Genomic DNA, 57,671 nt, shown 5'->3' with positions numbered 1-57,671 from the left:
GGATTCCTCGTATGTTGAGGTATTGTCTAAAATGTCATCAATCGATACATTAGACATCAAAGGTGCAATAAACAATCTTGGTGGGAAAACAAGTCTATACCTCGATTTAGTAACGGCTTTTTATAATAAATACAAAGTGTTTACTATAGACAGATGTTTAGAAAGTAATATTGTCGATATTATTCATTCATTAAAATCGAACTCAGCTTATATTGGAGCCTTTGATTTATCACTACATTGTTCTGAATTAGAGCGAAATATTCAGAACAATATGATCAGTTCAAAATTACTTGAACGTCTCGTTCAGACAGTAAATAAATTAGCTTATGAGCTAGAAAAAGTCTTAATACCTTATAATTCTTTGATTAACAGTGATGAAGGAGATCGGACGTTTTGTGCCGATGAACTGGCCAGTAAACTGGAAGTGATCGTCCCCTTGCTAAAAAAATCAGACTTCTTTGTAGAAAATCATTTTAGCCTATTGCGTAAGATGGTGAGAGGCACAAAGTATGCTTTAGATATTGAACACTTAATTTTTGATATAAAAGATGTCGAGTTTGAGGTTGCCGCTGTTAAAGCATCTCAGCTTATTTTCGAGCTTCAAGGTAATTAAATACGATGTCAGTAAAGCAAAGTGTTTTAGTCATTGATGATGAAAAAATCAACCTGAAAATAATCGGTGACATGCTTAATGATGATGTCTGTATCATGATGGCAAAAAGTGGTGAGCAGGGTATTAGAAAAGCCATAGAATATCAGCCAGATTTGATTTTACTAGATGTCTTAATGCCTGAAATGGATGGCTTTGAGACCATGAGTCGACTTCGTCACGATGCACGTACAAGTACTATTCCCGTTATTTTTATTACCGCCTTAAATGATTCAAGTCATGAAGAAAAAGCGCTATTAATGGGCGCCAGTGATTACATTCAAAAACCACTGCATACGAACATTGTACAGGCTCGTGTACGTCTTCATTTGCAGCTTATAAAACAGCGTAAAATGCTTGAAAAATTAGCTAACATAGACCCACTTACATCGCTTGCAAATCGTCGTAAATATCACGATGTGATTACACACGAGTGGCAAGCAGCCATCCAAAATCAAGATTGTATTTCGTTAATTGTTATTGATATCGATAACTTTAAGCAATACAACGACTGTTACGGCCACGCCACTGGCGATAAAGTGCTCCAACAAGTGGCTGAGGTATTAGCAAATCAAGTATCAGATAAAGGTTTGGTCGCACGATACGGAGGAGAGGAGTTTGTCATTTTGCTGCCGCGGCACTCTCGGGAGCACTCTATTGATGTTGCTCGTCGTTGTATGCAAGACGTAGAAGCTTTGAATTTGGCTTATAGCCATGAAGATTTTAGCGGCAAGGTGACGGTAAGTGTGGGAGGTTCCACACAATCACCGAGTCTTGGTTGTAAAAGTGACGATTTTTTTGATGCGGCTGATGACATGCTTGGGCTTGCTAAAAAAAGCGGTAAAAATAGAATTTTATGGAAGTTAGCGAATGATCGACAGGTTGTCGTTGAGTAATTTTTATTTTTTCTAAATGTTTTTGTTTAACGCTCATTTTTAAATATTGGTAGTAAAGTCAGTGGCTAAAGCTAATAACTCGTATGGATTGGAAATGCATCCATTGCGTGATGTAATTTATGCGGAGTTACATTCGCGCCCTTTTCAGGTGATCCCTAGTCCTACCAGAATAAGTTATCTCGCCATCATGGTTGGCTCAGAGCAAAAAAATGCTGAGTACGAGCATTTTCGTTCACTTTATAGCTATTTTGATGGCATCCCGCCCGAAGGCGATGGTGCGTGTTTTGAGGTGGATTTTGGCAATTTCAAAATACGTCGTGATAAACATCTTGAGTTTACTTCTTATATGATCACTCATACTCCGGTGGATGGCTCTATCGGTTTTTTTGATCAAAATGCATTAGATTGCTTACCTATAAATTGGTTGTCAAAAATTCCTGGTATTGTAATTGCCGCCTTTCATGTGGCAGTTGAGGATGCGCGCACCATACCTGAACTTGATTTAGCGTTGGTAAAAAGCCATTTTGAAGGCATGCGTCTGGTTGGGAGTCGACCACAAAACGGTGACGTTCAAGTCTGGACCAGTTTTCAGTTGCACAGCGATGGCTGTGGCCGTTTTTTGATCTACAATAAAAATATGAGCGACAGTCAGCTGGGCCGTATGGTTCAGCGGGTAGTAGAAATCGAAACGTATCGTCTAATGGCCTTATTGGCGCTGCCTATGGCCCGAAGATACAGTGCTGAACTGGTGAATATGGATGAACAATTGGCTCAAATAACAGCCAATTTATCGGATTCAACAGAACCACTTGATGAGCAAGCTATATTAGGTGAGTTAATTGACATGGCGGCTTGGGTAGAAGCCACCAGAGCGAAAACCTCTTTTCGATTTAGCGCGACAAAAGCGTATCATGAATTGGTTTTAAAGCGTTTAAATGAGTTAAAAGAAGATGAGGTTTCAGGACATCTAACGATTACTGAATTTATGACGCGTCGTTTAACGCCCGCTGTTCGTACTTGCAGTACGGTAGGTAATCACTTGGAAAGCCTCTCTAGGCGTATTGATAGAGTCTCGGATATGATGCGGACTCAGGTAGAAATGTCGATTCAATCACAGAATCAGCAACTTCTCACGTCAATGGATCGTCGTTCAAAAATTCAACTTGCAATGCAGCATACTGTAGAGGGCTTATCTGTAGCCGCTATTAGTTATTATAGTGTTGGATTGTTAAAATTTCTTATCGAAGCTGTCTACGATAAAGGCGTGAATTTTGATAAAAGTTTAGTTATTGGGTTGTCTGTTCCTCTTGTTGTCGGAGGCGTTTGGCTCGCGACAAGACGAATTCACAAGCGTTTCTTGTTGCTAGCAAAGGCTAGGGAAGAAAAGGGTGAGTAAATGGTAATCAAGGAAAATATTTTTAGCATTTAATGAAAATAAAACTATCTATCTTATTAATACGCCTATATTATAACGGCTCAAGCTAGAAAGAAGTCTCTAACTATAAACTCTGTAATACGCTGTCTTATTCATAATTCCTCGTCCTGAAGTTTCTAAGTAACAGTCTAATTTTTTTGCAATTTATGCCTCATTTTGAGGTGTTTAATTTTTATTCAGGTGAATATTTATGTCTAATACAGTTAAAGGAACCGTTAAGTGGTTCAACGAAATTAAAGGTTTTGGTTTTATCGAGCAAGAGTCTGGCCCTGATGTGTTCGCACATTTCAGTGCTATCGCTAGCTCAGGATTCAAAACTTTGGCTGAAGGCCAACAAGTAGAATTCGTTGTTACTGCTGGCCAAAAAGGTCCTCAAGCAGAAAATATTACAGTACTTTAATTAGCTGCTAAGAATATTTAAAAAAGGGTAAGTTCTTCGGAACTTACCTTTTTTTTGTTTTTGAAAAAAAACTTTCATCCTGTTACATCACAGAGCGTATTTTTTAATTCTGTCCTCTAATGCACTCCACTGAAACTTTTCCTGCTTTTTCACGTATCTCTTGGTATGCGTTAGGTTTGCCGAAACGGCATTCAGGCGTTCTTTTATTTGGAGGTATTGTTATGAATCGTCGACATTTTCTTGTGCAAACCGCTTGCGTTGTTGGGGTTGCTAAATTTTCGACTATGCCCGCGACAGCGGCCGTGTTGTCTTCTGGCTCAAAATTTGAGGTACTTCGTTCCAAGCAGCAATGGCAAGCGAGATTAACCGACTTTGAATATCAGGTGATGCGAGAGGAAAAAACAGAGCGAGCTGGGAGTAGTGCATTGCTTAATGAAAAACGTGTAGGAACTTATCACTGTAAAGGCTGCGACCTACCTCTGTACGCTAGTAGCACCAAATATGAGAGCGGAACAGGCTGGCCAAGTTTTTATCAAAGCCTGCCAGATTCCGTTAGGACAAAAGAAGACAATGGCTTTTTTATAGAACGTACAGAAGTTCATTGTCGTCGTTGTGGTAGTCACTTGGGGCATATTTTTGATGATGGTCCACAGCCAACGGGATTGCGTCATTGTTTGAATGGTATTTCTCTAGTGTTTCAGCCCGCCTAATTATTGAAATTAATTATTTTTAACTAATGTTTTAAAGAACGGTGAAACTTTTTTTAATTCGCACCGTATCTCTTTATAACCATGGCGAATTGTTATGGACAAACAAACTGGAGAAAAACAATGAAATTACTAAGCCTTGTTTCTGCTGCTACCATCGTAACTCTTGCTGGCTGTTCTACTGGAGGCATGAAGAGTGCCGATGAAAATAGCAACCCAATGGTGGGCGGCGCTCCTATGTATGCGAGCAAGAATATTATTGAAAATGCCGTAAACTCCAAAGATCATACGACGCTCGTGGCGGCGGTGAAAGCAGCGGGTTTGGTTGACACTTTGCAAGGCGAAGGGCCGTTTACCGTTTTTGCACCGACCAATGCCGCGTTCGATAAATTACCTGAAGGTGCTGTCGCTAACCTGTTAAAACCAGAAAATAAAGTAGCATTGACGAAAGTGTTAGCTTGTCATGTAGTGAAGGCCGATGCGCTCTCTGGCGCGATCAAAACCATGATCGACGATGATATGGGCAAACACCCGGTTCCAACGATTGGCGGATGCACTCTGATGGCCACCTACATGGGTGATAAGATTATGCTTGAAGATGAAAATGGCCGTGTGGCGCATGTCACCATTGCCGATGTAAAGCAATCTAATGGTGTGATTCATGTGATTGACGCAGTGCTTTTACCTAAACAGTAATACGCCAGCGGGATTAATCTCCGCGAATTTTAACGATGCCATACGAATGCCTCGCCTCTAGTTAATATTTTAGGGGCGGGGCATTTCTGCCTATGAGACGGATGTGTTCTTTTGTTTGGTAGCCATTAAGGTTGCTAATAAAATACAGCCACCGCCAAGCATTTGAATCAGAGTAAGTGACTCGTTTAACCAAACGAAGGCGAAAAGCGCGCCGAAGGCGGGCTCTGACCCTGTTAGCAAAGCAACACGAGATGGGGTTGTGTGTTTAACGCCATAGTTTTGTGCGAAGAGTGTGAAGACAGTACAAAAAAGAGCAAGATAAAACGTCGCCAGCCAGAAAGACCATTCCGTTGGAAACAGTTCTGTTACCTTAATGTCACTCGCGAAGAAAATAACCAATGCCCCCAGCGTGACCACATTGGCTTGGAGGCTGGTCGTACACAATGCTGAAAGCCGCTTGCCATGCAATAACACCTTCGTTGTGACGACCATGCAAGCGCGTAAAAATGCGGCCAATAAAATGAAATAATCGCCAATATTAAAGACCATCCAGCCAATGTTTTTCTGTGTTAGTAACAACACACCCACCACCGACAATAATGCGCACCCTAATATATTTTTGCTCGGCCATCGTTTTGCTGTGATCGCTTCTACAAAAGGCGTCATTAATACGCAAAGGCTGATCAGGAACGCCGCTTTAGACGCGGTTGTGTGGTAAACGCCATAGGTCTCAGTGAGAAAAATGCAGAGCAAAATGGCGCCAGTTGGCAGAGCGTACTTCCAGTCTTTGGTCTGCCCTTTGCGTGTTTGTCGCCAATAAAAAGGCATTAATAAAAGCGATGTTAAGCCGAATCGAATCACGATAAAGGCGAGGACACTGGTATAAACCAATGCTTCTTTTGTGATGCCATAACTGGTTCCCCAAAAAAAGGCGGTTAAAAGTAACGACATTTCGGCGATAGGAAGTCGGTTGAAAAGAGTTGGGTTGTTAGATGTTTGTACTTTCATACGTTCTCAAAGGTGTCTGGGTGGAATAAAAAGCTAGGTTAACTGATGCGTTGATGTATGATAATTGCTTCATAAATCAAAATACTTATGACTCATGAACACAAATGAATTAATCGCGTTATTGCCCGACATGGCCGCCTTTGTCGCTGTGGTAGAAACGGGAAGTTTCACAAAAGCCGCCAAAAGGCTCGGCGTAACGCCATCCGGTGTCAGTCGACAGGTGTCGAGAATTGAGCGCGCGTTATCGGCGGTGTTAATCGAGCGCACGACACGACGCCAAACCACAACCTTAGTCGGTGTCGCGGTTTACGAGCAATGTCGCCAAATGCTAGACAGCGCGAAAGAAGCCGTCGTAGCGTCTGAAAGTGAGGCGACAGAAGCAAAAGGGCGCTTGCGGATTGCGGCGCCAGACGCTTTTGCCAAGCAGGTTTTAGAGCCTTTGTTACTGGAATTTATGGCCTTGTACCCTGCAATTTCGTTGCAAGTTCAAGTGACTGACTTGCGAGTCGATCCGGCTTATCAGAATGTCGATGTGGTGTTTTATGTGGCGGATAAACCGCATGAACATTTAGTCTGTAAAACCTTAGGGAAGGTTCGCTCCATACTTTGCGCCAGCCCCGAGTATTTGGTGGAGCACGGCACACCGAATTCACCAGAAGACTTGCTGGATCATCTTTGTTTGCCGCTCGGTTTTTTTGATGGCGATAACATTTGGTCCTTTACGCAAGGTGAGCGAAAGTCGGTGATCACCGTTGATGGTCGTTATATTAATAACGATGCAGAAATGCGCTTAAGAGGTGTAAGGCAAGGGTTTGGCATCGCCCCTTTTCCCGACTTCGTGGTACGAGAATCGTTGGAAAAAGGGGATGTGGTTCAAGTATTAAGTGATTGGCAACTTAACAGTGATTTTCAGGGCGGTATTCACATGCAGTTTTTAGCGATGCGCTTTATGCCCAATAAAATGCGGGTATTCATCGACTTTATAGAAAACCGCTGGACTACGACAGTTTAAATATTAGGCTGTCGTTTCTTCATTTCTTAGCGTTAATACCTCATAGCCTGTTTTTGTGACCAGAATAGTGTGTTCCCATTGTGCCGAGAGTTTTTTGTCGGCGGTGACAACGGTCCAGCCGTCTTTCTTGGTTTTGGTCTTGGCTTTGCCTTGGTTTATCATTGGCTCAATGGTAAACGTCATGCCTTCTTCCAAAACAAGACCTGTTCCTGCTTTGCCGTAATGCAGCACTTGAGGCTCTTCGTGCATTTCTCGGCCTATGCCGTGACCACAATATTCTTTTACTACAGAGTAGCCTTTACTTTCGGCTAATGTCTGAATGGCAGCGCCAATATCGCCTAATGTTGCGCCTGGTTTTACCTTTTTAATGCCTGCCCACATTGCGGCGTACGTGTTTTTAACGAGGCGTTTTGCGATCGGGTTGGCGTCGCCCATGACGTACATTTTGCTAGAGTCGGCAATAAAGCCATTCTTTTCTAAGGTAATGTCTAGATTCACAATGTCTTTTGCTTTGAGGATCTGAGTTGCTGAAGGAACGCCATGACAAACGACGTCATTTATTGAGGAGTTGAGTACGAACTCATAGCCGTATTGCCCTAGGCTTGCAGGTCTTGCGTTTAACTCATTGCGAATGAAGTCTTCAACTTTGTCGTTGATTTCTAAAGTCGATACGCCTTCTTTTACGACGTCATCTAACATGTGAAAGACGTCCGCTAGCAGCTTTCCCGATGCGCGCATTAATTCAATTTCATCTGCGGTTTTAATCTGTACTTGCATACTACTTCACCATTTTTAATGGTGTTTCGAGATTGGCGTTTGCCAGTTCATTGGCAATGAGTTCTGAAAAAGTCAGGCTCGGATTGAGTTCGGCTAAGCGTCCCATCTTCATCCAGAATTCGGCTTGAGCGTTGATAGAGCGAGACATGACGTGGCAGCTTTTACGAATGTCGTCGTGAAGGTCGTCGGAAATTTTGATGATACCCATGATATATGATCCGTATATGAATTATATACGGATCATATATTCGGTGTTGCAGAGTTTCAAGCAATATTTACTGTGGATTTTGAGAATGAACTTAGTGAAATAAGTCTTTGATCAGTTTAATGCCTTCTTCTTGCCCGCCTTTGTTGTACGCATCCAATAGCGCAGAACCAAGAATAGCGATGTCGGCTTTGCCAATTAACTGTTCGATTTGGGCTCGTTCTCGTAAGCCGAACCCGACACCCATTGGGGCGCTGGCGTGTTGCTTGATGTTAGCCAAATAGTCGTCGAGCGAGGTGTTTTTTACTTTGCCTTCATGGCTTTTGTTTTCATGGACAGAATGGCCCGTTACACCAGAGCGAGCCACACAATATAGGAAACCACTGGCTTGGCTTGCTAACATAGCCAACCGTTCTGGCGGTGTTACTGGTGTAACGAGCCAGATTGGATCGATGCCGTTGTCTTTACAAGCGGCTTTATACGTGGCGGCTTGCTCAATCGGCAGATCAGGCAAGATTAAGCCTAGAATATTTTCTTCGGCCGCACGTTTGGCCAGTTTGTCTAAACCGAAACGAAACATAGGATTGAGATAACTCATCAATACGATGCGGCTTTCAGGAAAACCTTTCGCCAGTTCGCCAAGTTGCGCTAAACAGGTATCTACGTCTAGTGTTTGCTCTAACGCTTTATGGCACGCAGCGACAATACTTGGGCCATCGGCCACAGGGTCCGAAAAAGGAAATTGCACTTCGATGAAGTCCACGCCTTCTTGCATCAGGCGTTTCATCCAATCCAGACTTTCTTGAACCGTTGGATACCCATAAACCACGTGAGTCATAGACAAAATAGGTTTTTGCTGACGTTTTTCTTTAATACTCTTTTTTTCTTCAATAAAAGCGGCTAACTGGCTCATGCGTTTTGCTCCTTATGATCAGCGTGGCTAGTTGGGTAAGCCGCAAGATAATCGGTTAAGAATTGAGGGAAAGTTTCATCTTGCACGGCTTTCGCGACGTTGAAGATGTCTTTGTCGCCACGACCAGAAAGGTTGATTACAATTTTTGACTCTTTTGGTAAATTCGGAGCGTCTTTAAACGCGCCCGCCAAAGCATGAGACGATTCTAGCGCGGGAATAATCCCTTCTTTTTTCAACAATAGCGTACAAGCGGCAATCACTTCATCGTCCATCGCGTAGGTCATTTTAATACGACCTGTTTCGGCCAAATGCGCAATGATGGGCGAAACGCCAACGTAGTCCAAACCGGCAGCGATAGAATGGGTTTCTTGTAATTGGCCAGCTTGGTCTTGCAAGAACATGGTCGCAAAACCTTGGGCGATACCGGGCTGACCAAGGTTATGAGATAGGCGAATAGAGTGCTCGCCCAATTCCAGTCCTTTACCGCCAGCTTCGACGCCCACCATTTCGACGTCTTTGTCATCTAAGAAAGGCAGGAATAAGCCACAAGCGTTTGATCCACCGCCAACACACGCGTACAGACGATCTGGAAATTGACCAAATTGCGCCACGCTTTGCTCGCGGACTTCGTCACCAATAACGGATTGAAAAAACGCCACCATTTCAGGGAAGGGCGCGCAACCACAAGACGTGCCAATTAAATAATGGCTGTTTTCGTGGCTAGAAGACCAGTCACGTAAGGCTTCGTCTAGCGCATCGCGTAGGGTTTGTGCGCCTGTGGTAACCGGTACTACCGTTGCGCCGAGTTGCTTCATCCAAAATACATTGGGGTATTGGCGTTCTATGTCTTTTGCGCCCATGTAAATCGTACATTCAAGGCCTAAACGCGCCGCAACCAATGCGGTTGCAATACCGTGCTGACCCGCACCCGTTTCGGCGATAACACGTTTTTTGCCCATGCGTTTGACCAACAAACCTTGGCCAATCACGTTGTTCATCTTGTGCGCGCCACTGTGGTTTAAGTCTTCGCGTTTAAGGTAAATCTGCGCACCACCAAAGTGTTCAGTCAGGTTCGCGCAATAGGTTAATGGCGTTGGACGGCCAGAAAACTGCTGCCATTGTTTGTGTAGCTCAGCGAGAAAGGCTGGGTCGTTTTTAGCGTCTTCGAACGCGTGCAAGATTTGCTGCTGGCTCGAATAAAGGATCTCAGGGATGTAGCTACCGCCGTATTGCCCGTAGAAACCGTTCTCACTTTTCATCTTAAACCTCTTTAATTTATTAACTATACCGTTTAGTTAATATAATGAGGTTGTCGGTATACGTCAAGCGCATTATTGAGAAACATTGATGAATACTATTAAGTGAGAAAGGCGTTTGATGTTTTTATTGAAAATACAGGAAGCATTCGTTTGCTATACACAGAGCTATTACTTTATTTCGCCGTTTTGCTAATTGGTCTTCTTGTATGGGTTCGATGATAAAAGAACCAACAAGTCCACAACAATCCTGACAGCCCAATCGCTATGAATATCGCAGGCTTCGGATTATCAATAGAACTAATGGAACCCGCATAGGTTGCAATAAACGCATAAGGTACGGTACTCACTAACCAAGCACTTAAAAAGGTTCTAAATCGAAGCTTCATCATGCCGGCCAGGCATGCAGACACTTCTGGTAAAATAGGCATAGCTCTCGATAGAAGGATGGTAACTAAGCCATGTTTTTGAAACATGGTGATCGCTTCATCACGTTTCTGCTCGTCTTTTATTAATACAGTCAGAAGTTTGCCACCGTACCATCGGCTCAAACAATATCCTCCTATTCCTGCCATGCTAAAACCAATCAATACTGCAATGAAACCGTATGAATGACCAAGAAAATACCCCGCAAGAATCGCAACGGTTAGCGTAGGTACAGCGACAAACAAATCTAGGAAAAGTAGGGATATCACAAATAATCCCATGTATGTAGGAGACAACTCTTTAGCTTGTGTTAACCATTGCTCAATCAGCTCTACCGTTAGTATGCCGGTTAGGTTAAGCAGTAAAAAAGTAGATGCAAAGAGGGTAAAAAGGATCAAGGCAACCCTTATTAATGCTGTCATGGGAAATACTCCGTCTTAATATATGATTGAAATAGTGGCTTCGCTTTTTGGCGCAACGAACCTGATTTTTGATTTCAGGTAATTTGGAGGTCCAGTTAATCCAATCTTTTGGTCATTAGAAAAACCAAGGCCATCTTTTGGATAAATCCCCGTCCAATTTTTAGTGACTTCCCCGTCTCCATTTTCATCGTGCAGCACCTTAATAGCGACTTCTGGCTGGTTTATTAAAAATGTAAAAACCATAGTGTTGCTTAACACCTTCTTTGTTGCCGTTAACAAAGCCAGCGCATGATTTTTAGGAAAACCCTCCTCGCCGAAGATCATCACGACAATATTTCCACCTCGTGATGTATCGATATTAGTCACGGTGATATTCAGCTCGGTTGTGAATCGCTCGGTTGCGAATGTTGGTGATGTAAATAGCATAAAAACACCTAACAAAATCCCATAAAATTTATGCATCTTTCACCTCTTCAATACTTTTTCATGATGCGTTTTGCGATAGAAGGTACAAGCCTTAACAACACCCTGAGCAATTTGACTTTGCCGATATTATTAATAGAAATATCATTTTCAATGCCATAGATGATCTTTTGCGCTGCTAACTTGGGAGACATCTTGTTTGTTCCTCTGCCCGCTGTCATTGGAGTGTCCACCAACTCTAGAAACGCTTGTTGGACTCGAACATTTGTTTGTTCCAATTGATAGCTCAGTGATTGAGAAAAGATGTCCAGCGCGGCTTTGGTGGCACAATACACAGCGGATGACGTTTTCGGTACGAACCCAAGACCAGAGTTAATATTCAAAATAATGGTTCTTTCATGGCTCTTTTCATTCTTCATTAACGCGGGCAACAACCAATAGGTCATATGGCAAATATTAGTAAAATTTAACGCGACCTCATCAGCAATATTTGAATATTGAAAGTCATCATCTAAAAAGGTTGGCGTGTATTGCACTGCCACGTTATTAATAAGAATATCGAGGGATTTAAAGCGCTCTAGGATCTTATTAGCCGCTGCTTCTACCTCTGTTGCTTGCGATAAGTCTGCCTGATAAGTAACAACGCCAGGCAACTCAAGTTCGAGTTTATTCAACTTCATCGCATTTCTAGCAATAACTATTACCTCATTTTCTGAGTGTAATAATTTCACCATTTCATAACCAATACCCGATGTACCTCCAGTAATGACAATACGTTTTTTCGTGATTTTCATAAGGCTCGCTTCCCCTGAATTTAGGTCTCAATGGCTGTTTCTAATCTTCATGCTGTATATTTAGGGAAATGAACCAAGCACGCATTAACCGAGGTTAAAACGGATGAACTTTTATGAACTTTTACAACGTGAAGGGATAGCCATAGAAAAAGAGAGTGGTGAACACCTATTTAGGCAAGGAGAGACAGACACGTCTCTTTATCTTATTAATTCGGGGTTATTGAAGGCTTATTACTTATCTGACGATGGCAAAGAATCAATCAAATCTTTTTTATCAAACAAGGATATTATTGGAAGCCTAACGTCTGCTCATGCTAGCGGCTTATGCTCTTTTAGCTTGCTGTGTTTAGAACTGACAACAGTAACCAAAATCCCTTTCGACGTGATTCGTGAACACAGCCGTAGAGATGTGAACATCGCCAATGAAATGCTGGATGTCTTACTTCAATTTTCGATGAAAAAAGAAAAACGAGAATATGAGTTTTTGTGTTTAAGCGCAGAAGAACGCTTTTCTTTACTGATCAAAAGCAGACCTAACATACTGAACAACATAACCCAAAATGATTTAGCTCGTTATCTAGGCGTAACGCCAGTGGGTTTGTCGCGTATTAAGAAAAGAGTGGAAGACAAAACTAAACCCCATAAATAGCCTTTAAAGATGATTTCTTGATGAACGAGTTAAGCCGCTTGTTTTAAACGACTTGAATGCACTCGGCTTTACAGAATATTTTCGCAATATTAGGTGCTTAAATGCGTTGTAATGGATTGACGGCATGACATCGGGCATTAACAAAGCAAAACTCACGGAAACAGAGATCATTACTAAATTCATTTTACCAGCAGTGCAAAACGTTGGTTGGGATGATATGACGCAGATTCGTCAGCAAGTAAAACTCCGTGATGGCAAGGTGAATGTCCGAGGACAAATAGCAGAGCGTCAAACAGTAAAATCTGCCGACATTGTTTTGTACTACAAGCCAAGTATGCCGCTGACGGTTTTTCTGAAAGTTTATTAAGGTATTTCTAATACCGGTCGATGGGGTAATGGTGATGTTGAACTAAAAATCACACAGGTTGCCGATTTGCCATACGCTATTGATCTGATTCAGCAGGTGCTGGATAGACAGCAATAAAGTTAAAACTGGGCTTCCTAAGCACGCATTAACTTTAGAACCTAATTCTATAAAATAGTTTATGAAGTCCAAAATTTACTCTAAATAGTCCGAAATAGAAGCTTTTAAGTAAGTGAATATACGCATTTACTTGTCCTCTAAATATGCTGATTTTCATGCATTTAATTCAAGTTAATGGTACTTTTACTGCCAACTAGCGCGGAATGAATTAGGCATCCTATGGTTAAGTATCTTGTATCAAAGTCGTTGTCTTTAGTTTGTGTTGTGGCCGCGTCATCGGTGGCTTCTGCGCAAAATTGGGTGATGCCAACGCCCTTTGGTGATCGAAACCAGCCAACCCAAATCGCTTATGAGTTTGCAGAAGACGTGCAAGCCTTGACGAATGGCGAGGTCAATATTTTGGTGAAATCAAATGGTCATGCGCTACCTCATCTTGCAATTCCTGGGGCAGTGATGACGGGTAAGGTTGTGATTGGTGAGTTTTTATTGGGGTTGTTAGACAAACAAAATTCCATTTTTCAGCACGATATGATTCCGTTCCTTGCTAATAATTATGACGACTCTCAGTTGTTGTGGCAGGTGTCGAAGGCGGATACGCAAAAGCAATTGCATAAGCTGGGTCTGCACTATTTATACGTGGTGCCATGGACGCCTTATAGTGCTTTTTCGACTCGTAAGATTGAAAATATTGACGATTTTAGTGGTTTGTCCATTCGCGCGTTTAACCAGACGGTAACATCGTTGATACAGAAACTCGGCGCCAATCCAGTTAAAGTGCCGCTTAAAGATGTAACGTCGGCGTTTGAACAAGGCAAGTTAGACGGCCGCTTTGCGTCTCTTTCAGTTGGAGAGGATTCTCAGATATGGACGTATGCGCCGTATTTAAATGACCTACGAATATGGATACCAAAAGAAATAGTGGTGATGAATAAGAGTGCCTTTGACAAGCTGGATGAAAAAACCAAAGCAGCGATCGAAAAGGCGTCGCTTAAGGCAGAGCGTAATGGTTGGCTGCAAACTAAAGAACGTGTTGAAACGGATCTAGCGTCACTAAAAAATGGCGGTATCATTTATAGCAAACCATCCAATAAACTATTGCGAGAACTTGAGGTGATTAATCAACGAATGACTCAAGAATGGATTGAGCAAGACCCGAAACAGAATGGTGATATTTATCGTGCGTATCGAGAGGCCCAACGCCAATCCAAAGGCATAAAGTAAATAGTTTGAAATATGTGTTTTGAAATAAGTATGACGAAACAAGTAAAACGACATAATTTATAGAGGCGTTTATGGCAAGAGGAAGACCCAGCAAGAAGGCGCATATTGTCGAAGTGGCTTGTGAACTTTTTACGAAACAAGGTTATCAAAGTACCAGTATTGATCAGGTGGTTTTAGCGGCGGCGGTGTCTAAGCCGACGGTATATAGTAATTTTCCTACTAAATTGGTGTTGTGGGAGACAGCGTTGTTTTCTTTAACCGAAAGGGCACAAGAGGAAATGGACATTGCCTTGTTGAAGCTGAATTCGGCCAAAGAACTAAGTTTTATTACCGGATGGATCGCGCTTTGGTCTGTTTGGGTTGGAAAGGCGGAACGGCTGGCAAGTTATCGTATATTGTTAGGTGAGCAGCATAAAATGGCGCCGTCTACGTTTGCTTTGTTTGTCGAGTTTGAAGCCGTTCTTGAGTCGGCATTGAGCGAGTGGATGACTGAATTTCCTGTATCGACAATGAATTTTTTTGCGTTAAAAGCCGTAAGCAAAGAAGCGTTATTAATGCCTGCTTTATTGAATCAGGCAATGATGGAAGAAGACGAATTAGCGCAACAGCTTGAAGTACTTATTCATTAGTAAATAAAAGCCAAATAGCGCAGGCTATTTGGCTTCTCTTTCATTAGTCAAAATCACGCACAGTTTGTAGTTAAGCCGCAGAGCCTTCTACTGGTACACTTTCTTCAACACGACCTTTTTCTGCCCAATATATAATACACAAAGCCAATGTTCCGGTTATGGCGAAGCCACCAGAAATGGGCATTAAGGTATTGTTGTACATTTGGCCTATGAGGGTGCCAATGGACAAGGACATAATGGATGACACAGAACCAATCACCGCGGAAGCGATGCCAGCAACGTGCCCCATTGGTTCCATTGCCAGCGCATTGACGTTACCAAATAACAAGCCAAAGCAGAAGAAAAAGATTGCCGCGTAAACCATGAACATCCATAAACTGATTGCCACAAAAGCGTGTAAGGAAAAGAACGCAAGCGATGCAATCACGACGACGAAAATAGCACGGAAGGCGATGAATTTAGCGCCGTGTTTTTCAACAATACGTGAGTTAATTAAAGAGGCTACGCCTAGTACCAAGGCTAATAAGCCAAAGTAAAAAGCAAATAAATTCCCCGTATTAAATTGCACCTGAAATATTTGTTGTGATGAGTTTAAGTAACCAATAAAACTACCGAAAAATAATCCCATGCAAATGGTGTAGCTCGCCGTAATGCGATTCGTCAGAACTTCTTTAAAGCCTTCGTAAAAGCCTTTTTTGGTAAAAGGAATACGATTAGATTTTGGGAGTGTCTCTTTTAAACGAAACGCAATCCAGACAATAAGACAGGCCGCGTAGACAAGGTACAGTTCAAAGATACTGCGCCAGTCAGCAACAAGCATGATGGCTTGACCCAGTGTCGGAGCAATGGCTGGAACAAGAACAAAAATCATCATCACTAATGACATAATGCGTGCCATTTGAGCACCGTGATACAAGTCTCTTACCAGTGATATTGCTGAAATATAAGGCCCTGCAACGCCTAACCCTTGGATGAAGCGCCCGAACATTAAAACGTCTAAGCTGTCAGCTTGATAACAAATTACGGTGCCCACTAGGTATAAAGCAAAACCGGCAAACAGAATAGGGCGACGACCTAACGCATCAGACAAGGGTCCGCATATTAGTTGACCAAGCGCCAACCCTAAGAACAACATGCTAATGAGTAATTGAGGCTGATTTGCCGTAACGGCTCCCAGCTCTTTGCCGATAATTCCTAGCGCAGGCAGTAAAGCATCAATGGAAATCGCGGTAATGGACATTAGTAGAGCGACTAGGACAGTGAACTCTTTTGACTCCATGCCGGACGCAGAGGTGTTGTTGTGAGCATTTTCCATAATATTTTCCAAAGAAAACAAGTTGTTTTATAGGATGACGAATCATTCGGATCCCAATAATGACTGAATATTATACTGGGGCTTTATTAAAGTAAGTTTGTGTTTATGTGCACATAATAAGGAATTGAATATCGTTGTTATATTCTTGAGTTTTGAGACCTTTTGAATGTATAGAGTAAGATAAGTAATAGACTATATTTGCTTAAGGTGTGTAGGAGTGGTTATGCATAATAGTAATAAAGAAAAAATTGAGCTTGAGCATCTCGCTGCCAAATTGTTTATGCGATGCTATGAGCGGAACACGGGCAAACATATTCGTCATATTTGGCACAATGATCCGATTCGTCCTGATGTGTCTTGCATGCTTGAAGGTGAGCGTTTGGATATCGAAATTGCGCATCTTTATGGTTCGGAGGAAGAAGCGATGGCGATTCTTGGTCGAAATCTTACGGAAAAAACACGGGCAACTTTACATACGTTAAAAGATGAACCCGCGGAAGAGCGGTTACTGCGATCGCTGAATCGAATTTTAGAGAATAAAGCCGGCAAACATTATGAGACGAAACGTGTTTGGCTGGTGATTCGAAATACACATCCGGCGTGGCGCCAAGAAGATATTAAAGCGCTTGAACATCTGATTACCATGCCTGTTCCACACGCGTTTGAAAAAGTGTGGATTCTTGGTGATATAGAGGGAGTAAGCGGAATCGTGCGTCTTTATCCTTGAGTAATGGCTCGGTTTATAATGTCGTTTCGTCTGTCTGATTTTCGTTTTTAGGTTTGTTTTTTACGCGTTGCTTGAGTCGCTCTTTTTCAGTTTGGTATTTCTTTAAAACAATAAGTCCAACAACGAGCGCGGCACAAAAGAAAATAATAGCGAAAGCGCCAAGCGCAACAGTGGCAAGTGAATGCATAATATGTGTGCTCAATGGAAATGATTTTGATGATTATATAAAAAAACGGCCACGTTTAAAAAGCCCTGAATTAAGGAGTAAAGTGGCCGTTTTTTATTTTTAGTAGACGAGCATTAGATTCTAGCGTCGGTGTACACACTCTCCTGCAGAGTAGGTAGCTTGAATCGCGCGATCATCCCCAATGGTCATCAGTACAAACAAACTCTCTTCAATGTTTTTAGACAAGGCTAAGCGTGACTCAAGCAGCGGCGTGCCTTTTTTGTCTAGAATAATGAAATCCGCTTCGCTGCCAACCGCGAGGTTACCAATTTTGTCTTCTAATCGAAGTGCTTTTGCGCCACCAAGCGTCGATAAATACAAGGATTTAATCGGACTTAAATTCTCGTTTTGTAACTGGATCACTTTGTAGGCTTCGTTCATGGTTTGCAGCATGGAAAAGCTAGTGCCACCGCCCACATCAGTTCCAAGCCCTACATTGACCTTGTGATCTTCTGCTTTGCTCAATTTAAATAAACCGCTACCGATGAAAAGGTTAGAGGTTGGGCAAAATGAAATGGCAGAGCCTGTTTCGTGCAGTCTGTGGTATTCGCTGTCGCAAAGGTGGATGCCATGCGCAAAAACAGAGCGCTCGCTCAGGAGCTTGTGTTGGTCGTAAACGTTTAAGTAGTTGGTGCTACTTGGGAATAGGTCTTGCACCCATGCACATTCGTCTTTGTTTTCGGATAAATGTGTATGTAAGTATACGTCGTCGTATTCACTTAGTAATTTACCCGCGAGCTGTAGCTGTTCATCTGAACTGGTTGGCGCGAAACGAGGTGTAATCGCGTAATGCAATCGACCTTTGTTGTGCCATGTTTCAATGAGTTCTTTGCTTTCTTGGTAGCTACTTTCTGGCGTGTCAGTCAGATAATCTGGCGCATTACGATCCATCATCACTTTGCCACAAATCATGCGTAGGTTATGAACTTGGCTGGCTTCAAAAAAAGCATCAACGGATACTTTATGAACCGTGCCAAACACCAAGGCGGTGGTTGTGCCGTTGCGCAGAAGCTCTTTTAAAAATCGATCGGCAACGTCACGGGCATGTGCTTTGTCGCTGAATTTGCTTTCTTCGGGAAAGGTGTATGTGTTCAGCCATGTCAGCAGTTGTTCACCATAAGAGCCGATCATGTCGGTTTGCGGATAATGAATGTGGGTATCGATAAAACCTGGTGTGATGATGGCGTTAGGGTGATGTTCGATGACGAGATCATGCGGTAGGTTGGCAAGCAGTGTTTGAGCGTCGCCAAGCGCGTGGATCTTATCGCCATCAATGACTAATAAACCATCGTCAAAATACTCATAAGCTGCATCAACGCCCACGTCTTTCGGGTCTGCGATACAGTGAACAATGGCAGCACGCCAAGCTTTTAAATGGCTCATTACGTCTCTCTTAGGTGTTTTTCTTAAAGGATAAAATGACTCGATATTTGACCGAATGGTTATACTTTATCAGGTCTTTTTCGTGCTTTCATCAAACCTTGTCTTTTGACTTGAAAAAAATAATCAATTAGTACTCTGCCAAGCATGACTAATATAACGCCGAAGGTGTCCGCATAGAAATCGAGCCATTCGCCATAGCGATTCACGCTGGGTTGAATGAGTTCAATCATGCCACCCCAAAAGATGATGAATAAAGCCATGTAAACAAAGCGTTTCATCGGGCCAAATACACACATAAGAGCCCATCCACCGAAACCAATGACATGATGCAGTTTGTCTGATCCGGGTGTTGGAGGGAGAAAATCGGCAGGCGTGAGTGTGGCTATGCTTATCATGATAGCACCCAATACAAAACCGACAGCTTGTGCTGTCGGTGTTTTATACAGAGGTAAAAGTGAGCGAGGGGTCATTATCTTAGAATGCGAGCGCGGATGTTTCTGCCTTTGATTTTTTTGTTTTCGAATTCTTTAACGACGTTTTTTGCCACCGCATTATCGATTGATACATAGGCGTGGAAATCGAAAATATCAATCTTGCCGACTTGAGACTTATCCAAACCTAAACCCGCTGTTAGCGCGCCAAGTATGTCTCCTGGGCGAAGTTTGTTTTTACGGCCAGCATCAAAAGAAATAGTGGTTTTTTGAGGGACTAAACGATAAAGCGGATCAATGGCTTCAAGCTCAATAAAGTTTGCCGTTGTGTTAAAGCGAGTTTCAATGTCGCGCACTTTGTAATCGTCTTTTGAGGTAACAAGATTGACAGCGATGCCTGCAGCACCCGCTCTGCCAGTACGACCTATACGGTGAGTATGCACATCGGTATCGCGCGTAGTGTCGTAGTTCACTACAAGGTCAATTTCTTTTACATCAATACCACGAGCGGCTACATCGGTCGCAACCAAGACACAGCTGCTTTGGTTACTAAAACGCACTAATACTTGATCACGTTGTCTTTGCTCAAGGTCGCCATTGATTGCTTGAGCCGCGACTTTGTGCTCGACTAACCAGTCTGCAACGATTTGTGATTCCACTTTGGTATTACAGAAAACAATGGCTTGGCGAGGCTCAAAATGTTGCAACGCTGCTAATAAGGTTTCGCATTTGTCTTTGTTTTCACTGCGAACGAAAAATTGTTCGATATTTGGTTTAAGGTCTTCTTGAGCTTCGACCTTAATGGTAGTTGGGGTATTTTGGAATTCAGTACTGATCGCTTCAATACCATCGCCATAAGTTGCAGAGAAAAGAAGCGTCTGACGGTTGCTTGGTGTTAATTCAACGACTTCGCGGATGCTATCAACGAAGCCCATGTCCAGCATACGATCTGCTTCATCCAATACTAGCGTATTGAGTGCATTGAGTTTGAGTGTGCCTTTACGCAGGTGCTCCATTAAGCGCCCCGGTGTGCCAACAACAATATGGGCGCCGTGTTCTAACGAACCGATTTGTGGGCCAAATGGCATGCCGCCGCACAGGCTTAGCACCTTTATATTATCTTGGTAGCGCGCCACCTTGCGTATTTCTTTCGATACTTGGTCTGCAAGCTCACGTGTCGGACACATAACCAGAGCTTGAACACCAAAGAAACGAGGATTGATTTTGAGTAAGAGAGCGATGGCAAATGCGAGTGTTTTACCACTGCCTGTTTGTGCCTGAGCAAGGATGTCTTTACCTTCAATCATTGGTGGCAAACTTTGCTCTTGAATTGGGGTAAATGTTGTAAACCCCATGTCAGAAAGCAATGCTGTCAGTTTGGTTGGAAGAAGGTTGGTTAAAGCGTGATTGAATTGGGTCACAAAAGGCCTGTTTTAAATAGAGTAAATAATAGGCGCAGGATAACAGAAAAACACGATAAATACTTTTCTTCACTATTTATTCCGTGTCGGTATCGTGATTTTTAGGTAGAGTAGTTAAGAGTACGAATAAAGCTGTATGTGGCGACGCTTTATTATTTGGAAAACATCGATGGGTAGACAATGATTTCTTCAAAAAATCGTGTGAAAGGTAGCAAAGCGCACTACATTGTTTTTTTTATTATTTTTTTGTGCGGTATCGCAGCAAGTTTTGCAATTTATTTAGAAGAATGTAGGCACGCTTATAACAACCAAAAAGCATCAGGTGCCTATTTCACAGAAAAACTGAATGATGGTTTGACGCAATATATCACTCAACTATCTTCTGTTGTGGCGCTCATTGAATCTAGTGAGGGAGGGGTGTCTTCTAGTCATTTTTCGCGCTTTGCTCGCAGTCTCTCAACTACTCCAAAGGTTGGCTTTTATTTTGCGCAATATGTACCAGCAGGTAAAAAATATGAGTACGAAATGCAGCAGAGTGTTCTCCTAGGCAACATTAATTTTACAATTTATCCTGAGGGAGAGCGAAAAGAGTATATGCCACTGGCGTTGGGTTATCCCGATAAATTCATTTATGGCTATGATATGTTGTACCCGCAATATCGAGACATTAACGCAGTTATCCAAGCCCGTAATGCATCGGTCATAATGCTGTCGGAGCCGACTCTTCCTCCTTTTTCTGATGCTGTATCGAACAGTATTGCTGATACCTTTGTTTTGAGAGCACCTATTTATCTACCTGTTGACGTACGCTACTATAAATTAACGGACAGTATTGGCTTTCATGGAATGGTTGGCGCGTATTTTAGCGTTGGCAGCTTGTTAAATCAGGTTACTCCTTTGGCTGGTCATGATTTGTATTATCGACTTGCTGATATTTCAACTAATGATCCTATTTGGTTTGTGGATTCATCAGCGGCTTCATCATGGGACGACGGGGAGTTTGATACGCATTATCTGTCTGTTGCTGGGCGGAAGTGGCGAATTGATACACGTTACCTTACAGGTATTAGCAGTCGAATTAATTGGCTTTTGGTCATTATTCCTCTGTTGATTTTTGGTTTATTAGCATTGATTTTGGCTTTTTATACCCGAAAACTGTTCTTAACCTATTATTCAGCACTCGAATCTGTCAATAAGCGTATTGAGATAGATGAGTTGACAGGTTTATTAAGTCGTTATCAAATTCAGCGTGAGTTGGATAAATTAATTGTTACTTGCCAGAAAAATAATACGCAGTTGGCCGCGCTGATTTTAGACTTGGATCATTTTAAAACCATTAATGATGCGTTTGGTCATGAAGTGGGCGATAAGCTGATTTCGAAAGTGTCAAAACGACTAACGTCTGTTTTACCGAAAAATGCGATTGTTGGCTACTTGGGGGGAGATGCTTTTCTTGTTTTGCTTGTACATAATGATGATCAAGATATGCCGCAGCTGAATTCGCTGGCTAAAGAGGTGATACGAAAAATTAGTCAGAGTTATTTTGTGGATGGCTTAACACTCGATATTGGCTGCTCTATTGGTGTCGCCTTGTACCCAGAATTCGGTTTAGATGGCGTCACGCTGATTAAAAACGCTGATATGGCGGTCTATCAAGCCAAAACATCGGGGCGAGCAACGTATCATTTTTATGACGGTGAAATGGGCCGTCGATTTGCCCGTAATGTGAGAATAGAAACACGGTTGCGACAGGCGCTACAGAAAGAAAGCCTAGAGCTTCACTTTCAACCTAAAGTTGACCTTATCACTGAACGTTGTGTTGGTATGGAGGCGTTATTACGCTGGAATGATGAGGAACTTGGTGTGGTTTCTCCGGCCGAATTTGTTCCTATCGCAGAGCAAACAGGGATTATTTTACCTTTGGGTGACTGGGTATTTGAGCAAGCTTTTAGGCATATATTAGAGTGGCAAGAGCAAGGTATAACAGTGCCGCCCATTGCGGTTAATTGCTCTGCGGCTCAGCTTAAAAGGATCGATTTTTTACCTAAATTATTAGCATTATTGAGCAAATACAAGATTGATCCAAGTCTTTTAGAGATAGAGGTAACTGAGTCTATCCTGATCGAAGACGCTGAAAGATGTGCTGAGCTTTTACGCCAGATTAGCCATCTTGGCATGAAGCTGGCGATCGATGATTTTGGTACCGGTTACTCCAGCTTAAGCTATTTGAAAGATCTGCCGTTCCATTATGTTAAAATAGATCAGGTTTTTATTCGAAACATCATTGAAGACAAAAAACACGCCGCGTTGACTCACGCGATTATCAGTTTAAGTCATGACTTGGGGCTTAAGGTGATCGCAGAGGGTATTGCTAATATTGATCAATTAAACATGCTGAAAGAGTTTGGTTGCGACATTGGTCAAGGCTATCTATTTAGTAAGGCTCTCGGGGCAAATACCATGGGTAGTGACCCTATGATCGTGGCTCTTAATAAACAGGATAGCCTTGATTAAATACGGCGTAGGGTGTGTCAAGTTGGAAAGTTACGAGCGACTTTTTCTTTAAGTGCTTCCCAAAATTGATTGAGATTTGGGTTTTGATTAAACTTAGATCGATAGAGGCGTATTTCTAACGGAATATGCCAGTTCTCTTCTCCTGCCAAAGCCACTTTGCTATAGTTTAATGTGTCTAGCATTAGGCGCTTTGGAATCCAGCCAATACCATAACCTTCCTTTACCATAGCTTTGATACTCACTGAGTGATAATTCTCAGAGATAGTGTTGAGCTGTGGAACGTCCCTTTGTCTTTGTAGGTGATGATGAATGACAGGTTGTAAAAACGAGTTTTCATAATAACCAATATAGGGAAGAGGTTTTCGTTTTGCGCCGGGAAGCGTATATTTTGGTTCACCATCTGCATTCGTTACACTGCAAGGGATGAGTGTTTCTTCGGAAATTATAATATGCTCGTATTGCTCATCATCCAAAGCGCGGATGAAGTTTATGGCTGGATGCCAATAGCAGAGCATAATGTCACATTGCTGATCCATCAACGAGTTTACAAAATCAATCCCTAGCCATGAACTGGACTTCATATTGATGTCTAATTCCATATTGATATCTAGGCAAAATGGTTCAATCACTTCTTTGTAAAAACTTAGAAATAAAGTTTGAGAGGTTACAAAGCGTATTTGAGACTCTTCTTGCTTTCGAATTTCTTGGCAGCGTTCTTTGGTGTCTTTGAGTTGCCGTGTAATCAATTCTGCACTTTGAAGAAAGACTTCCCCCGCAGGTGTTAGAGATAACGGAAGCGTATTACGGTCTATTAATGTAACGCGCATCTCTTCTTCAAGCAGTTTTATCCGCCGACTAAAAGTCGGTTGTGTGACGTTTTGCTCATCTGCAGCACGTGAAAAGTGGCGAGTCTTTGCGAGGGCTATGAAGTCCTCAAGCCATCTTATTTCCATGAGATCTCCTGGCGAGCAGAAGACGTAAGCAAAAGCATCATAGTCGTCCCTCCTCAATAGCATGACAAGCCACACTGCTACTGTCGCTTTGTGGCGTCATCGCGGGTGACTCAACATAACATCGCGGATTTGCATATGGGCATCTTGCTTGAAAAACACAACCAATTGGCTTTTCTGTGGGGGTTGGCACTTCACCAATTAATCGAATCGGTTGGGCGATACTGCTGTCTAATCTAGGAATGGCCGATAATAAGGCTTGAGTATAAGGGTGTTTTGGCGAGCTAAACAAAGTACTGGTTGGTGCCAATTCACAGATCTTGCCTAAATACATCACGGCGACTCTAGTGGCAAAATGCTCTACAACGGCAAGATCATGAGTAATAAAGAGATAACTAAGATTACGCTCTTCTTGCTTGTCCATCATTAGGTTTAAAACTTGAGCTTGTACAGAAACGTCCAGAGCTGAAAGTGGTTCGTCAGCCACAATAAAATCAGGTTCAACGGACAATGCACGCGCTAAGCTAATGCGTTGGCGTTGTCCACCCGAAAATTCATGAGGGTAACGATCTGAGCTTGAAGCAGAGATGCCGACGGACTCTAATAATTCATCAATCTGTTCATCCACTTGCGATTGAGATAATTGTGGATTATGGAATGAAATGGGTTCACTGAGCGTTTGGTAAACGGTCATTCTAGGGTTTAACGACGCATAAGGGTTCTGAAAAACCATTTGCATACGACGACGAAAGAACATTCGCTGGCGATTGTTTAACTGATCTATCCGTTGATCAAGGTAATGGATTTCACCCGCACTAGGTGTTGTTAACCCCATAATGGCACGTGCAAGCGTGGATTTACCGCAGCCTGTTTCTCCAACAACACACAAGGTCTCGCCTTGATTAATCGTGAGATTAATACCGTTTAATGCATGCACGCTGTCTTTTTTTCTTTTTAGCTTACCTTGATGAAAGCGCCATTGGCCAAGCCAGCTTTCGTTGGTGGTAAAGGCTTTTTCCAAGCCACTAATTTGAATTAGAGGCGTCGCCATTAGCTGGCCTCCTTATCTTTATTAGCAAATTCATCGAGCATGTCTTCTACCAAGAAACAGGCAACAGTGGAGACGCCGCTGTAAATAAATCTTGGTTGTTCTTGTCGACACTTTGGCGTGGCGTAAGGGCAGCGAGGGTGAAAAGCGCAACCTGATGGCCTTTCTGCTAGAGACGGCATACTGCCTTGAATTTGGTTTAGTCGCTGACCTGGTAATGTCATCTGTGGCAGCGCGTTTAACAATCCTTGAGTATAGGGGTGCTGGGGGTCGTTAATTATTTCAAGGGTCGGACCTTCCTCTACCACCCGGCCGGCATACATAACCAGGGTTCGATCGGCGACCTTAGATACAACACCAAGGTCATGGCTGATTAAGACAAGTGCAACGCCATTGTCACGGCAAATAGCCAGCAAAAGCTGTAATATTTCAGCTTGTATGGTGACATCGAGTGCAGTTGTTGGCTCATCGGCGATAATAATGTCAGGGTTGAGTAACAACACGGACGCAATGATGACCCGTTGTCTCATGCCGCCAGACAGTTCATGGGGGTACTGATCAAAGCGTTTCTCTGGCGATGCGATTTGCACGTGATGAAGTTTTTCGATGGCAATATTTCGAGCATCTTTGTAGGCGATTTTGGTATGACTGCGGATGGTTTCAACCAGCTGATCACCAATAGTAAGCACTGGATTGAGTGTCATCATTGGATCTTGAAAAATCATTGCGATGCGCTTGCCGCGAACTTCTTGTAGCTGTCGCAGATTCATTGTGGTGATTTCTTTATTTTCCAATCTGATTGAGCCAGAGGCGATATAACCCGGCTTACCAATGAGGTTTACAATCGAAAATCCTAATACGGACTTTCCGGCACCAGACTCACCAACAATAGCAATTCGTTCACCACGGTTTAGCGTGAAGCTGACGTCAATAAGGGCAGCAAGTTCTCGCTGTTTCATATGGAAGTTGACGTTTAAATTACTGACGCTTAATAAATTCATATTAGTCTTTATACGTCCTTGGATTTAGATGATCACGTAACCAATCCCCTAGTAAGTTCATCGCTAAAATTAAGATAATGAGCGTGACACTGGGGATGACACAGATCCACCATGAACCCGCAAACATGTAGGCAAATCCGGCTGAGATAAGTGAGCCAAGCGATGGCTCTGTTGCAGGCATGCCTAACCCTAAAAAAGACAAGGCCGCTTCTGCAACGATGGCGTTTGCGATTTGAACGGTAAAAATAACCAAGATAGGCGATAGTGTGTTCGGCAAAATATGGCGAAACATGATGCGTTTTGAGCTAATGCCCATGACCCTCGCGGCATCGACGTATTCCTTTTGCTTTTCGGCTAATACGGAGGCTCGAATGGTTCGAGCAAAAAGCGGCCATTCGGTTAAGCCTATGACGAGAATGAGAATAACCATCGCGAGCTGTTGGTATCGAGCCATGCCAAAGAGCGACTGGAAAATAGCAAGGAAGACAATCGCGACCATCATGTTTGAAAAAGACAATTGAATGTCGGCGCAACGCATTAACAGGTTATCGATTCGGCCACCTAAATAGCCAGATACAAGGCCGATACAAATACCCAATGTGGCTTGAATTAATACCGCACATATCCCTATTGTTAGTGAGAGTCGTGTGCCATATAAAATGACGGATAATAGATCTCGTCCTTGGGCGTCTGTCCCTAATAGAAAACGACTGTCACCACTGATCCAGCTTGGTGCAATCTCCGCGTTCATTAAATCCATAAAGGCCGGATCAGCAATGTCAAAAGGCGCAACCAGCGGAGCGAGTAGCGCGACAAGGACATAAAAAATAAAAATAATCAGAGCCAGCACGGCAAGTTTGTCGCCCACAAACCCCGACCAAATATGATTCCATCGACTGCCCGATATAGGATGAATGAGATCTTTCTTGGGGTACTTCATAATCCATGACTCGCTAAGCGTACGGTCGGATTGACTAAACCATATATTAAGTCCACAACGGTGTTGGTGATAACAAACATGCCGCCGACAACAATTAAATAAGCTGAAATAAGAGGCGTATCAACTCGACTCACCGCATCCATAAACAAAAAACCCATGCCAGGCCATTGGAAAATAGTTTCTGTTAAAATGGTGTAAGCCACCAGTGTTCCCGCTTGTATTCCACCCACGGTGATAACAGGTAACATGGTATTTTTGAGGGCATGGATGAAATAGATTCGTCGTGCAGACAGGCCTTTTGACCAGGCAAAACGTATGTATTCAGACTGCAATACTTCCATCATTTCAGCTCGAATTAACCGCACAAAAATCGGCATTAGCGCAATGGCAAGGGTAAGGCTTGGTAGCAATAAATGTTTCAATCCGTCTTTGGTGAAAATCCCACTTTGCCATAAGCCCAAAAATTCCGTTGTTTGGCCTCGGCCAAAGCTGGGCGCCATATTTAATTCGATGGAAAAAATGTAAACCATAAGGATGGCGATAATAAAAATAGGCACGGACAAACCTATAGAGCTTATTATCATCAGCAGTCTGGATAAGAGGTGTTTTGGCTTTATCGCCGCCAAAACACCACAAGGTGTGGCGATTAAAGTGACGACTAAAATTGCACAAAAAGCCAGCTCCAATGTAGCGGGTAGCTTTTTTAAAATAACGTCTAGTGCGGGTTCTTTGTAGTAGTACGATGTACCAAGATCGCCGTGAATGGCGCCCTTAGCAAAACGCCAATACTGGGTAACAAAACCGTCATTTAACCCCAATTCGTTACGCAGTTGGTTGCGCTCATCAGACGACACTGACATACCAACCATTTGTTGTACTGGGTCGCCTAACTTATCTTGTATGGCAAAACTGATCACACTGATAATGATCATAACAAAGCAAGCCTGAATTAAGCGGCGGAGTAAAAAAATCAGCATTAGATGGCTTTATTCCTACTTGTTATGGAGGTCATGATTTTGTGGTTCTCGTTGATAAATAACGCGGAGTATTCATTTGCCTTCAATGAACAAGTCCCCCAAGTGAGGATAGTTTTGGTCATTGACTACGTCTTGAATTTTAACATTGTCTTTGGCTGCCCAAATAAGAGATTGCCAATACAGTGGGACAATAGCCGAATCTTCGTACAAAGTGCGCTCGACTTGCTGCATAAGACGAAGGCGTCTTTCTGGGTTCATTTCTCTGTTCGCTTGGTGAATGTTGTCATCAATGCTGTGTTTGCAATATTCGCTGGCATTATAAGCACCTAATCCTGTTTTAGCATCTGGACAAGCGATAATAAATTCAAATAGATTATTTGAATCCATGGTGTCAGATTGCCATCCCAGCATCATCATATCCGCGCTGCGATCATCAAACTCTTTAAAGTATTGAGCCTTGGGTAGGGTTTTTAACTCTACAGTAATGTGGATTCTAGCGAGCATTGCAGCGATGGCTTGGGCGACTTTTTCATCGTTCATGTAACGATTGTTTGGCGCCATCATGCTGATGCGAAAGCCTTTTTCGTAGCCTGCTTGCTTCATTAGTTCTAGCGCTCTGGTTAAATCGTATTCTGGCTCTAAGTTATTAATGTGGCCTAAGAAGCGATCAGCGCTTAATTGACCAGCGGGTGAGGCATAACCTTTTAAGATTTTTTCGACGATGAGCGATTGATTGATCGCTAAATTGATGGCTTTTCTTACTCTAACATCTTGAAATTCTTTGCGACGCTTTTGATTCATGTGCAGTAATAATATGCGAGTGCTTGGTAGCGTAACCAGCTGTATTCCTTGTATTTTTTTAGTTCGCTCTATATCAATAGGAGAAACGGGGAAAATAAAATCTACGTCACCTGAAAGAAGGGCGGCGAGTCGAGTTGAGTCGGCTCGAATTGGGGTCATGATTATTTGGTCTACGTTGCCAACCGAGTCTTTGTCCCAATAGTTTGGGTTGCGTTTGAGTTCCATTCGGCTGCCCAACTCTCTACTCACTAGGCTAAAAGGTCCTGTTCCTGACACATTGCGTGAGGCAAATGTTTCACCGTATTTTATGATTTGGTCTTGACCTTGGTAGAAGATTTTATCCATTGGAAATACGTACGTCATGATGTTAAGTAACAATGGATTTGGTGTTGCTGCGTTTACGTCAATTGTATAGTCATCGATCATGGAAACAGAGGCGATTGTGTCAAACATGGCGCGAAAGTCAGGGGATTTTTTTAAGCGATTAATCGTATAAACAACGTCCTTCGCCGAAAAAGCATTACCGGAATGAAAGGTGACATTTTTCCGTAAAAAAAAGCGTATTGTACGCGAGTCAAGGCGCTGCCAATGAGTCGCTAAACGAGACTCGAATTGACCGTTTTGTTGCCATCGTAATAGCGGGTCAAACACTAAGTGTGAGAATTGCAATGTGCCTTCAGAAAGTTGTTCATGCGGGTCTAATGAGATTGGATCGGCATCAAAAGCCACTCTTAATGTTGTGGCTGCTGCCTTATTACATAAGATTAGAGCCAAGCAGCAGGCTAAAATAACCTTTATCTTCATTCTTCTAGGTCTCTTTTTGGGATGGCTAGTAATGTGGTCGCTTTATTCTAAAGGTGGTTCTGTGCTCATGAATTGAAGAATTTTGGCTTACATGAGCGAATATTGACCATATAGGTGATACTTCATTTTTACAAATAAATGCGTAAAAAGACAGCAAGACTATGTGATGCTGACGCTTTTAGACAATATATGTGTTTTATTTAAAATAATATAATTTAAAAATGTTGATGAAAATGAATTATTTTGCACACCTACACATAGCTTCTATCACTAAAACATCTTGGGTCGGGAATTTGCTTGGCGATTTCCCTGTTGATGTGGGTGAATTGGACTCTGATTTACTAGCGGGTTGGCGTTTGCATCAACAAGTTGATGTGATGGTCGATCAACATGAGGCGAGTGTTCTGTTTCGTTCTATGCCACGAAAGGGGCGCCGCCGATTTGCTGGAATTGTACAAGACATCGTAATGGATTATTGGTTAATACAGAATTGGAAACGCTTTAGTACAGTGCCTTTGACGGTTTTTTGTGATCAAGCGGTTCTGGGTCTAGTGAAAGATAAGCATCGAAGCCCTGATCGTCTAAGAAACATGATTAGTTCATTAGAAAGTGATAATTGGCTTTCCAATTTAGGCACACTAGAGGGCGTGGAGAAAGCGATTCATTCTATTATGCGACGTTGGCGATATGGCGAGCACTTACAGTATTTTTTGGATGATTTGCCGCAAGTGATTGCTCAGGCAGAAGCACCTTTTTTAGCGTTATACCCAGACTTACTGGATTACGTGCAAGACGAAATGAAAAAAACCGAGGCCACACACAGCCTCGGCTAATGGGCCATTTAACTGTTTAAGTCATAGTCGGCCCGATCGAGAGAACAACCAGATAAACGAGAAGTTTGGTGCAGATTCCTCGCCTTCGCTTAACTGGAATAATGATTATAGATAGTTTGTGTTGTGCCGCCTTGATTTAAGTCAGATTAGACGAGATCGCTAAAATTAAACTCATTCTATTGCCGTGTAGTATTTTCTCTATCTTTGCGGAACTTGTGGTAGAATCCGCCACCGAAAAAGACTTGGTCATAAAGGGGAGTTAGGGTGAGCGTTCAGTGGTATCCAGGGCACATGAATAAAGCGCGTCGAGAAATCGAAGAAGTCATGACGCAAGTAGATATTGTTATTGAGGTGTTGGATGCCCGTATTCCTGATTCCAGCCAGAACCCTATGCTTAATACATTGCGTGGGGAGGTTCCTGTTTTACGCCTTCTTAATAAAAAAGATCTAGCGGATAAAGTTCGTCTAGACTTATGGTTAGAGCATTGGCGTGATAATAAGTCCATTTTGGCGCACCCTTTTTCTACATTGGATAAATTGGATGTAGCAAAGATAAGTCAGTGGGTGAGCCAGATGGTTCCTCATCGAGGTAGTGCAGAAAAGCCAATCCGAGCGATGATTGCTGGCATTCCTAATGTTGGAAAGTCCAGCTTGATGAATGCGTTATTGGGTCGTCGTGTAGCGAAAGTGGGCGATGAGCCTGCGGTCACTAAATCGCAGCAAAAACTGAAAGTAACCAATGGTTTTCAGTTATTGGATACGCCAGGAATTTTGTGGCCAAAAATTGAAAATCCTGGTGCCAGTTATCGTTTAGCGGTGACTGGGGCCGTACGTGATACCGCCATCGATTATGAAGATGTTGCCTTAGTTGGTTTGAAGTTTTTTATCGCCGACTATCGAGACGCGCTTATTGCTCGTTATAAACTGAAAGAGCTTGCCGCTGATCCTTATGATGTTTTAAAAGTGATCGGTTCTAAACGGGGCGCATTGCGATCTGGTGGTAAGGTTGATATGCATAAGGCCGCAGAAGTTTTTTTGAATGATGTAAGAACCGGAGCAATTGGGCCTTACGTGATGGAAACACCAGAAATGATTGCGCTTGAAGAGCGCTTGGTTGAAGAGGCAAAAGCGAAAAAAGAAGCCGCTCGATTGGCGCGATTAGCTGCTGCGGTTCCTCAGCGTCAGCAAGCGAGCAACCTTGCTTATCGTAATAGTCAAGTTCAGTCAGCAGACCAAGCATCAGTCACCAATCAAAATGAGAATTTAGATGAAAAACAGTGAGGTTCACGGTCATGGATTATGAAATTGCCTTTGATCAGGACGAAAATGCTTATCGTATTTACACAGGGTACGAGTTCGCTGCGATTGGTGAATGGGTCTCTGATTATGTGCGTGATTTGGACGTTATTCAGCGAGTGTTAATGGCGGCCCGTTTAGCTGAAAATGAAAAAGAAACGACTGAATTTAAACATGGTCCTTTTGATGTTATTTTGAGTGAGGAAGGTGTATCTGTCTCTCGTCAGGTTGATCTGGATTCGGCGGAAGAAGAGATAAAAGCGATGTTTGATTCCCAAGAAAGTTTTTATCAAACTTCGACAGATGGTATTCAAGCAGAATGTGGCTTAGAAGACCTGATTAATATGATTGAAAACTGGCATGAAGTTCTGCAGTAGTTGTTCCTTGTGCTGGCTGGGTTTACACTAGCGGTGTTTATTTTAATATGTTTTTAGGAAGCCAATATGCTCATCGAATTGGAAAAAGCACGTACTCGAAATAATGTTGTTCGCATTTTTCGTGAAGAATTGGACGGGCCAGATAGCTGGACTGACGGTTTTGTTGTGGATGCCAACGAAGAAATGGTTTTGCTCCAAATAGTGGATGACAGTGTCCGACTTAATGGTTATCAAGTTCTGTTTCTGGAAGACATTAGCGATTTTGCACATCCGGCTCCTTTTAATGATTTTCAGAAGAAAGTATTAGCACTTCGTGATGAAAAAGTGGTTGATCCAGAAGTCGAGCTCCTTGATTTGGCTGTATTGCTTATCGACATCAGTGAAGAATTTGGATTAGTAACACTTCATCGCGAAGAGATTGAACCGGATAGTTGTGAGATTGGTCGTGTGATTCGTGCTGATGCAGTTACTTATGAGCTTGAAGAAATTGGCTCTGATGCTCGTTGGTTTGATGATACTTTTGAATACGATTTATATGATATTACTCGTATCGAATTTGGCGGCGCCTACGAAGAAGCATTGTTGCTAGCAAATGATGCTATGGGTGACGATGCTTATGAGCTATCGGATGACTATCCTGATGATGGCATCGCTGATGATGAGTGAACACTGATTTACGAATGTGATTTGATAAAACGCCTAAATGGGCGTTTTTTTTATGTGTGTTATTCTCTCAAGTCTGATGGGCGGCTTATTTTCTGTGATTCCATGGATGAAGTGCTTCGCGAATAAGATAAAATGAAAAATAGGAACCTTTTTATGTCTCGTTGGCTGACTCTTCTTTGTTTGCTTGTGCTCATTTCTGGCTGTGCGGCTTATGCGACTCATCAATTTGATACGGTGTTTGGATCGGAAGATCCTGCAAACCGTATTAGTGAGGTAAGTGAAGAAGATACGGTGTTTTATAATGAACAAGTAAGGCCCATTTTAGACAGTCGTTGTGTCTCTTGTCATGCTTGTTACGATGCACCATGCCAGTTGAAGTTTACGGCTTCTGAGGGGGTTGAGCGAGGCGGTTCAAAGGAGCTTGTTTATGATGGTACTCGTTTGTTGGCATCTTCCCCCACCCGTTTATTCATCGATGCCAAAACGACTAAAGAGTGGCGAGTGAAAGGCTTCCATCCCGTATTAAATGAGCGTGAACAATCGCCATCGGCTAACTTACAAGGCAGCTTGTTATACAGAGCTATCGCCTTACGTAAAAAACAGGGGGCGTTTAATCAGCCAGTTCTGTCTGATGACTATGATTTTTCACTTGCTCGTGACCAGCAATGCGTGAGTGTTGAAGAGTATCAACAATTCGAAAAAGACTATCCTAATTGGGGGATGCCTTATGGTCTTCCTGCTCTTAATGCCAATGAATACAATGTATTAACACGTTGGTTGGCGAAAGGCGGAAAGATGCCAAAAGCCGAAGTGGCACCTGCAAAAATTCAGCAACAAGTGGCGTTATGGGAATCGCGATTAAATAGCGATAACTTAAAAGGTCAGTTAATTTCTCGTTATATCTATGAGCATTTGTATTTATATAGTTTGTATCTTGATGAGGGTGAGGACTATCGCTTTCAATTGGTTCGTTCAAAAACACCACCGGGTGAGCCTATTGATCGTATTGCTACTCGTCGGCCATATGACGCTCCGGGTGTAGATCATGTTTATTATCGGCTCTGGCTTGATCCAGAAGTAAAAGTCCAAAAAAACCATATTCCTATGCAGTTGGATGAAGCGCGTTATTTGCGTTGGATGTCATATTTTTATGATGAAGATTATAAGGTTACAAAAGATCCAGGGTATGACGCTAAAGTGGCGACGAACCCGTTCAAAACCTTTCGTGAAATACCGGCGTATGCACGCTATCGATTCTTGTTAGATCACTCTCAAAAAACCATTATGGCGTTTATAAAAGGTCCAGTTTGTCGTGGTCAAGTCGCGGTAAATGTCATTAATGAGCAGTTTTGGGTGTATTTCATTGATCCAGAAGTCGTTTACAACAAAGGCTCTGCCGACTATTTAGAAGATCAAGTTCAGGATTTAGATTTACCAGCGGTGGGATCAAGTACTACCTTGAATCCGGCGTCTTGGATTGGATTTTCTGAGCAGCAAAAGTCTTATTTATCGGCTAAAGCGGCACTGTTTGAAAGTGAAGTAGGTAAAAAAGTACCGATTGATTTAAGTTTGATTTGGGATGGTGATGGCAATAATGAAAATGCAGCGCTTACAATATTTCGTCATTTTGACAATGCTTCTGTTGTCAAGGGAATGGTAGGGCAGCACCCTAAAACAGCTTGGGTAATAGATTACCCGTTGTTAGAGCGAATTCATTATTTATTGGTGGCGGGCTTTGATGTTTATGGCAATGTGGGTCATCAATTGGTTACTCGTTTGTATATGGATTTTCTAAGGATGGAAGGTGAGATGAATTTCTTGTTGCTATTGCCAAAAGAGGACCGTGAGTCCATCCGGAAATATTGGTATCGAGACGCCAATGAAACGATTAAAAACTACATTTTTAGTGATTACATTAAAATAGATCGTCAATCTAAAATTTCGTATGAGACTGATGATCATCAGTCTGAATTGTACGAGATGCTGCGAAAAAAATTAGCCAAAGTGCTGGATCATGATTACGACCTTGAACAAAGTAAGCTTTCTCTGAATCAGCGTAAAGCATTGTATCGACTTCAGGCAAAACGCGGTGATGGCCTAGCTTTTTTACCGAATGTAGTGACTGTTTTGGTGACTAAGCAAGGCGTTCCTATGGACGTTATTAGTATGATTCACAATAAGGCGCATGCAAATATTTCGAGTCTACTGGACGAAGAGGCGGCTCGACTACCTGCTGAAGATGGCGTTACTTTAGTCAAAGGGGTTCTTGGGGATTACCCTAATGCCTTAATGCAGGTAGAAGAAAGTGAGTTAATTGATTGGGCAAATCAAGTCGCGAATCTAAAAACACGAAAAGATTATTCAGACCTTTTGGATGGCTTTGGAATTCGAAGAACGCACCACAATTTTTGGTTTGTAAGCGATGCTATTGCCAATTTCAATCGGCAGGACCGTCCAAGAGAAAGTGGTATTCTGGATTATAATCGACTAGAAAACAGATGAAAAATAGGCTGCGCTGGCGATTGCTAGCGCTTCTGCATTATCTGCAATATTGAGTACTTGTATATGTTCTTTGTGAGCCCAAAATACTAGGTATTCTTTATTGTTAGAACACTCTGTTAGTGGAAAATATTATGATTCCTTTTTCTATTCTTGATTTGGCGCCGGTTGCTGACGGTTGCTCTGTTGCGGATTCTTTAGCGATGAGCCGTAAAATGGCAATAGCCGCTGAAGAAAACAATTATTTGCGTTTTTGGTTGGCTGAACATCATGGAATGGCGGCGGTTGCCAGTTCTGCGACATCCGTTGTGCTGTCTTATCTTGGCTCAGCAACGTCAAAAATTCGTATTGGTTCTGGTGGCGTTATGCTACCAAATCATTCCCCTTTGGTGATTGCGGAGCAGTTCGGTACTTTAGCCGAGCTATATCCTAACCGTGTTGATTTAGGTTTAGGTCGTGCTCCGGGTACCGACATGCAAACAGCAAGAGCTCTGCGCCGTAACATGGATGCGTCCGTAGACAGTTATCCTGATGATGTTCTGGAGTTGCAGCGTCTACTGGGTAGTAGCAAACAGGGGGTAATGGCAGTTCCTGGTTGGAATACTCACGTTCCTATATGGATGCTAGGGTCGAGCTTATACAGCGCCCAAGTCGCCGCAGAGTTCGGTTTACCTTATTCCTTTGCGTCTCATTTTGCTCCAGATCAATTGATTCAAGCGCTTACTGTGTATCGTCGTAATTTTAAAGCGTCAGAGCAAAACCCAAAACCTCATACTATGGCAGGCGTGATGGCGGTTGTAGCGGACACAGATGAAGAGGCAAAATATTTATTTACCTCTGCTCAGCAGCAATTTGTGAATTTGCGTCGCAATCGTAATGTGCCCTTTGCTAAACCCGTTGAGTCAATGGACGAAATATGGTCACCGAGTGAAAAACACATGGTAGAGCATATGTTGCAATTCGCGGTGGTTGGTTCGAAAGAGTCTGTTGCCTTTCAGCTGTCTCGTTTTTTAGAGTCAACAAAGGTTGATGAGCTTATTGTTTCTATGCCCATTCATGATTCTGAGGCAAGATTGAAATCATTACGTTTGATGGCCGAGGTTCGTGACGGTCTGGTGTGATCGATTGCGGTGAAATTTAAAAAGCCACTGGATGTTCCAGTGGCTTTTTCTTTATTTGTCGTATGGAGAAGGGGTGTCGGGGATGACTTGTGTTTTAAATCGGCGATGTGTCCAAAAGTATTGTTCTTTTTTGGGTTCGATAACGGCCTGCATTAACTCATTTATTCTAGTGGCATTTTCAATATCATCTTGGCTTGGGTAGTTTTCGACTTCCGTAAGACTGAGGTGATAGCCATTTTTTGTTCTGCCGTAGTCGTAAAGTACCACAGGCGCATTTGTCATATTTGCTATGCGTCCTATGTGGGCAATCGTTGCGCATTGGCGGCCATAGAAAGGCGCAAAGACCGAGTTTTTTCGACCATAGTCTTGGTCAACAGCATACCAAACCGCTTTGTTCTGCTTCAAAGATTTGAGAACTTCTCGCATGTTAGTACGTTCAATGGTTTTGGAGAAAATAGCTTGACGCTGTCGCTCCATTACCCAGTTCATTACAGGATTGGTTTGTAGCTTGTATATTGGGTGGACATCCATAAAACGCGGCATCTGGCTTCCGCAAATGTCGAGGGAGGAAAAGTGTCCGCTTATTAGTATGCAGCCGCGACCCTTAGCCAAGACGTTGTCAACGACTTCTTGTCCTTCAAAAGTGGTTCTTGATTGAAACTTTTTTTGATCTTGAAACCAAGAGGAAAAAGTCTCAATCGTACCTTTTCCCATGCTTTCAAAATGCGCTTTTGTCAGGGCTTTGCGTGCAATGTCAGTCATTTCTGGATAGCAAATTTTTAGGTTAACATCACAAATGTGTCGACGTCTTTTTGCGATTAGATGGAGTAGGCGCCCAAGATATTTCCCCAACCCTTGCTGTAGTGACCAAGGTAAATAGCTTAATAAGTAGGCGATACCCATAAAGCACCACGTTAGCCAGTGCTTAGGGCCTAAGAAGTGGGTGATGCTTTTGTCTAGAGTTGTTGTCTTTTTAGCCACGGTAGCCTTCCAAAAAATTGCGCCATTGTGTATCAGAAATATCGAATTGTGTGTGCAGTTTGTCTTCTTTGTCCAAAGAGCGCTTTAATCTATCAATATTGGCGAGCTTCCATTTTTCATCATGAGGTCGTTGCTCGCATTTATCAAAATCAATAAGCCAGACTTTATCATCTTGATCAATCATGATGTTATGGCAGTTTAAATCTGAGTGGTAAATACCTTGGTCATGGAAGCGTTTAATAACGGCTCCTATCTCATGCCAATTTATGTTTTTGCTGTCGCCATCTTTGATGATATCAAAAAGGTCGTTGGCGTTTGCTATGGTTTCGGTTAGTAGTTCGCTTTGATAAAACCCTTTTTCGACTGTATATAGTCCGCCGATAGGGCGAGGAACGGGTAAGTCTAGTGTGCGCATGTGCTCTAATAAACTTAATTCCAGCCAAGGCCGTGTGTGTTTTTGCCCTGTAAAAAGAAAACGGCTTTTATTGAATTTCGCAATTAGTCCGCCTCGTCGATAACGACGAATGACAAATTTTCCCAATGGGGCATTAATAAACCAGACTTCACCGCGTCCGCTGCCTGTTCCTGTTAGTGCGTTTTGTGATTGCCAGAACGAAGGGTCAAACCATAAAGGGGTTATGGGAAGGGTTTGATCGCTTTTTAACAATATTGTGGTAGGCGATATTTTGATGGTTTGTGGCATGCGGCTCGCTTCATTAAGGTGTTCTTTGTTGTGCCTATAAATTTGGACACATTCAACAGCGACTATTCTATAATACTTGCTGAATTTAAGCAGCCCTAGAGGAATACATGCAACAAGAGAATATTCAGCATTTGGCAGTGATTCGGTTATCAGCTTTGGGCGATGTGTGCCACGCCATGGCGGTGGTTCAATCTATTATGAAACGCTATCCAGTGATGCAAGTGACTTGGGTTACTTCGCCGTTAGAAGCCAATCTTGTGCGTTTGCTAGATGGTGTTCGGGTTGTCGAGTACGATAAAAAAAGTGGTATTTCTGGTTTGCTGGCGTTGCGTTCGCAATTTAAAGGTCAAGTCTTCGATGTGTTGTTGCATTTACAGTGGTCTTTTCGGGCCAGTCTAGTATCGCGGATGGTGAAGGCAAAAAGACGAGTCGGTTTTGCGTTGTCACATTCGCGAGAGAAGCAGCATTGGTTTGTGAATGAGCTTGCTCCTGAGCCACAAGGTGAACATGTATTGGACTCTTTTTTGTCTATTGCCAGCGTACTTGGAGTAACCCAGCCGTCATTACCTTGTGAACTATTGTTGCCAGAAGTGAGCTTCAATCTGCCAAATCGTTATGTGGTGATTAATCCCTCGGCTTCTAAAGCCGATCGAAATTGGACGATAGAAGGTTATCAAGCGGTTTTAGATCGCTTGTTAGAGAAAGGTATTCTTCCTGTTATTACGGGTGGGCCTTCAGCCGACGAGGCTAGCTTTGCAGGGTTAATTGTCGCTGATCGAGGTGAGCAGGTTCGTAATTTGGTCGGTAAAACGCCACTTAATATGATGCTGACTGTATTAAAGGGGGCGTCACTTGTAGTGAGTCCAGACACTGGGCCTGCGCACATGTCTACCTTAGTGGGAACCCCTGTACTTGGGTTGTATGCTCATTCCAATCCTCAGCGAACGGGGCCATATCGGGATTTAGATAAAGTCGTTAGCGCATATGAAGAATTGGTAGAGAAAGAATATCAGAAGCCAATTGCAGAGTTACCTTGGTCAACGCGTGTGCATGACCAAAAGGCCATGCAGCATATTCATATAGAGCGCGTTTTGGCTAAGCTGGATGCGCTTATTTAATCAGTAATTGCTCTGCTAGTTTAAGGTCCAGAGTTGCCTTTAGTAATTTGAATAACTGGATAGAGGCGTCAATTTCTTCTTTTCTGTTGGTTAGGCTCTCAATATTTAAGCCAAGTGGAACGCCAAGCGGAAGGGCTGTTTCTATAATTTGCTCTAGAGCATTACGGCAAATTTTGATGGATTCATCGAGTGGTGCTTGAGCATCTAATATGCGGTGCTTGGTCGCGTCGGGCACTGAGATACCTAACCATTCCATGAATTCGAGTGTTTTTGCGCTACCACAAGGCGTAAAAGTCAAAATAATGCGCTTTGGTGTTTCGCCTTTCTCTTTGCAGGTTCTTGCATAACGGCTGATTAAATCGGCTGTCGCTTGATGATTGTAAACCGCTTGAGAAATAAAGAATTCACACCCTGACTCAGATTTTTTCAAAAGACGTAAATGTTCGTCGCCTTTCTTGGCGTGGCGTTCTGCAATGGTAACGCCACCCAAGTTGAAGTTATGAGGTGATTTTTTGAGTGTTTCATAGGCTTGTGGTAAAGGTAATTTAATGTCACCACTTGATGATGGAGAGCCAACAAGAACCAAATCACGAATACCGTATTCTTCCCACGCTTCTGTTAACCAGCCTGAAAATGCTTCTGAACTGCGCGATGAGACCGATTTATAAGTGATAACAGGTTTACTTGATTGTTGGTGAAGTCGTTTTGACCACGCTCTTGGGTCATGAGTTTCCATAAATGGAAAAGGGCGAGGTTTATCTATTCGGCTTGTTTCATCTTGAATGTCATAAACTATTAAGCCATCTACATCGATCCCATCTAAACGCTCAAGCAGTTTTTGACTTATTTGTACAAGTTGTTCTTCGTCGAGAGAGGATTTTGGTGGCGTTGTGCCAATGAAGTAAACACCTCGACTGGGATCTTGAAACTTTGTTGCCAATTGCGATTTCATAATGTCACACTCTAAGTAGACGAGGCAGATAATGTTATTCTGTACCTCAGTAAGTTCGTTCGATGCTTGTATTCTAACAGTGAAATCAATTCAAGGCTTTGTCTGGAAGTTGAATAATATTGTAGATGAAGTGAGGTTGGCTAATGGGCTTCAGACCAAAAGAGAGGGTTTCATGTCAAATATTGATTTAAAGGGCTTACCAAGCACCGCGGCTTCTAGCCTACCGCCCGTTCATACTTGGTCCCCGCCTTTTTGTGGTGACATGGATCTTGTCATCAAAGCGAACGGGGAATGGTTTCATGAAGGTGGCAAGATTAAGCGTCCTGCGATGGTGACTATGTTCAGCCGTATATTATGGTTTGACGCTGGTGAGTATTTTTTGGTGACGCCTGTTGAGAAGGTTCGGATTCAAGTTGAAGATGCGCCTTTTCTTGTGACTGCTTGGCAGTGGGTAGAAACCGAGCTGGGTCGTACGATCGAGTTTAAAACACAAACAGAGGATGTTTTGTTGCTTGGTGTTGATAGCGATCTATGGATGGCGACATATTTAGGTGAAGAGCGTCCTTATGTTTCTATGCGCTATGGTATGAAGGCGCTAGTAGGGCGAAACGTCTTTTATGGTGTGGTGGACAGTCTTGAACCTGTTGATACGTCTGAGGGGGTTGGAATGGGCATAATAAGTGCGGGTAAAACCTATTTTTTATTGCAAGATGAATAACGGATTTTAGTGTGTCTAGGTTATAATGCGCGAATTAAGCGTGACAATCTGTTTGCGTGTGTTTATTCGTGTTAAAGGGGTATTTTTTTGTTATTCGAAGAATTTGGTTTTGATAATCGCATTTTAAAAGCCATTGGCCATTTGGGGTTTGATGAAGCGACAGAGATTCAAGCTCGAGCTATTCCAGAAGCTATGGCTGGAAGAGACTTATTAGCGTCATCAAAAACAGGTTCAGGTAAAACACTCGCTTACCTCTTGCCTGCGTTACATCGTGTTTATAAGAAAAAAGCCTTGTCTAAACGTGATCCACGTGTGGTGGTTTTGGTTCCTACTCGTGAGCTCGCAAAGCAAGTGTATGGTCAGTTGCGCCTTTTGTTGGCGTCCAGTCGTTTTACTTCGATCCTTATCCAAGGCGGCGAGAATTTTAACGACCAACATAAGCTCTTGCAGAAAGATCCACATTTTATTGTCGCGACACCGGGCCGTTTGGTTGACCATTTAAAACAGCGCCATCTTTTTCTTGATGGACTAGAGTTACTTATTTTAGATGAAGCGGATCGCATGTTGGACTTAGGTTTTGCGGAGGCAATGCGAGCGATTAACGTGGCGGCCAGTCATCGCCAGCGTCAAACTTTATTCTTTTCAGCAACGCTGGATAATACAGAAGTAAGCGGTATTGCGAGCGAGTTATTACGTGAGCCTTCACGTGTTGCTATTGGTCAAGGGTTTGATGAGCACACAGACATCACTCAACATGTGTTGCTTTGTGATCATCTAGATCATAAAGAAGCGTTACTAAAGCATATTCTAGTAGGGCAAACCATTAAACAGGCGATCGTCTTTACAGCGACGAAAAGCGATACAGTTCGTTTGTCTGAGATTGTGGCTGGTTGGGGTTTAAGTACCCAAGCTCTGAATGGGAACTTGTCTCAAAGTGCGCGTAATAAAACAATGGACAGTTTTGCAAGAGGGCAGTTTGATGTGCTTGTGAGTACGGACGTCGCTTCTCGAGGCCTAGACATTGCGAGCGTGTCCCATGTTTTTAACTTTGACTTGCCAAAGCAAGCAGAAGAGTTTGTCCACAGAACAGGCAGAACAGGCCGTGCAGGTTTTAAAGGTGATGCTTATTCTTTGGTTGGCCCAAAGGATTGGGTTAACTTTAAGGCGGTAGAAGCCTTCTTACAGAAAACGTTTTCAACAGAAGTGGTTGAAGGGTTAGAGCCCAAATTTAAAGGCTTAGCGCCACCGAAACCAGCTGTTCAGGCTAACAAAAAAACCAATGTGAAAGAGCAAAGCAGAGCGCCTAAGAAATCGTCTAAAAAGACACAAGGAAAAGCACGTTTTCATGATGGTCAGCAAAAAGATGGTTTTGAGGCGTTTAAGTTGCCTCCAAAACGTTTTGACGAAAAAAATGATATGGGTGATGAAGACTAGTCGTTTAGTCACTTGTTTAGAGCGTTTGTGTTTATTGATTGACAGATGAGCCGCATTCACGCTATTGGTTAATCTTTCTTATCTATTGGAGATGAGCTTATTAATCGTTTACCCCCATTAAATTCACTGAGGTGTTTTGAATCCGCTGCCCGTCATGGCAGCTTCAATAAAGCAGCCAAGGAATTGTCTGTTACACCTTCGGCAATTAGTCATCAAATTAAAGGCTTAGAGAGTTTTCTAGGTCTTGAATTATTTCGACGGACTAAGCGCAAAGTAATATTAACGGAAGCTGGGGAATCTTACTTAAAGCCAATCAAAAGTATTTTTGAGCAGTTGGAAAATGCGACGTCTGAATTAAAAAGTCAGCAAAAAACTGGCTCACTTCGATTAGCCGTCGCCCCCGCTTTTCTTACGCGTTGGCTAATGCCAAGAATGCAGCGTTTTCAAGATCGTTATCCCGATATTCAGATTGAAATTAGTTCATCCACTGGTTTGATTGATTTTTCTGCCAATGACATAGATATGGCGGTTTATTTTGGTAGTGGTGATTGGGAAGATGTCGAGACGTATTATTTGCGACCAGCCCGATTGGCGCCTGTGTGTAATCCTAAATTAATTAAAGCCGATCAACCTATTAACACCCCAGAAGATATGCGTTTTTACCCTCTTTTGCATGTGACGAAGCGAAAAGACGAGTGGCATGATTGGTTGCAGCAGCACGACCTAGATCCGAAGCTCTTTCGTCGTGGTTTGATGTTTTCTAGTGGTTCTCTAACGGCAGGCGCAGCGGCTCAAGGGTTGGGTATTTCGTTAACCGATCCTGAATTAATTATGCCAGAGATTGAATCGGGCGCTTTGAAAGTCTTGTTTAATCAGCATTTGATTACTAATCGATCTTTTTACTTGGTTTATGAGAAGCGTCGCTCAGTCACATCTGCGATGTCGGCATTTAAAGAATGGATTATTGAAGAAATGGTGGGCAATAAAAATACCTAAGGTGTTTTTATTGATCGGTGACAGAAAAATTTAAAATGTAAATGAGAGTTTGAATATGAGCGCAGTATTAACAGTAAATAGCTATTTTAATGATCAAGTGAAATCCATTGCGTTGGACAATAAAGAAGGCACATCCACCGTTGGCGTGATGGCAATTGGAGAGTATGAATTTGGCACGAGCCAAAGAGAATACATGACAGTCGTATCTGGCGTTTTGACGGTTAAGTTACCGGCTTCAGATACCTGGGATACCTTTCTCAAAGGCGATACGTTTATTGTTGAAGCGAATCAGTCTTTCAACGTTAAAGTGGAAGAGACGACGGCTTATCTTTGTCGTTATGAATAATGTATTTGATTGACGCTAAAAAAGGGCTGATTTAATCAGCCCTTTTTTATGCGGTGTTTTTATTGATAACCGATGGTTAGCCACCCACGACATTAACCAATAACGTTACCGTATCTCCAGGTTGAACGTATTTTTTGCTGCCCACGTTAGGATTCCAGTCTCGAATATCATTGATAGACACTTTGAATTTGTTGGCAACTAAGGCTAAAGAGTCACCAGAGCGAATCGTATAGACTACTTTTTTCATTACACTGCGTGTGCTTTGTTCTGACTGTTTAGGTTCGAGCCAAACAACAAGTTTCTTCCCAGGCATGAGAGGGTCGCCAAGCCCCATGTTGTTCCAGCGAGCGAGTGTTTTGCTGTCTGTGTCGTATTTGTTTGAAATCAGCCATAAGCTATCACCAGAATTGACAGTATAGTTTATTTTAATTCGATTTCGATTTGGCGCGCGTGACTGTTTGGCCAATAGGCGCTGATGAGAGCTTAATGTGTAGCTTTCTATTTTATTACCAGCAACAGGGATCATCAATTCTTGGCCGACGCGGATCATGGTTGAAGATATTTTGTTGACGTTCTGTAGAACGTTTACGGTAGTGTTGTGCTGTTTCGCAACCAATAATAAATTATCACCAGCCTCTACCGTATAGCGAACCCATGTGACACGTTCTTTATTGGGTATTTCGGCCAGTTTGGTTCTAAATTGCTTAGCTTTGCTGATAGGCATAAGAAGTCTGTGAGGACCATCTGGGGAAGTGGCCCATTGATTGAAACCTGGGTTTAATAGATACACTTCATCGATACTGACTCCTGCCATTTCAGCCGCTTGCGCTAGATCGAGTTGTCCGCCAATGTTGACGACATCGAAATAAGGCTTGTTTGGGATAAAATACGTAGAATAATTGTATTTTTCTGGATTTTTAATGATTTTTGCTAGAGCGATAAGCTTTGGAACGTAAGCACGAGTTTCTCTAGGAAGGTCTAGAGACCAAAAGTCCGTTGGCTTTCCTGCTTTTTGGTTCTTTCTAATGGCTCTGCGTACGGTACCTTCGCCAGAGTTGTACGAAGCAAGTGCATGCAGCCAGTCTCCATCAAACATTTTGTGCAAGCGAGTAAGGTAAGCTATGGCGGCTTGGGTTGAGCCTATTATGTCTCTTCGGCCGTCATACCACCACGTTTGATCCAAGCCATACATTTGGCCCGTTGATGGAATAAACTGCCAAGGTCCAGAGGCGCGACCATGGCTGTATCCAAAAGGATCAAAGCCGCTCTCTACAATCGGAAGCAGAGCAATCTCTGTTGGTATGCCCGCTTTTTCTAATTCATCGACGATATAATACAAATAGCGTTCACCACGTTTTGATACTCTATCTAGATAAGATGGGTGAGAGCTAAACCAACGTAATTGAGATGATAATCTAGGGCGATCTAAGTCAATATTCATCTGATATCCAGCTCGGATTCTATCCCAAAGATCGTCTGGTATTCTTGGCTTACTTGTCGCAATGACGGGCTCAATAGGTTCCTCGTCGGGCGTTTCTGCTGTTGCGTTGACGGGAGGAACGGTGTCGATGAAACCGAGCTTTTCGGTATCAGCTTCTACTATATCAGCCTCTTCTGCTGGTTCTAGAAGATCCGCAGATGCGTTGTTCCTCTCGATTTTAGAGGCGGTTTGGCAGGCACTTAGGGTTAGGCTAACAAGGCAAACCCAGAAAAATTTATATGTCATGAAGGTCACAAAATTGAATAAAGTTTGGACATTTTAAGGGTGTGGCGATAGAGGTCAACTAAAACTATCTTTGGCACGCCTTACTTGACTAAAAGAAGCAATAGAATTGTTGGCTGGATTTTCATTAAGTTGTTGAGCTGCTTGATTTTTAAGTGCTTCATTATGGCTTCTCAAAAAAGGGTTAGTTTTTTTCTCTAAGCTCAATGTTGTGGGCAATGTAGGTTGGTTATCGGAACGTTGTGCTTGGCTTGCATTGTTGCTTTCTATGAGCGCATTATTTTTAGGCTCTAACGATAGGGCAAAACGATAGTTGGCCAATGTGTATTCGTGTGTACAATAAATTAGGGTACTATCAGGTAGCGATGAGATTTTTGTCATAGCCTCCAGCATTTGTTTATGGGTTCCTTCCATGATGCGCCCGCAGCCGCCTTTGAATAAGGTGTCGCCACTAAACAGTACGGGGGGATTCTGCTCTGAAAAATAGCATAAATGGTCTAGCGTATGGCCTGGTGTCGCTACTACCTGAAATATCTGTGAAAAAACAGAAATAGTATCTCCATCACTGACAGGATGAGTCACCAGCTCCTTTAGGTGTTTAGGGCCATAAACCGTGCATTTCGCGTGATGCTTGAGTTCTGCTACGCCACCAGTATGATCCTTGTGGTGGTGAGTAATTAAAATGCCGGCTATTTTTTTCTCGTGTGCGTTGCAATAGTTCAAAACCACGTCGGCCGAACCGGGGTCGACAACCCAAACTTGTGAACTATCTTTATCTTGGATTATCCAGATATAATTGTCTTGGAATGCTGGAAGCGGAAAGATGGTCATAATTTGTCTACTTTAATAGAGATTGTTATATTTCATATGACGTGTTTATAAGAAGAAGAAATGCACTGTCATGCCGTTTTAAATAGAGAATTCATTGTATGTTGAATGATCAATCAAGACAATTTTTTCAAAATTGGTACAAAAGTAACCTAGGCCATAATCTGTTGCAATTAGAGCTGGATGAGGTTGCCTCTGAGCTCGACTCCTCGGTGGGTTACTATTTAGTCACGCAATCACCTCTTAAGGACTTCTCTTTAAAGAATCACCGCTTACGCGAGAGTATTTTAATTGCGCCTGTTCTAGAATTTGGTGCCCCCGATAATACTATTGTGGCTAGAGCCTGTGAATTGCCTTTTGAGGCAGATGGCGTTGACGTTCATGTTTTTCATCATGCATTAGATACTTCAGCCACGCCTCATGATGATTTACGGGAAGCAGCAAGAACTTTATTGCCGAGCGGTAAATTAATTATTATTGGTTTTAATCCTTGGGGCTTATGGGGATTTTGCCGACTGTTTTCAAAACGTGTAAAAGCGCCTTGGTGTGGCCGCTTTATTGCCCATCAACGTTTAGAAGATTGGTTGAAAGTAGCTGGCTTGACCTTGGAGACAAAACGTTTTATTCATTATGAACCGCCATTGCAAAGTGGCAAGTGGCGGTCGCGCTTTAGCTGGATCGATAAAATATTGAGTCCTCTTAAACTGCCTTTTAGTGGCGTTTATGTCATGACGGCAACAAAGCAGGAAAAGCGTTATATACCCTTAAAACCTCGATGGTCGGGTGCTCGTGTTCGAGTGCCCCCCTTAACAAAACCAACCGCAAAAGAGATGAAAGAGTGAAAAAGGTAGAGATGTACACAGATGGTGCTTGCAAGGGCAATCCAGGGATCGGTGGTTGGGGAGCTTGGCTTACCTTCGGAGAACATGAAAAACACCTTTGTGGTGGCGAGCATGATACAACGAATAATCGGATGGAGTTATCAGGCGCAATAGAAGGGCTTCGGGCATTAAAGGAAAAATGCACCGTGACACTGTATACCGATTCGTCTTATGTTCAAAAAGGCATTACAGAATGGCTGGCTGGCTGGAAACGAAAAGGCTGGATGACGTCCTCAAAACAGCCCGTCAAAAATAAAGACTTATGGCAGGCGTTGGATGAACAGTGTCAGCGTCACGATGTAACCTGGAAGTGGGTAAAGGGTCATGCAGGTATCGAAGGCAATGAAATTGCTGATCAATTGGCTAATCAAGGGATTGAAGAGCTAAGGGCCGCATCATGAGGCAGGTTATTCTAGATACAGAAACAACCGGTATTGATCCTAAGCAAGGCCACCGAATCATCGAGATCGGTTGCGTAGAAATGATTGGTCGTAAGCTAACTAAGCGGCATTTTCATGTGTATATCAATCCCGATCGAGAAGTGGAAGAAGAAGCCTTTCGTGTCCATGGAATCAGTAATGAATACCTTGCAGACAAACCACGCTTTCATGAAATTGCGAAAGAGTTTTTTGAGTTTATAAAGGGTGCTGAGCTTATTATTCACAATGCCCCGTTTGATATTGGCTTTATGGATCATGAATTTGCTCGTGTGGGCGGTTATCCTAAAACGGCTGAGGTGTGTGGTGTTTTTGATAGTTTGGTTTATGCTCGAAAGAAACACCCGGGCCAGAAAAACAATCTGAATATTTTGTGTCGACGTTATGGCATTGATAACTCTCATCGAGAATTGCATGGAGCGCTCTTAGACGCTGAGATTCTTGCTGACGTGTACTTATTGATGACGGGTGGACAAACCAGTTTAGGATTGGCGAATAATTCAGATTCGGATTCTAAGCAAGAGGGTGAATTGGGCGAAATTCGACGTTTTTCTCCAGATCGGCCCGCATTGAAAATTATTCGAGCCAGCGAAGATGAATTAAAGGCGCATGAAGAGCGACTGGATTTAATTGATAAAAAATCAGGTCAGTCTTTATGGCGAATTAAGCATTAATTCTACTTTTTTTTGAATGTGTAGAAATAAAAAAGCCCTCAAACTGAAGAGGGCTTTTTTGTTATTTTATGCACCGCAGAATATCTACAGTAAGTAAGCGACGCAAAGGCCACCGACGATACTCAGTACGATAGTGTAAGGCAGAGCCATCCAAACCATTTTACCGTAAGACAGGCGTAGTAGTGGCGCAATCGCTGATGTTAATAGAAATAGGAATGCTGCTTGGCCATTGGGAGTGGCAACACTTGGAAGGTTTGTGCCTGTATTAACAGCAATTGCTAACGTATCAAAGTGCTCGCGAGTGATGGTGCCAGCATCCAATGCCGCTTTAATTTCATTAATATAGACAGTGGCGACAAAGACGTTATCACTGATTGCCGAGAGCAAACCATTGGCGATAAACAGCATGATGGGCTGGCGATCTGTTGGCATATTTAGTACCACATCAATCACTGGCTGGAACAAATGTTGAGAGTGGATAACGGATACAATAGTAAAAAACACCACCAATAGAGCGGTAAAAGGCAGCGACTCTACAAAAGCATGACCAATGCGGTGTTCCTCAATAATGCCATTGAATGACGTTAATAGGACAATGACCATTAAACCAACTAAGCCGACTTCTGCAACATGAAAGGCGAGGGATAGCACTAGAATGATAGCGACAACACCTTGGACAATAAGTTGTGCTTTCGTTTTATTAGTATGTTTTTGACTTTCTTCTTTCTCGAAATTGTTCAGAATATCTCGAACGGTGTCAGGCAACTGCGCACCGTAGTCAAACCAGGCTGTTTTTTCTAATACAACAACCGTTAATAAACCACAGACTAAAACAGGCATAGAGACAGGAGCGACATACAGGAAGAACTCGATAAAGTCCCAGCCAGCGACTTTGGCAATCAGTAGGTTTTGTGGTTCGCCTACTAGGGTTGATACGCCCCCGAGAGCAGTACCGACGGCGCCGTGCATTAATAAGTCTCGTAGAAATGAACGGAACTCGTTCAAGTCTTCATTATTGACCGGAAGAATGGAGTCATCTTTGCCATGATCATGGGCTTTATTAGAACTTTGACCTGAGGCCGCTTTGTGATAAACCGAGTAAAACCCGACACCAACGCTGATAAGAACGGCCGTGACTGTTAACGCGTCTAAAAAGGCAGAGAGTAGGGCGGCAGAAAAGCTAAAAATTAACGATATGACGACTTTGGATTTTACTTTTACTAAGAGTTTATTAAAAATAAACAGTAGCATATCTTTCATGAAGTAAATGCCAGCGACCATGAACATCAACAACAAGATAACTTCAATGTTATGTGATACTTCAGTATAAACGCCCTCGGGTGTGGTGAGGCCAAGCACAACAGCTTCAATGGCAAGTAAACCTCCAGGTTGCAATGGGTAGCATTTTAGAGCCATTGCCAATGTAAAAATAAACTCAATAATTAATAGCCAGCCTGCAACGAATGGCCCTAATACAACTAAAACAATAGGGTTGATAATCAAAAAAGCTAAGATTATTTGTTTATACCAAAGTGGCGAGGCGCCGAGGAAATTCCTTCCGAACGCTTGTGATAGAGAGGGTTTCATTGATTGCTCCTTTTAGGAAGGCACTGAAAATGTGCAAAAAAAATAACAAGATTTCTCTGCTTGTTCGTGAGTAAAAAAATCTTGTTAGTTCTTTTATATTTATTGTTATTTGGGACACTGATTTAAAGTGTGCAGATAATAAGACATATAGTAAGTAGTATCTATAGTGAATAATAAATATAGGCATTGCTATTGATGAAAATAGCCCCACTATCTCAAGAGCTTATGACTATTTAGAGGAAGGTAATGTTGGAATTTTTAACTGATTATGCGGGTTTTTTATTGAAGTTAATTAGTGTCGCTTTGGTGATTGGTTTTCTTTTAGCGATGATTGCGAGCGGTAAGCGTAAATCGCAGCCCGGTAGCTTATCTGTTACCAAGTTGAATGAAAGCTATGACGCAATGAAAGCTGAATTAGATCATCAGCTGTTAGACAAAAAAGTACTCAAGGGCATAGAGAAAGAAAAGAAGAAAAAGGAGAAGCTAGAGAAAAAGGCACAGAAAAAATCACCTAAAACCGACGAAGCAGAGAAAAAGCGCCTTTATGTATTGGATTTTGATGGGGATATTAAAGCCTCTGCCGTTGAAACAATGCGTGAAGAGATCACGGCAATCCTAAGTGTGGCCAAATCACAAGATGAAGTGGTGGTTCGTTTAGAAAGTGGTGGTGGTGTCGTGCATGGTTATGGTCTAGCGGCTTCTCAGTTGCAACGTATTCGTGAAGCCAATATTCCGTTAACAATTTGCGTCGATAAAGTCGCGGCAAGTGGTGGTTACATGATGGCGTGTGTTGCCGACAAAATTATTGCAGCGCCATTTGCTATCCTTGGCTCTATTGGCGTGGTTGCGCAAATTCCTAATGTACACAGGTTGCTCGATAAAAGTCTGATTGATGTTGAACTCCATACGGCTGGCCGATATAAGCGAACCTTAACCATGTTAGGGGAAAATACAGATGAAGGCCGTGAAAAATTTAAGCAAGATTTGGAAGACACGCACGGTTTGTTTAAACGTTTTGTCTCCAGCCAGCGACCTCAGCTAGACATTGAAGATATTGCGACCGGTGATACTTGGTATGGTTCGGAAGCATTGGAAAATAAACTGGTTGATGTGGTGATGACGAGCGATGCGTATTTGGTTTCTCATTATGCCAATGCGGACGTGATACAGGTTGTTTATAAGCAACCAAAAGGCATGGCGGAGCGTTTAGGATTGTCATTCTTTTCTGCATTAGAGCAAAAAGCAGTTTCTTGGATTGGGAAGTTAACTCAGTCTCGAGGTTATTAATTAATAACGTACTCGCTATAGAAAAAGGGTGATATGCGGCGCTGCATCTCACCCTTTTTTATGTGTTTTGTATTGTTATTGTTTATTTAAGAGACAGCTCGTTGGTGCTTTGCAATTCATCATAGTTCAGGCTTTTCCCAGTTTCGGGCATCATCGATAGCAGTGCAATTTTGTCCATTGCATCTTCCAGTTCAATTGGCTCAAAATACAGCAAAGTACCAATGGTTGGATGATCTAAGTAATTCACTTTTTTACTGGCTGTTTTATTGCGTTGATTCAGAGCTAGTACCAATGCTGGATCAAACTCTTTGAACTCTGTCTGTGTATCAAGTGTGTTTCGCCCTTGCGAAAAAAATGATCCCTTGCCGCTTTGTCCTTGGGTATTTGGCTGTGTGAAGCTATCAAATAAATAATGCTGGTAGCGGATGTCTGACTCCAAATATCGTCCTAGTTTTACCGAGATGCTGCCAGTAAGTTCTGGATAGCCGTCTTTCTCTTGCTCGCTATGGAAGGTTTTGCTGATGGTATCTCCAGGGTGGTTGAATATCAGCGTCCATTGTTGGTTGGCTAAGATTTTAACGTGTCCGCCAAGTCGCTCTTCAATATTGCCAAAGGGGGTAGATCCAGGCGTGCTGCTGGTTGTACTTAATTTGTCTTCCTCGCCTTTGGTTAGTCGTAGAAGGTTTCCTGTCGATAACACATTTTTGTAGTTAATTTGTTCGCTAGATTGGCCTTCCGGCCACATGAAGGTCACAAGATGGGCCTCATAGGCTCTTGCGGTATCCGTGTTGATTTCCCCGTCGTCAGCAAAAAGGTGTGTATTTAATAAAGTAAGGGATAAAAGGCTAATAATCAGGGTTTTCAATGTAATAATTCCAAAGTCTTTGTCGTTTGTTGGAAGCGCTCTTCTGCGCTGTTCATGGGAGCTAAAAACTTTAAAGTGTCAGATCCTACCAGCTTATACATGTCGGGTTTTGTTTGAATGAGTCTAATTAATTTCATCGGGTCAACGGGTGTTTTGCTGTTAAAGAATATTTTACCTTCTTTCGCATTGGCTTCAATTTTATTGATGCCGAGACTCTCGGCCTTGAGTTTCAACTCTGTTTGTCGAAATAGGTTTTTTGTCGCGTCAGGTAGTAATCCAAAGCGGTCAATCATTTCCACTTGTAGATCTTTGAGTTCTTCGCTGACTTTTGCACTGGCTATACGTTTATACAGAATCAGACGGGAATGTACATCACCTAAATAATCCTCTGGAATGAGGGCTGGTACTCGCAAGTTTACGTCAGTTTGCGCCGGTGAGGTGATGTCTACATTAGGTGACTCGCCATTTTTTAAGGATTTAACCGCTCTGTCGAGCATGTCCATAAATAATGAGAAGCCAACGTGCTCGATATGACCACTTTGTCCCTCGCCTAGCAGTTCGCCTGTCCCGCGTATTTCTAAGTCATGGGTGGCTAGCGTGAATCCGGCGCCAAGGGTGTCGGCAAGCGTGATGGCTTCCAGGCGCTTTTCTGCATCGCCTGTGACCTTGCGATCATTTGGTGTGAGTAAGTAGGCATAAGCTTGGTGATGAGACCGACCCACTCGGCCTCGTAATTGATGTAGCTGAGCCAAACCAAACTTGTCGGCACGTTCAATGATAATGGTGTTGGCGTTAGGAATATCTATGCCAGTTTCTATTATGGTAGAGCAAACGAGTACGTTCGCTCTTTTGTGATAGAAGTCGGACATTACTTGTTCCAGCTCTCTTTCGCGCATTTGGCCGTGGCCGACAATAACTCGCGCTTCAGGAATGAGTTCCTCTAATTCTTCGGCGGCTTTTTGAATGGTTTGCACTTCGTTGTGTAAATAATAAACCTGCCCGCCACGATGTAGTTCTCGTAGGATAGCTTCTTTTATTTGATGCTCATCTTTTTGTTTTACGAAGGTTTTTACCGATAAACGCTTCGCTGGTGGTGTGGCGATAATAGACAGATCGCGAATGCCAGACAAAGACATGTTGAGCGTTCTTGGTATTGGTGTTGCTGTGAGCGTCAGTATGTCGACTTCTGCTCTTAGAGCCTTGAATTGTTCTTTTTGCTTCACACCAAAGCGATGTTCTTCATCTATGATGACAAGCCCAAGATTGGCGAATTTTATGCCGCTCTGTATCAGCTTGTGGGTGCCTATCACAATGTCAGCTTTGCCCGATTCTAGGCGGTCAATAGACACGTTGGATTGTTTGCCAGAGCGAAAGCGGGATAATAGTTCTATTTCAACTGGCCAGTCGGCAAAACGATCACAAAAGTTCTCATAATGTTGCTGAGCCAGAAGCGTCGTGGGGACGAGAACAGCAACTTGTTTGCCATCTTGAACGGCCAAAAAGGCGGCACGCATGGCGACTTCTGTTTTACCGAAACCCACATCGCCACACACCAATCTGTCCATTGGTTTTCTCGACGACATGTCTTGCATTACAGCATCAATGGCCATTTGCTGGTCCGGCGTTTCCTCGAATGGGAAGCCGGATGAAAAAAGTTCATATTGATCATCTGGTTTTGCGAAAGCATAACCAACGCGAGCTTCACGCTGGGCGTAAATTTCTAGTAGCTCTGCGGCCGTATCACGGGCTTTTTCTGCGGCTTTTTGTTTCGCAATACTCCATTTGTCCGTGCCTAGTTTATGAAGCGGTGCGGTATCTTCGTCTGCGCCAGTGTAGCGAGAAATCAGCTGCAATGAAGAAACAGGCACGTAGAGTTTGGCGTCGTTCGCGTAACCCAGTGTGAGCAGTTCAGTTTCTTGCCCATCAATGTGTAAGTTGGTAAGGCCAAGGTAACGCCCAACGCCATGATCTATGTGCACCACGGGGGCGTTCATTCTTAATTCCGTCAGGTTGCGAATAATCGCATCTTCGCTGATATTGCTGTGCTTGTTGCGTCTTCGGTGTTGCGAGACGCGTTCACCGAGTATCTCGCTTTCTGCAATGAGTGTTAACTCATCGCCGATGACAAAACCGCGGCTAATATTGCCTTCTGTTATGGCTAATGATTGCGTCGACTTAGTGAAGGCTTTCCAGTCATTGACTTGCTTGGGTTTAATTTTGTGTTTTTTGAGTAATTCTAATAATGCTTCTCGTCGGCCTGCTGATTCAGCAACGATGAGGGTTCGGGTGCCTGTCTTGCTCAGATAATCTTGTAGCTTGTGAAGCGGCTCTGTATTTTTCGATTCGATTTTTACAGACGTTAATGCTTTATAGAGTGGGTGTTCGCCCGAGGTTGAAAAAAGCACAGCAGGAAATTGGTTAAGCGCGGCGAACAGTTCGTCTTCTTTTAGGCAAACTTCGTCAGGCTTTAAAATAGGGCGTTCTATATTGTAATTAAGTGACTCGTGTCGGTTTTTGAAATCGAGTTGAATGCTGGCGAGCTGTTCATTGAACGTATCAGAACGAATGATGAGTGTATTTTCAGGTAGATAGTCGAATACTGTCGCGGTGTGTTCAAAAAATAAAGGCAAATAGTATTCAATCCCCGCGGGTATTAGGCCGCTGGAAATGTCTTGATAAATGGGGCTCGATAGCGGGGCATTATTAAAGCGTTCACGAAAGGCTTTGCGAAACTGTTGTATGCCTTGTGATGTAGTTGGAAACTCCTTCGCAGGGAGCATTTTTATTTCGCTGACTTTGTCGATACTACGCTGCGTTTCAGTGTCAAACCAGCGAATAGAATCGATCTCATTGTCGAACCAATCGATTCTTATTGGGTTTTCTGCGCCCATCGGATAAACGTCCATTAAGGCACCGCGAATGGCGTATTCACCGTGTTCATGGACGTTATTCACATTCAAGTAACCAGCGCTGGTGAGCTTTTTAGACAATTGTTCTAACGGAAGCTCTTGGCCTTCTTTTAGGTGAAAGCGTTGGGCGTCCAGATGTTGTCTTGGACAAAGCCGAGTTAAGCAAGAGGCGACGGTTGTGAGGATGATGGGGTTCTTTGTTTCTGTTAGCTTAGCAAGTGTTTCTAAGCGTTGTGAAACAATGTCTTGATGTGGCGAAAAAGCATCGTACGGAAGTGTTTCCCAGTCACTGAATCTAAGTAGCTCTTTTTTGTTCTGATTTAGAAATTGTAGCTCGTCTTCTAGCTCATTCAATTCACCCACCGTATTGGCCATAAAGAGAATAGGCAAACTGTGCTCAGAGGCAATAGCAAGCAGCTGCAATGCTTTGCGGCTGCCGTCTAGACCACTAATTAAATTCTTGAAGCCGGGCTTTAACGTTATTGATGTTGTCTGTGGCATGTTGGGCTTATTGTTCTCTATTTGCTGACAATGTAAGGGACACGGAATCCGCGAAACGCAGGGCGTGTGGTTTAGCAACTTCTATCTTTGCGAATGTCACATTTTTGGGTGCCATGCAGAGCTCAAGTAAGTCTGCTGTCAGCTTTTCTAGCAAAAGAAAGCGGTTGTTCTCAGTATAAGCTATCATTTCTTTGCAAAGCGTTCTGTAATTTACCGCATTTTCGACATCATCTGTATCGTAGGCTTGGGTAGCTGGATAGTGTATCCAAGCATTGATAATAACATCTTGTTTGTTATTTTTTTCGGAATCATTGAATCCAATGTAGGTTCGTAAACGTAAGTTTTTAATATGAATTTGAGCTTCTGGTTTAATCATAGTTGTGCTTCCATGTTTTGAGCCTATTCATTTGTTAGGCGATATTGTGTCGTTTTCAACCTAGTATGGCAACTCACTAAAATGAGGTCTGTTTATATACTCTTAAATGCTTAATTTGGATTTCATTTATTTCGATTACCGCAGAGAAGTGAGAAATTCTGAGGGGTGTAGCGAAAAAAACAAAAAAGTGCTTTTTGGTACATGAAATCAACCAATAAAGACAAACTTGTGCTTTTAAGTAAAAGTTGGCGCTTAAAGACATCGTGATGAGCTGGTCAATGTCGTTAATGATCTTTATAATACGTCGGTTTTTTGGTGAAGTGAGTTTGTGTTTTACAATTAATTTAATATTAGTTGTTCGCTTATACATGTTTTCCCGGAGGGGGGTATGAGCATTACACATTACGCTTTTTGTGTTCAATTTATTGTTGGGCAGAACATATGTTTAAAATTTCAAAAGGCCTAGATCTTCCGATCTCAGGTGCTCCCATTCAAGTGATTGAGATGGCAGCTGCCGCAAGAACAGTCGCTGTGATCGGTCCTGATTACCATGGAATGAAACCCACCATGTTTGTCAAGGAAGGGGATAAGGTAAAGAAAGGGCAAGTTATCTTTACAGATAAGAAAACGGAAGGTGTTAAATACACGGCTCCTGCTTCTGGTACGGTAACCGCTGTCAATCGTGGTGAAAGACGTGTTTTTCAATCTGTTGTTATCAGAGTGGAAGGTGATGAGTCTGAAACTTTTGCCGCTTATTCTGGTTCTGAATTAAAATCATTAGAACGTAATAAAGTGGTTGATAATCTAGTTGAGTCTGGACTATGGACCTCGTTTCGTACACGTCCTTTTTCGAAAGTGCCTGAAATTGCTTCGGCGCCAAGCTCTATTTTCGTTACTGCTATGGACACTAATCCGTTGGCCGCTTCTCCAGAAGTTGTGCTTGCAGATCAGGCTGAGGCGTTTGCTGATGGCCTGACGGTATTAGCACGTTTGACGACGGGTAAGGTGTTTGTTTGTAAAGCGACCGGAACTAAAATTCCGACTACGTCAGATGTAACGGTTGAAGAGTTCTCTGGTGTGCACCCTGCTGGTCTTGCTGGTACGCATATCCATTTCCTTGATCCAGTTAGTGATAAAAAAACAGTTTGGTCTATCAATTACCAAGATGTTGTCGCTATTGGCAAGCTTTTTGTTACTGGTGAACTTAACGTTGAGCGTGTTATCGCATTGGCGGGACCTCAGGTTAAAAACCCTCGATTGGTTCGTACTCAAGTGGGTGCAAGCTTAGAAGATCTTGTGGCGGGCGAATTAGCTGACGGTGAGAACCGAGTTATTTCTGGTTCCGTACTTTCAGGTCGTAATGCTGCAGGTCCTTTTTCTTACTTAGGTCGTTATCACAATCAAGTCTGCGTATTGCTTGAAGGTCGTGAGCGCCAGATGATGCATTATCTTCGTGCCGGTGTAGAAAAACATTCTCTTATGAATGTCTTTTTGTCAAAGCTCACAGGTAAAAAATCATTTGATATGACAACGACGACCAACGGTAGTGATCGTACTATGTTGCCACTTGGTAATTTTGAGCGTGTTATGCCGCTTGATATTTTGCCAACTCAGTTGTTACGTGCGTTGGTTGTGAATGATACGGAGCAAGCTCAGAAGCTTGGCGTGCTTGAGTTAGATGACGAAGATTTGGCTTTGTGTACTTACAGTTGCTCAGGTAAGTTCGAATATGGCCCGATCCTTCGGGATTGCCTAACTCTAATAGAGAAAGAGGGTTAATTCATGGGGCTTAGAAAAGTACTCGATAAAATAGAACCTGAGTTTCACTCAGGTGGAAAATACGAAAAGTGGTATGCGCTTTTTGAAGCGGTAGATACTATTTTTTACCGTCCAAGTTCTGTTACCAAAAATGGCTCCCATGTTCGTGATGCGGTTGATATGAAGCGCATTATGATTTTGGTTTGGATGTGTACATTTCCAGCGATGTTTTTTGGTATGTACAACATTGGTCTGCAGGCGAATA

At 42.8% G+C, this 57,671-nt stretch carries 57 protein-coding genes and 1 pseudogene (2 of these 58 only partly in view); 30 read left to right on the top strand and 28 right to left on the bottom strand.

The features are described from left to right. The 6 genes from MP3633_RS11945 to MP3633_RS11920 all read left to right on the top strand — a co-directional run. Positions 1–613, top strand: partial view of a PAS domain-containing hybrid sensor histidine kinase/response regulator gene (locus MP3633_RS11945; RefSeq protein WP_176335707.1) — the 3' end only. 1,730 nt of this gene lie to the left of the window's left edge; 613 of the gene's 2,343 nt are visible here — the last part of the coding sequence; its start codon lies off the left edge, out of view; the stop codon is at positions 611–613. Between the two features lie 5 nt (positions 614–618). After that, positions 619–1,545 (top strand): GGDEF domain-containing response regulator, encoded by a 927-nt coding sequence (locus tag MP3633_RS11940; protein ID WP_176335706.1) that lies wholly within the window; start codon positions 619–621, stop codon positions 1,543–1,545. 94 nt (positions 1,546–1,639) lie between these two features. Beyond that, positions 1,640–2,941: a DUF3422 family protein gene (locus MP3633_RS11935; RefSeq protein ID WP_176335705.1), complete on the top strand. Its 1,302-nt coding sequence runs from the start codon at positions 1,640–1,642 to the stop codon at positions 2,939–2,941. A 229-nt stretch (positions 2,942–3,170) separates the two neighbouring features. Next, positions 3,171–3,380 (top strand): cold-shock protein, encoded by a 210-nt coding sequence (locus MP3633_RS11930; protein ID WP_012069364.1) that lies wholly within the window; start codon positions 3,171–3,173, stop codon positions 3,378–3,380. A gap of 221 nt (positions 3,381–3,601) precedes the next feature. Next, complete coding sequence (msrB, locus tag MP3633_RS11925) at positions 3,602–4,090, top strand: peptide-methionine (R)-S-oxide reductase MsrB (protein WP_176335704.1); 489 nt, start codon at positions 3,602–3,604, stop codon at positions 4,088–4,090. A 120-nt stretch (positions 4,091–4,210) separates the two neighbouring features. Then, on the top strand, positions 4,211–4,783 hold the full coding sequence (locus MP3633_RS11920; RefSeq protein ID WP_176335703.1) for a fasciclin domain-containing protein: 573 nt from the start codon (positions 4,211–4,213) through the stop codon (positions 4,781–4,783). A gap of 90 nt (positions 4,784–4,873) precedes the next feature. On the opposite strand, the gene MP3633_RS11915 is transcribed toward MP3633_RS11920, so the two are convergent. Next, the gene (locus MP3633_RS11915; protein WP_176335702.1) at positions 4,874–5,791 is read right to left on the bottom strand and encodes a DMT family transporter; all 918 of its coding nucleotides are present in this window, start codon (positions 5,789–5,791) and stop codon (positions 4,874–4,876) included. A 94-nt stretch (positions 5,792–5,885) separates the two neighbouring features. On the opposite strand from MP3633_RS11915, the gene MP3633_RS11910 reads away from it, so the two are divergent. Next, entirely contained in the window at positions 5,886–6,803 is a 918-nt protein-coding gene (locus MP3633_RS11910; RefSeq protein ID WP_176335701.1) for a LysR family transcriptional regulator, read from the top strand. A gap of 3 nt (positions 6,804–6,806) precedes the next feature. Here MP3633_RS11910 and map read toward each other — a convergent pair whose 3' ends face one another. From map to MP3633_RS11875, 7 genes are all read right to left on the bottom strand, one after another. Continuing rightward, positions 6,807–7,580 carry a type I methionyl aminopeptidase gene (map, locus tag MP3633_RS11905; RefSeq protein ID WP_176335700.1) on the bottom strand — a complete coding sequence of 258 codons (774 nt, stop codon included), beginning with the start codon at positions 7,578–7,580 and terminating at the stop codon, positions 6,807–6,809. 1 nt (position 7,581) lies between these two features. Beyond that, positions 7,582–7,788 (bottom strand): ParD-like family protein, encoded by a 207-nt coding sequence (locus MP3633_RS11900; protein ID WP_176335699.1) that lies wholly within the window; start codon positions 7,786–7,788, stop codon positions 7,582–7,584. A gap of 91 nt (positions 7,789–7,879) precedes the next feature. Beyond that, entirely contained in the window at positions 7,880–8,698 is an 819-nt protein-coding gene (gene trpA, locus MP3633_RS11895; RefSeq protein WP_176335698.1) for a tryptophan synthase subunit alpha, read from the bottom strand. After that, positions 8,695–9,957, bottom strand: coding sequence for a tryptophan synthase subunit beta (gene trpB / locus MP3633_RS11890; protein ID WP_112137920.1), 1,263 nt, complete (start codon positions 9,955–9,957; stop codon positions 8,695–8,697). The genes trpA and trpB overlap by 4 nt, the downstream gene beginning before the upstream one ends. Positions 9,958–10,130: 173 nt before the next feature. Further along, complete coding sequence (locus MP3633_RS11885; RefSeq protein ID WP_176335697.1) at positions 10,131–10,802, bottom strand: TVP38/TMEM64 family protein; 672 nt, start codon at positions 10,800–10,802, stop codon at positions 10,131–10,133. Positions 10,803–10,817: 15 nt separating this feature from the next. Beyond that, the gene (locus MP3633_RS11880; RefSeq protein ID WP_176335696.1) at positions 10,818–11,264 is read right to left on the bottom strand and encodes a DUF2141 domain-containing protein; all 447 of its coding nucleotides are present in this window, start codon (positions 11,262–11,264) and stop codon (positions 10,818–10,820) included. An 11-nt stretch (positions 11,265–11,275) separates the two neighbouring features. After that, positions 11,276–12,019, bottom strand: a complete 744-nt coding sequence (locus MP3633_RS11875; protein ID WP_176335695.1) for an SDR family oxidoreductase — start codon at positions 12,017–12,019, stop codon at positions 11,276–11,278. 103 nt (positions 12,020–12,122) lie between these two features. On the opposite strand from MP3633_RS11875, the gene MP3633_RS11870 reads away from it, so the two are divergent. From MP3633_RS11870 to MP3633_RS11855, 4 genes and pseudogenes are all read left to right on the top strand, one after another. Beyond that, complete coding sequence (locus MP3633_RS11870) at positions 12,123–12,668, top strand: Crp/Fnr family transcriptional regulator (RefSeq protein WP_176335694.1); 546 nt, start codon at positions 12,123–12,125, stop codon at positions 12,666–12,668. A gap of 124 nt (positions 12,669–12,792) precedes the next feature. After that, a pseudogene (locus MP3633_RS11865) lies at positions 12,793–13,017 on the top strand (hypothetical protein); the annotation flags it as partial. 354 nt (positions 13,018–13,371) lie between these two features. Next, complete coding sequence (dctP, locus tag MP3633_RS11860; RefSeq protein ID WP_176335693.1) at positions 13,372–14,373, top strand: TRAP transporter substrate-binding protein DctP; 1,002 nt, start codon at positions 13,372–13,374, stop codon at positions 14,371–14,373. A 71-nt stretch (positions 14,374–14,444) separates the two neighbouring features. Further along, a complete protein-coding gene (locus tag MP3633_RS11855; protein WP_176335692.1) occupies positions 14,445–15,002 on the top strand; it encodes a TetR/AcrR family transcriptional regulator in 558 nt (185 codons plus the stop codon). Positions 15,003–15,072: 70 nt separating this feature from the next. Here the strand turns inward: MP3633_RS11855 and MP3633_RS11850 are convergent, their stop codons facing one another. Continuing rightward, positions 15,073–16,317, bottom strand: coding sequence for a multidrug effflux MFS transporter (locus MP3633_RS11850; RefSeq protein ID WP_176335691.1), 1,245 nt, complete (start codon positions 16,315–16,317; stop codon positions 15,073–15,075). 223 nt (positions 16,318–16,540) lie between these two features. On the opposite strand from MP3633_RS11850, the gene MP3633_RS11845 reads away from it, so the two are divergent. After that, the gene (locus MP3633_RS11845; RefSeq protein WP_176335690.1) at positions 16,541–17,044 is read left to right on the top strand and encodes a hypothetical protein; all 504 of its coding nucleotides are present in this window, start codon (positions 16,541–16,543) and stop codon (positions 17,042–17,044) included. A gap of 13 nt (positions 17,045–17,057) precedes the next feature. On the opposite strand, the gene MP3633_RS11840 is transcribed toward MP3633_RS11845, so the two are convergent. From MP3633_RS11840 to dbpA, 4 genes are all read right to left on the bottom strand, one after another. Further along, the gene (locus MP3633_RS11840) at positions 17,058–17,231 is read right to left on the bottom strand and encodes a hypothetical protein (RefSeq protein ID WP_176335689.1); all 174 of its coding nucleotides are present in this window, start codon (positions 17,229–17,231) and stop codon (positions 17,058–17,060) included. A 120-nt stretch (positions 17,232–17,351) separates the two neighbouring features. Continuing rightward, positions 17,352–18,653, bottom strand: coding sequence for a guanine deaminase (guaD, locus tag MP3633_RS11835; RefSeq protein WP_176335688.1), 1,302 nt, complete (start codon positions 18,651–18,653; stop codon positions 17,352–17,354). A gap of 59 nt (positions 18,654–18,712) precedes the next feature. Continuing rightward, positions 18,713–19,123, bottom strand: coding sequence for a VanZ family protein (locus MP3633_RS11830; protein ID WP_176335687.1), 411 nt, complete (start codon positions 19,121–19,123; stop codon positions 18,713–18,715). After that, complete coding sequence (gene dbpA, locus MP3633_RS11825) at positions 19,123–20,505, bottom strand: ATP-dependent RNA helicase DbpA (protein WP_176335686.1); 1,383 nt, start codon at positions 20,503–20,505, stop codon at positions 19,123–19,125. Before dbpA ends, MP3633_RS11830 begins: the two co-directional genes overlap by 1 nt. Before the next feature lie 180 nt (positions 20,506–20,685). On the opposite strand from dbpA, the gene MP3633_RS11820 reads away from it, so the two are divergent. Next, positions 20,686–23,019, top strand: a complete 2,334-nt coding sequence (locus tag MP3633_RS11820) for a bifunctional diguanylate cyclase/phosphodiesterase (protein ID WP_176335685.1) — start codon at positions 20,686–20,688, stop codon at positions 23,017–23,019. A 17-nt stretch (positions 23,020–23,036) separates the two neighbouring features. On the opposite strand, the gene MP3633_RS11815 is transcribed toward MP3633_RS11820, so the two are convergent. From MP3633_RS11815 to MP3633_RS11790, 6 genes are all read right to left on the bottom strand, one after another. Then, the gene (locus MP3633_RS11815; protein WP_176335684.1) at positions 23,037–23,972 is read right to left on the bottom strand and encodes a LysR family transcriptional regulator; all 936 of its coding nucleotides are present in this window, start codon (positions 23,970–23,972) and stop codon (positions 23,037–23,039) included. A 37-nt stretch (positions 23,973–24,009) separates the two neighbouring features. After that, the gene (locus MP3633_RS11810; protein ID WP_112137958.1) at positions 24,010–25,020 is read right to left on the bottom strand and encodes an ABC transporter ATP-binding protein; all 1,011 of its coding nucleotides are present in this window, start codon (positions 25,018–25,020) and stop codon (positions 24,010–24,012) included. Continuing rightward, entirely contained in the window at positions 25,020–26,018 is a 999-nt protein-coding gene (locus tag MP3633_RS11805) for an ABC transporter ATP-binding protein (protein ID WP_176335683.1), read from the bottom strand. The genes MP3633_RS11810 and MP3633_RS11805 overlap by 1 nt, the downstream gene beginning before the upstream one ends. A gap of 1 nt (position 26,019) precedes the next feature. Next, entirely contained in the window at positions 26,020–26,958 is a 939-nt protein-coding gene (locus tag MP3633_RS11800) for an ABC transporter permease (RefSeq protein WP_176335682.1), read from the bottom strand. Beyond that, positions 26,955–27,935: an ABC transporter permease gene (locus MP3633_RS11795; RefSeq protein ID WP_176335681.1), complete on the bottom strand. Its 981-nt coding sequence runs from the start codon at positions 27,933–27,935 to the stop codon at positions 26,955–26,957. The genes MP3633_RS11800 and MP3633_RS11795 overlap by 4 nt, the downstream gene beginning before the upstream one ends. A gap of 72 nt (positions 27,936–28,007) precedes the next feature. Next, the gene (locus tag MP3633_RS11790; RefSeq protein ID WP_176335680.1) at positions 28,008–29,540 is read right to left on the bottom strand and encodes an ABC transporter substrate-binding protein; all 1,533 of its coding nucleotides are present in this window, start codon (positions 29,538–29,540) and stop codon (positions 28,008–28,010) included. Positions 29,541–29,773: 233 nt separating this feature from the next. On the opposite strand from MP3633_RS11790, the gene MP3633_RS11785 reads away from it, so the two are divergent. The 6 genes from MP3633_RS11785 to MP3633_RS11760 all read left to right on the top strand — a co-directional run bounded on the left by MP3633_RS11785 (position 29,774) and on the right by MP3633_RS11760 (position 36,332). Continuing rightward, the gene (locus tag MP3633_RS11785; protein ID WP_176335679.1) at positions 29,774–30,373 is read left to right on the top strand and encodes an acyl carrier protein phosphodiesterase; all 600 of its coding nucleotides are present in this window, start codon (positions 29,774–29,776) and stop codon (positions 30,371–30,373) included. 264 nt (positions 30,374–30,637) lie between these two features. Next, positions 30,638–31,654 (top strand): ribosome biogenesis GTPase YlqF, encoded by a 1,017-nt coding sequence (ylqF, locus tag MP3633_RS11780; RefSeq protein WP_176335678.1) that lies wholly within the window; start codon positions 30,638–30,640, stop codon positions 31,652–31,654. A gap of 11 nt (positions 31,655–31,665) precedes the next feature. Beyond that, positions 31,666–32,046, top strand: coding sequence for a YacL family protein (locus MP3633_RS11775; RefSeq protein ID WP_112137966.1), 381 nt, complete (start codon positions 31,666–31,668; stop codon positions 32,044–32,046). Positions 32,047–32,112: 66 nt separating this feature from the next. Then, positions 32,113–32,712, top strand: a complete 600-nt coding sequence (locus MP3633_RS11770) for a hypothetical protein (protein ID WP_112137968.1) — start codon at positions 32,113–32,115, stop codon at positions 32,710–32,712. Positions 32,713–32,865: 153 nt separating this feature from the next. Next, a complete protein-coding gene (locus MP3633_RS11765) occupies positions 32,866–35,214 on the top strand; it encodes a fatty acid cis/trans isomerase (RefSeq protein WP_176335677.1) in 2,349 nt (782 codons plus the stop codon). A gap of 131 nt (positions 35,215–35,345) precedes the next feature. Further along, the gene (locus MP3633_RS11760) at positions 35,346–36,332 is read left to right on the top strand and encodes an LLM class flavin-dependent oxidoreductase (protein ID WP_112137972.1); all 987 of its coding nucleotides are present in this window, start codon (positions 35,346–35,348) and stop codon (positions 36,330–36,332) included. A 51-nt stretch (positions 36,333–36,383) separates the two neighbouring features. On the opposite strand, the gene MP3633_RS11755 is transcribed toward MP3633_RS11760, so the two are convergent. Beyond that, entirely contained in the window at positions 36,384–37,313 is a 930-nt protein-coding gene (locus MP3633_RS11755; RefSeq protein ID WP_176335676.1) for a lysophospholipid acyltransferase family protein, read from the bottom strand. After that, positions 37,306–38,016 (bottom strand): 3-deoxy-D-manno-octulosonic acid kinase, encoded by a 711-nt coding sequence (locus MP3633_RS11750; protein WP_176335675.1) that lies wholly within the window; start codon positions 38,014–38,016, stop codon positions 37,306–37,308. Before MP3633_RS11750 ends, MP3633_RS11755 begins: the two co-directional genes overlap by 8 nt. A gap of 107 nt (positions 38,017–38,123) precedes the next feature. On the opposite strand from MP3633_RS11750, the gene MP3633_RS11745 reads away from it, so the two are divergent. Beyond that, positions 38,124–39,134, top strand: a complete 1,011-nt coding sequence (locus MP3633_RS11745) for a glycosyltransferase family 9 protein (protein ID WP_176335674.1) — start codon at positions 38,124–38,126, stop codon at positions 39,132–39,134. On the opposite strand, the gene MP3633_RS11740 is transcribed toward MP3633_RS11745, so the two are convergent. Next, a complete protein-coding gene (locus tag MP3633_RS11740) occupies positions 39,127–40,086 on the bottom strand; it encodes a hypothetical protein (protein ID WP_176335673.1) in 960 nt (319 codons plus the stop codon). The genes MP3633_RS11745 and MP3633_RS11740 overlap by 8 nt on opposite strands. Before the next feature lie 172 nt (positions 40,087–40,258). Between MP3633_RS11740 and MP3633_RS11735 the strand changes: the two genes are divergently transcribed. The 4 genes from MP3633_RS11735 to ppnP all read left to right on the top strand — a co-directional run bounded on the left by MP3633_RS11735 (position 40,259) and on the right by ppnP (position 43,580). Then, positions 40,259–40,804 carry a DUF1285 domain-containing protein gene (locus MP3633_RS11735; RefSeq protein ID WP_112141618.1) on the top strand — a complete coding sequence of 182 codons (546 nt, stop codon included), beginning with the start codon at positions 40,259–40,261 and terminating at the stop codon, positions 40,802–40,804. Positions 40,805–40,891: 87 nt separating this feature from the next. Beyond that, positions 40,892–42,238, top strand: coding sequence for a DEAD/DEAH box helicase (locus MP3633_RS11730; RefSeq protein ID WP_112137981.1), 1,347 nt, complete (start codon positions 40,892–40,894; stop codon positions 42,236–42,238). An 84-nt stretch (positions 42,239–42,322) separates the two neighbouring features. Then, complete coding sequence (gene gcvA / locus MP3633_RS11725) at positions 42,323–43,234, top strand: transcriptional regulator GcvA (RefSeq protein WP_342356114.1); 912 nt, start codon at positions 42,323–42,325, stop codon at positions 43,232–43,234. 55 nt (positions 43,235–43,289) lie between these two features. Beyond that, on the top strand, positions 43,290–43,580 hold the full coding sequence (gene ppnP / locus MP3633_RS11720) for a pyrimidine/purine nucleoside phosphorylase (RefSeq protein WP_176335672.1): 291 nt from the start codon (positions 43,290–43,292) through the stop codon (positions 43,578–43,580). A 76-nt stretch (positions 43,581–43,656) separates the two neighbouring features. Here ppnP and MP3633_RS11715 read toward each other — a convergent pair whose 3' ends face one another. Next, on the bottom strand, positions 43,657–45,306 hold the full coding sequence (locus MP3633_RS11715; RefSeq protein WP_112137987.1) for a lytic transglycosylase: 1,650 nt from the start codon (positions 45,304–45,306) through the stop codon (positions 43,657–43,659). A gap of 54 nt (positions 45,307–45,360) precedes the next feature. Further along, positions 45,361–46,134 (bottom strand): hydroxyacylglutathione hydrolase, encoded by a 774-nt coding sequence (gene gloB, locus MP3633_RS11710; RefSeq protein WP_176335671.1) that lies wholly within the window; start codon positions 46,132–46,134, stop codon positions 45,361–45,363. A gap of 98 nt (positions 46,135–46,232) precedes the next feature. Here gloB and MP3633_RS11705 point away from each other — a divergent pair, with 98 nt between their 5' ends. Genes MP3633_RS11705 through dnaQ form a run of 3 tightly spaced genes read left to right on the top strand, consistent with a single transcriptional unit; the run spans position 46,233 to position 48,123 of the window. Next, on the top strand, positions 46,233–46,973 hold the full coding sequence (locus MP3633_RS11705; protein WP_176335670.1) for a class I SAM-dependent methyltransferase: 741 nt from the start codon (positions 46,233–46,235) through the stop codon (positions 46,971–46,973). Next, entirely contained in the window at positions 46,970–47,413 is a 444-nt protein-coding gene (gene rnhA, locus MP3633_RS11700) for a ribonuclease HI (protein WP_217909006.1), read from the top strand. The genes MP3633_RS11705 and rnhA overlap by 4 nt, the downstream gene beginning before the upstream one ends. Next, positions 47,410–48,123, top strand: a complete 714-nt coding sequence (gene dnaQ, locus MP3633_RS11695; protein WP_112137993.1) for a DNA polymerase III subunit epsilon — start codon at positions 47,410–47,412, stop codon at positions 48,121–48,123. The genes rnhA and dnaQ overlap by 4 nt, the downstream gene beginning before the upstream one ends. Before the next feature lie 84 nt (positions 48,124–48,207). On the opposite strand, the gene nhaB is transcribed toward dnaQ, so the two are convergent. Then, positions 48,208–49,710 carry a sodium/proton antiporter NhaB gene (gene nhaB / locus MP3633_RS11690; protein WP_112137995.1) on the bottom strand — a complete coding sequence of 501 codons (1,503 nt, stop codon included), beginning with the start codon at positions 49,708–49,710 and terminating at the stop codon, positions 48,208–48,210. A gap of 246 nt (positions 49,711–49,956) precedes the next feature. Between nhaB and sohB the strand changes: the two genes are divergently transcribed. Beyond that, positions 49,957–50,997, top strand: a complete 1,041-nt coding sequence (gene sohB / locus MP3633_RS11685; protein ID WP_423794645.1) for a protease SohB — start codon at positions 49,957–49,959, stop codon at positions 50,995–50,997. A gap of 82 nt (positions 50,998–51,079) precedes the next feature. Here sohB and MP3633_RS11680 read toward each other — a convergent pair whose 3' ends face one another. From MP3633_RS11680 to folX, 3 genes are read right to left on the bottom strand one after another with little or no spacing between them, the layout of a single operon-like run. Beyond that, a complete protein-coding gene (locus MP3633_RS11680; RefSeq protein WP_176335669.1) occupies positions 51,080–51,862 on the bottom strand; it encodes a hypothetical protein in 783 nt (260 codons plus the stop codon). Continuing rightward, positions 51,859–55,272, bottom strand: a complete 3,414-nt coding sequence (gene mfd / locus MP3633_RS11675; RefSeq protein WP_176335668.1) for a transcription-repair coupling factor — start codon at positions 55,270–55,272, stop codon at positions 51,859–51,861. The genes MP3633_RS11680 and mfd overlap by 4 nt, the downstream gene beginning before the upstream one ends. A gap of 7 nt (positions 55,273–55,279) precedes the next feature. Continuing rightward, positions 55,280–55,648 carry a dihydroneopterin triphosphate 2'-epimerase gene (folX, locus tag MP3633_RS11670; RefSeq protein WP_112138002.1) on the bottom strand — a complete coding sequence of 123 codons (369 nt, stop codon included), beginning with the start codon at positions 55,646–55,648 and terminating at the stop codon, positions 55,280–55,282. 441 nt (positions 55,649–56,089) lie between these two features. Here folX and MP3633_RS11665 point away from each other — a divergent pair, with 441 nt between their 5' ends. Together MP3633_RS11665 and MP3633_RS11660 are read left to right on the top strand one after the other, a co-directional pair. After that, positions 56,090–57,427, top strand: coding sequence for a Na(+)-translocating NADH-quinone reductase subunit A (locus MP3633_RS11665; protein ID WP_176335667.1), 1,338 nt, complete (start codon positions 56,090–56,092; stop codon positions 57,425–57,427). A 3-nt stretch (positions 57,428–57,430) separates the two neighbouring features. Then, positions 57,431–57,671: the 5' portion of an NADH:ubiquinone reductase (Na(+)-transporting) subunit B gene (locus MP3633_RS11660; protein WP_176335666.1), read on the top strand. Its footprint extends 956 nt past the window's final position; 241 of the gene's 1,197 nt are visible here — the first part of the coding sequence; the start codon lies at positions 57,431–57,433; its stop codon lies off the right edge, out of view.

Origin of the sequence: Marinomonas primoryensis, from assembly GCF_013372285.1 — a bacterium.
Lineage (GTDB): Bacteria > Pseudomonadota > Gammaproteobacteria > Pseudomonadales > Marinomonadaceae > Marinomonas > Marinomonas primoryensis.
This window is presented reverse-complemented; position numbering and strand designations above follow the sequence as displayed.

Bases quoted from the DNA above. Each gene is read 5' to 3' on its own strand.
- trpA (WP_176335698.1), bottom strand. From the start codon at position 8,698: ATGAGCCAGTTAGCCGCTTTTATTGAAGAAAAAAAGAGTATTAAAGAA.
- MP3633_RS11900 (WP_176335699.1), bottom strand. From the start codon at position 7,788: ATGGGTATCATCAAAATTTCCGACGACCTTCACGACGACATTCGTAAA.
- MP3633_RS11915 (WP_176335702.1), bottom strand. From the start codon at position 5,791: ATGAAAGTACAAACATCTAACAACCCAACTCTTTTCAACCGACTTCCT.
- MP3633_RS11880 (WP_176335696.1), bottom strand. From the start codon at position 11,264: ATGCATAAATTTTATGGGATTTTGTTAGGTGTTTTTATGCTATTTACA.
- MP3633_RS11665 (WP_176335667.1), top strand. From the start codon at position 56,090: ATGTTTAAAATTTCAAAAGGCCTAGATCTTCCGATCTCAGGTGCTCCC.
- MP3633_RS11750 (WP_176335675.1), bottom strand. From the start codon at position 38,016: ATGCCACAAACCATCAAAATATCGCCTACCACAATATTGTTAAAAAGC.
- MP3633_RS11885 (WP_176335697.1), bottom strand. From the start codon at position 10,802: ATGACAGCATTAATAAGGGTTGCCTTGATCCTTTTTACCCTCTTTGCA.
- mfd (WP_176335668.1), bottom strand. From the start codon at position 55,272: ATGCCACAGACAACATCAATAACGTTAAAGCCCGGCTTCAAGAATTTA.
- MP3633_RS11940 (WP_176335706.1), top strand. From the start codon at position 619: ATGTCAGTAAAGCAAAGTGTTTTAGTCATTGATGATGAAAAAATCAAC.
- MP3633_RS11815 (WP_176335684.1), bottom strand. From the start codon at position 23,972: ATGGAAATAAGATGGCTTGAGGACTTCATAGCCCTCGCAAAGACTCGC.
- gloB (WP_176335671.1), bottom strand. From the start codon at position 46,134: ATGACCATCTTTCCGCTTCCAGCATTCCAAGACAATTATATCTGGATA.
- MP3633_RS11840 (WP_176335689.1), bottom strand. From the start codon at position 17,231: ATGCATTCACTTGCCACTGTTGCGCTTGGCGCTTTCGCTATTATTTTC.
- dnaQ (WP_112137993.1), top strand. From the start codon at position 47,410: ATGAGGCAGGTTATTCTAGATACAGAAACAACCGGTATTGATCCTAAG.
- MP3633_RS11705 (WP_176335670.1), top strand. From the start codon at position 46,233: ATGTTGAATGATCAATCAAGACAATTTTTTCAAAATTGGTACAAAAGT.
- MP3633_RS11795 (WP_176335681.1), bottom strand. From the start codon at position 27,935: ATGCTGATTTTTTTACTCCGCCGCTTAATTCAGGCTTGCTTTGTTATG.
- folX (WP_112138002.1), bottom strand. From the start codon at position 55,648: ATGATTAAACCAGAAGCTCAAATTCATATTAAAAACTTACGTTTACGA.
- MP3633_RS11740 (WP_176335673.1), bottom strand. From the start codon at position 40,086: ATGAAATCGCAATTGGCAACAAAGTTTCAAGATCCCAGTCGAGGTGTT.
- MP3633_RS11935 (WP_176335705.1), top strand. From the start codon at position 1,640: ATGCATCCATTGCGTGATGTAATTTATGCGGAGTTACATTCGCGCCCT.
- MP3633_RS11910 (WP_176335701.1), top strand. From the start codon at position 5,886: ATGAACACAAATGAATTAATCGCGTTATTGCCCGACATGGCCGCCTTT.
- MP3633_RS11920 (WP_176335703.1), top strand. From the start codon at position 4,211: ATGAAATTACTAAGCCTTGTTTCTGCTGCTACCATCGTAACTCTTGCT.
- map (WP_176335700.1), bottom strand. From the start codon at position 7,580: ATGCAAGTACAGATTAAAACCGCAGATGAAATTGAATTAATGCGCGCA.
- ppnP (WP_176335672.1), top strand. From the start codon at position 43,290: ATGAGCGCAGTATTAACAGTAAATAGCTATTTTAATGATCAAGTGAAA.
- dctP (WP_176335693.1), top strand. From the start codon at position 13,372: ATGGTTAAGTATCTTGTATCAAAGTCGTTGTCTTTAGTTTGTGTTGTG.
- MP3633_RS11765 (WP_176335677.1), top strand. From the start codon at position 32,866: ATGTCTCGTTGGCTGACTCTTCTTTGTTTGCTTGTGCTCATTTCTGGC.
- MP3633_RS11930 (WP_012069364.1), top strand. From the start codon at position 3,171: ATGTCTAATACAGTTAAAGGAACCGTTAAGTGGTTCAACGAAATTAAA.
- MP3633_RS11775 (WP_112137966.1), top strand. From the start codon at position 31,666: ATGGATTATGAAATTGCCTTTGATCAGGACGAAAATGCTTATCGTATT.
- MP3633_RS11855 (WP_176335692.1), top strand. From the start codon at position 14,445: ATGGCAAGAGGAAGACCCAGCAAGAAGGCGCATATTGTCGAAGTGGCT.
- MP3633_RS11790 (WP_176335680.1), bottom strand. From the start codon at position 29,540: ATGAAGATAAAGGTTATTTTAGCCTGCTGCTTGGCTCTAATCTTATGT.
- guaD (WP_176335688.1), bottom strand. From the start codon at position 18,653: ATGAGCCATTTAAAAGCTTGGCGTGCTGCCATTGTTCACTGTATCGCA.
- MP3633_RS11830 (WP_176335687.1), bottom strand. From the start codon at position 19,123: ATGACCCCTCGCTCACTTTTACCTCTGTATAAAACACCGACAGCACAA.
- trpB (WP_112137920.1), bottom strand. From the start codon at position 9,957: ATGAAAAGTGAGAACGGTTTCTACGGGCAATACGGCGGTAGCTACATC.
- MP3633_RS11745 (WP_176335674.1), top strand. From the start codon at position 38,124: ATGCAACAAGAGAATATTCAGCATTTGGCAGTGATTCGGTTATCAGCT.
- MP3633_RS11845 (WP_176335690.1), top strand. From the start codon at position 16,541: ATGCATAATAGTAATAAAGAAAAAATTGAGCTTGAGCATCTCGCTGCC.
- sohB (WP_423794645.1), top strand. From the start codon at position 49,957: ATGTTGGAATTTTTAACTGATTATGCGGGTTTTTTATTGAAGTTAATT.
- MP3633_RS11805 (WP_176335683.1), bottom strand. From the start codon at position 26,018: ATGAATTTATTAAGCGTCAGTAATTTAAACGTCAACTTCCATATGAAA.
- MP3633_RS11850 (WP_176335691.1), bottom strand. From the start codon at position 16,317: ATGGAAAATGCTCACAACAACACCTCTGCGTCCGGCATGGAGTCAAAA.
- MP3633_RS11800 (WP_176335682.1), bottom strand. From the start codon at position 26,958: ATGAAGTACCCCAAGAAAGATCTCATTCATCCTATATCGGGCAGTCGA.
- MP3633_RS11875 (WP_176335695.1), bottom strand. From the start codon at position 12,019: ATGAAAATCACGAAAAAACGTATTGTCATTACTGGAGGTACATCGGGT.
- MP3633_RS11715 (WP_112137987.1), bottom strand. From the start codon at position 45,306: ATGACATATAAATTTTTCTGGGTTTGCCTTGTTAGCCTAACCCTAAGT.
- MP3633_RS11770 (WP_112137968.1), top strand. From the start codon at position 32,113: ATGCTCATCGAATTGGAAAAAGCACGTACTCGAAATAATGTTGTTCGC.
- MP3633_RS11735 (WP_112141618.1), top strand. From the start codon at position 40,259: ATGTCAAATATTGATTTAAAGGGCTTACCAAGCACCGCGGCTTCTAGC.
- MP3633_RS11820 (WP_176335685.1), top strand. From the start codon at position 20,686: ATGATTTCTTCAAAAAATCGTGTGAAAGGTAGCAAAGCGCACTACATT.
- MP3633_RS11810 (WP_112137958.1), bottom strand. From the start codon at position 25,020: ATGGCGACGCCTCTAATTCAAATTAGTGGCTTGGAAAAAGCCTTTACC.
- MP3633_RS11760 (WP_112137972.1), top strand. From the start codon at position 35,346: ATGATTCCTTTTTCTATTCTTGATTTGGCGCCGGTTGCTGACGGTTGC.
- MP3633_RS11870 (WP_176335694.1), top strand. From the start codon at position 12,123: ATGAACTTTTATGAACTTTTACAACGTGAAGGGATAGCCATAGAAAAA.
- MP3633_RS11785 (WP_176335679.1), top strand. From the start codon at position 29,774: ATGAATTATTTTGCACACCTACACATAGCTTCTATCACTAAAACATCT.
- msrB (WP_176335704.1), top strand. From the start codon at position 3,602: ATGAATCGTCGACATTTTCTTGTGCAAACCGCTTGCGTTGTTGGGGTT.
- nhaB (WP_112137995.1), bottom strand. From the start codon at position 49,710: ATGAAACCCTCTCTATCACAAGCGTTCGGAAGGAATTTCCTCGGCGCC.